At 60.3% G+C, this 57671-nt stretch carries 52 protein-coding genes and 1 pseudogene (2 of these 53 only partly in view); 18 read left to right on the top strand and 35 right to left on the bottom strand.

Features of this window, described 5'->3' with window-relative positions; all coding sequences use genetic code 11:
• From JS528_RS04025 to JS528_RS04000, 7 genes are all read right to left on the bottom strand, one after another.
• Nucleotides 1-1429: the 5' portion of a beta-N-acetylhexosaminidase gene (locus tag JS528_RS04025; protein ID WP_214357797.1), read on the bottom strand. Its footprint begins 608 nt before the window's first position; 1429 of the gene's 2037 nt are visible here — the first part of the coding sequence; the start codon lies at nt 1427-1429; its stop codon lies off the left edge, out of view.
• Nucleotides 1430-1561: 132 nt separating this feature from the next.
• On the bottom strand, nt 1562-2434 hold the full coding sequence (locus JS528_RS04020; protein ID WP_109056370.1) for a carbohydrate ABC transporter permease: 873 nt from the start codon (nt 2432-2434) through the stop codon (nt 1562-1564).
• A 2-nt stretch (nt 2435-2436) separates the two neighbouring features.
• A complete protein-coding gene (locus JS528_RS11530; protein ID WP_276312610.1) occupies nt 2437-2832 on the bottom strand; it encodes a carbohydrate ABC transporter permease in 396 nt (131 codons plus the stop codon).
• Between the two features lie 3 nt (nt 2833-2835).
• Nucleotides 2836-3372 (bottom strand): carbohydrate ABC transporter permease, encoded by a 537-nt coding sequence (locus JS528_RS11525; protein WP_240541294.1) that lies wholly within the window; start codon nt 3370-3372, stop codon nt 2836-2838.
• Between the two features lie 10 nt (nt 3373-3382).
• On the bottom strand, nt 3383-4693 hold the full coding sequence (locus JS528_RS04010) for a sugar ABC transporter substrate-binding protein (protein WP_214357796.1): 1311 nt from the start codon (nt 4691-4693) through the stop codon (nt 3383-3385).
• Nucleotides 4694-5089: 396 nt separating this feature from the next.
• Entirely contained in the window at nt 5090-6019 is a 930-nt protein-coding gene (locus tag JS528_RS04005; RefSeq protein WP_214357795.1) for an ROK family protein, read from the bottom strand.
• Nucleotides 6020-6150: 131 nt separating this feature from the next.
• Complete coding sequence (locus tag JS528_RS04000) at nt 6151-7266, bottom strand: ROK family protein (protein ID WP_214357794.1); 1116 nt, start codon at nt 7264-7266, stop codon at nt 6151-6153.
• A 233-nt stretch (nt 7267-7499) separates the two neighbouring features.
• Here JS528_RS04000 and JS528_RS03995 point away from each other — a divergent pair, with 233 nt between their 5' ends.
• Complete coding sequence (locus tag JS528_RS03995) at nt 7500-8825, top strand: ABC transporter substrate-binding protein (protein WP_214357793.1); 1326 nt, start codon at nt 7500-7502, stop codon at nt 8823-8825.
• A 131-nt stretch (nt 8826-8956) separates the two neighbouring features.
• On the opposite strand, the gene JS528_RS03990 is transcribed toward JS528_RS03995, so the two are convergent.
• The 4 genes from JS528_RS03990 to JS528_RS03975 are packed head-to-tail and all read right to left on the bottom strand — an operon-like array spanning nt 8957 to nt 13111.
• The gene (locus JS528_RS03990; protein WP_214357792.1) at nt 8957-10243 is read right to left on the bottom strand and encodes an MFS transporter; all 1287 of its coding nucleotides are present in this window, start codon (nt 10241-10243) and stop codon (nt 8957-8959) included.
• Nucleotides 10240-10989: a class I SAM-dependent methyltransferase gene (locus JS528_RS03985; RefSeq protein ID WP_214357791.1), complete on the bottom strand. Its 750-nt coding sequence runs from the start codon at nt 10987-10989 to the stop codon at nt 10240-10242. The genes JS528_RS03990 and JS528_RS03985 overlap by 4 nt, the downstream gene beginning before the upstream one ends.
• 14 nt (nt 10990-11003) lie before the next feature.
• Nucleotides 11004-12170 (bottom strand): periplasmic substrate-binding domain-containing protein, encoded by a 1167-nt coding sequence (locus tag JS528_RS03980; RefSeq protein WP_214357790.1) that lies wholly within the window; start codon nt 12168-12170, stop codon nt 11004-11006.
• Nucleotides 12167-13111 (bottom strand): ThiF family adenylyltransferase, encoded by a 945-nt coding sequence (locus JS528_RS03975; RefSeq protein WP_214357789.1) that lies wholly within the window; start codon nt 13109-13111, stop codon nt 12167-12169. The genes JS528_RS03980 and JS528_RS03975 overlap by 4 nt, the downstream gene beginning before the upstream one ends.
• Nucleotides 13112-13731: 620 nt before the next feature.
• Here JS528_RS03975 and JS528_RS03970 point away from each other — a divergent pair.
• Both JS528_RS03970 and JS528_RS03965 read left to right on the top strand, forming a co-directional pair.
• On the top strand, nt 13732-14349 hold the full coding sequence (locus JS528_RS03970) for a DUF4192 family protein (RefSeq protein ID WP_214357788.1): 618 nt from the start codon (nt 13732-13734) through the stop codon (nt 14347-14349).
• Nucleotides 14350-14437: 88 nt separating this feature from the next.
• Nucleotides 14438-15997: a ParB/RepB/Spo0J family partition protein gene (locus JS528_RS03965; protein ID WP_214357787.1), complete on the top strand. Its 1560-nt coding sequence runs from the start codon at nt 14438-14440 to the stop codon at nt 15995-15997.
• A 115-nt stretch (nt 15998-16112) separates the two neighbouring features.
• Here JS528_RS03965 and JS528_RS03960 read toward each other — a convergent pair whose 3' ends face one another.
• On the bottom strand, nt 16113-16445 hold the full coding sequence (locus JS528_RS03960) for a hypothetical protein (protein ID WP_214357786.1): 333 nt from the start codon (nt 16443-16445) through the stop codon (nt 16113-16115).
• A 28-nt stretch (nt 16446-16473) separates the two neighbouring features.
• On the bottom strand, nt 16474-17010 hold the full coding sequence (locus JS528_RS03955) for a hypothetical protein (protein WP_214357785.1): 537 nt from the start codon (nt 17008-17010) through the stop codon (nt 16474-16476).
• Nucleotides 17011-17268: 258 nt separating this feature from the next.
• On the opposite strand from JS528_RS03955, the gene JS528_RS03950 reads away from it, so the two are divergent.
• The 9 genes from JS528_RS03950 to JS528_RS03910 are packed head-to-tail and all read left to right on the top strand — an operon-like array spanning nt 17269 to nt 25692.
• Nucleotides 17269-17673: a MobC family plasmid mobilization relaxosome protein gene (locus tag JS528_RS03950; protein ID WP_214357784.1), complete on the top strand. Its 405-nt coding sequence runs from the start codon at nt 17269-17271 to the stop codon at nt 17671-17673.
• Complete coding sequence (locus JS528_RS03945) at nt 17664-19115, top strand: relaxase/mobilization nuclease domain-containing protein (RefSeq protein WP_214357783.1); 1452 nt, start codon at nt 17664-17666, stop codon at nt 19113-19115. The genes JS528_RS03950 and JS528_RS03945 overlap by 10 nt, the downstream gene beginning before the upstream one ends.
• A 51-nt stretch (nt 19116-19166) precedes the next feature.
• Nucleotides 19167-20069 carry a PcfB family protein gene (locus JS528_RS03940; protein ID WP_214357782.1) on the top strand — a complete coding sequence of 301 codons (903 nt, stop codon included), beginning with the start codon at nt 19167-19169 and terminating at the stop codon, nt 20067-20069.
• Between the two features lie 39 nt (nt 20070-20108).
• A complete protein-coding gene (locus JS528_RS11520) occupies nt 20109-21107 on the top strand; it encodes a hypothetical protein (protein ID WP_240541293.1) in 999 nt (332 codons plus the stop codon).
• Nucleotides 21104-22564, top strand: coding sequence for an antirestriction protein ArdA (locus JS528_RS03930; RefSeq protein ID WP_214357781.1), 1461 nt, complete (start codon nt 21104-21106; stop codon nt 22562-22564). Before JS528_RS11520 ends, JS528_RS03930 begins: the two co-directional genes overlap by 4 nt.
• Before the next feature lie 18 nt (nt 22565-22582).
• Nucleotides 22583-23296 (top strand): hypothetical protein, encoded by a 714-nt coding sequence (locus JS528_RS03925; protein ID WP_214357780.1) that lies wholly within the window; start codon nt 22583-22585, stop codon nt 23294-23296.
• Complete coding sequence (locus JS528_RS03920; RefSeq protein ID WP_214357779.1) at nt 23293-23601, top strand: hypothetical protein; 309 nt, start codon at nt 23293-23295, stop codon at nt 23599-23601. Before JS528_RS03925 ends, JS528_RS03920 begins: the two co-directional genes overlap by 4 nt.
• Nucleotides 23598-24131 carry a hypothetical protein gene (locus tag JS528_RS03915; RefSeq protein ID WP_214357778.1) on the top strand — a complete coding sequence of 178 codons (534 nt, stop codon included), beginning with the start codon at nt 23598-23600 and terminating at the stop codon, nt 24129-24131. Before JS528_RS03920 ends, JS528_RS03915 begins: the two co-directional genes overlap by 4 nt.
• Nucleotides 24064-25692, top strand: a complete 1629-nt coding sequence (locus tag JS528_RS03910) for a VirD4-like conjugal transfer protein, CD1115 family (RefSeq protein WP_240541292.1) — start codon at nt 24064-24066, stop codon at nt 25690-25692. The genes JS528_RS03915 and JS528_RS03910 overlap by 68 nt, the downstream gene beginning before the upstream one ends.
• 26 nt (nt 25693-25718) lie before the next feature.
• Here JS528_RS03910 and JS528_RS03905 read toward each other — a convergent pair whose 3' ends face one another.
• The 4 genes from JS528_RS03905 to JS528_RS03890 are packed head-to-tail and all read right to left on the bottom strand — an operon-like array spanning nt 25719 to nt 28950.
• Nucleotides 25719-26876, bottom strand: coding sequence for an ABC transporter permease (locus JS528_RS03905; RefSeq protein ID WP_214357776.1), 1158 nt, complete (start codon nt 26874-26876; stop codon nt 25719-25721).
• A complete protein-coding gene (locus JS528_RS03900) occupies nt 26857-27558 on the bottom strand; it encodes an ABC transporter ATP-binding protein (RefSeq protein WP_214357775.1) in 702 nt (233 codons plus the stop codon). Before JS528_RS03900 ends, JS528_RS03905 begins: the two co-directional genes overlap by 20 nt.
• Nucleotides 27559-27577: 19 nt before the next feature.
• Nucleotides 27578-28417 (bottom strand): RND family efflux transporter, encoded by an 840-nt coding sequence (locus JS528_RS03895; protein WP_214357774.1) that lies wholly within the window; start codon nt 28415-28417, stop codon nt 27578-27580.
• 47 nt (nt 28418-28464) lie between these two features.
• On the bottom strand, nt 28465-28950 hold the full coding sequence (locus tag JS528_RS03890) for a hypothetical protein (protein ID WP_240541291.1): 486 nt from the start codon (nt 28948-28950) through the stop codon (nt 28465-28467).
• Nucleotides 28951-29831: 881 nt separating this feature from the next.
• Here JS528_RS03890 and JS528_RS03885 point away from each other — a divergent pair.
• A complete protein-coding gene (locus JS528_RS03885; RefSeq protein WP_214357773.1) occupies nt 29832-30950 on the top strand; it encodes an amidase domain-containing protein in 1119 nt (372 codons plus the stop codon).
• A gap of 77 nt (nt 30951-31027) precedes the next feature.
• Nucleotides 31028-31342 (top strand): hypothetical protein, encoded by a 315-nt coding sequence (locus tag JS528_RS03880; RefSeq protein ID WP_214357772.1) that lies wholly within the window; start codon nt 31028-31030, stop codon nt 31340-31342.
• A gap of 227 nt (nt 31343-31569) precedes the next feature.
• Here the strand turns inward: JS528_RS03880 and JS528_RS03875 are convergent, their stop codons facing one another.
• From JS528_RS03875 to JS528_RS03850, 6 genes are read right to left on the bottom strand one after another with little or no spacing between them, the layout of a single operon-like run.
• Complete coding sequence (locus tag JS528_RS03875; RefSeq protein WP_240541290.1) at nt 31570-32811, bottom strand: hypothetical protein; 1242 nt, start codon at nt 32809-32811, stop codon at nt 31570-31572.
• A gap of 22 nt (nt 32812-32833) precedes the next feature.
• The gene (locus tag JS528_RS03870) at nt 32834-34426 is read right to left on the bottom strand and encodes a CHAP domain-containing protein (RefSeq protein WP_240541289.1); all 1593 of its coding nucleotides are present in this window, start codon (nt 34424-34426) and stop codon (nt 32834-32836) included.
• A complete protein-coding gene (locus JS528_RS03865; RefSeq protein WP_214357771.1) occupies nt 34423-36819 on the bottom strand; it encodes a VirB4-like conjugal transfer ATPase, CD1110 family in 2397 nt (798 codons plus the stop codon). The genes JS528_RS03870 and JS528_RS03865 overlap by 4 nt, the downstream gene beginning before the upstream one ends.
• Entirely contained in the window at nt 36812-37192 is a 381-nt protein-coding gene (locus JS528_RS03860) for a PrgI family protein (protein WP_055427677.1), read from the bottom strand. The genes JS528_RS03865 and JS528_RS03860 overlap by 8 nt, the downstream gene beginning before the upstream one ends.
• A gap of 42 nt (nt 37193-37234) precedes the next feature.
• Nucleotides 37235-38080: a VirB6/TrbL-like conjugal transfer protein, CD1112 family gene (locus JS528_RS03855; RefSeq protein WP_055427678.1), complete on the bottom strand. Its 846-nt coding sequence runs from the start codon at nt 38078-38080 to the stop codon at nt 37235-37237.
• Nucleotides 38081-38098: 18 nt separating this feature from the next.
• Entirely contained in the window at nt 38099-38305 is a 207-nt protein-coding gene (locus tag JS528_RS03850) for a hypothetical protein (RefSeq protein ID WP_025263185.1), read from the bottom strand.
• A 516-nt stretch (nt 38306-38821) separates the two neighbouring features.
• On the opposite strand from JS528_RS03850, the gene JS528_RS03845 reads away from it, so the two are divergent.
• The gene (locus tag JS528_RS03845; RefSeq protein WP_214305467.1) at nt 38822-39823 is read left to right on the top strand and encodes a LacI family DNA-binding transcriptional regulator; all 1002 of its coding nucleotides are present in this window, start codon (nt 38822-38824) and stop codon (nt 39821-39823) included.
• Between the two features lie 51 nt (nt 39824-39874).
• Here the strand turns inward: JS528_RS03845 and nagA are convergent, their stop codons facing one another.
• The 3 genes from nagA to lacZ form a co-directional block, all read right to left on the bottom strand.
• Complete coding sequence (gene nagA / locus JS528_RS03840; RefSeq protein WP_214357770.1) at nt 39875-41179, bottom strand: N-acetylglucosamine-6-phosphate deacetylase; 1305 nt, start codon at nt 41177-41179, stop codon at nt 39875-39877.
• Nucleotides 41180-41252: 73 nt separating this feature from the next.
• Nucleotides 41253-42065 carry a glucosamine-6-phosphate deaminase gene (gene nagB / locus JS528_RS03835; RefSeq protein ID WP_214357769.1) on the bottom strand — a complete coding sequence of 271 codons (813 nt, stop codon included), beginning with the start codon at nt 42063-42065 and terminating at the stop codon, nt 41253-41255.
• A gap of 85 nt (nt 42066-42150) precedes the next feature.
• Entirely contained in the window at nt 42151-45312 is a 3162-nt protein-coding gene (gene lacZ / locus JS528_RS03830; RefSeq protein ID WP_214357768.1) for a beta-galactosidase, LacZ type, read from the bottom strand.
• A 361-nt stretch (nt 45313-45673) separates the two neighbouring features.
• Here lacZ and JS528_RS03825 point away from each other — a divergent pair, with 361 nt between their 5' ends.
• Nucleotides 45674-47155 (top strand): glycoside-pentoside-hexuronide (GPH):cation symporter, encoded by a 1482-nt coding sequence (locus JS528_RS03825; protein ID WP_214357767.1) that lies wholly within the window; start codon nt 45674-45676, stop codon nt 47153-47155.
• Nucleotides 47156-47326: 171 nt separating this feature from the next.
• On the opposite strand, the gene JS528_RS03820 is transcribed toward JS528_RS03825, so the two are convergent.
• Nucleotides 47327-51622, bottom strand: a complete 4296-nt coding sequence (locus tag JS528_RS03820; protein ID WP_214357766.1) for an LPXTG cell wall anchor domain-containing protein — start codon at nt 51620-51622, stop codon at nt 47327-47329.
• A gap of 388 nt (nt 51623-52010) precedes the next feature.
• Between JS528_RS03820 and JS528_RS03815 the strand changes: the two genes are divergently transcribed.
• A complete protein-coding gene (locus JS528_RS03815; protein ID WP_214357765.1) occupies nt 52011-53024 on the top strand; it encodes an Abi family protein in 1014 nt (337 codons plus the stop codon).
• Between the two features lie 101 nt (nt 53025-53125).
• Here JS528_RS03815 and JS528_RS03810 read toward each other — a convergent pair whose 3' ends face one another.
• The 8 genes from JS528_RS03810 to JS528_RS03780 form a co-directional block, all read right to left on the bottom strand.
• Nucleotides 53126-53377 carry a hypothetical protein gene (locus tag JS528_RS03810; protein WP_240541288.1) on the bottom strand — a complete coding sequence of 84 codons (252 nt, stop codon included), beginning with the start codon at nt 53375-53377 and terminating at the stop codon, nt 53126-53128.
• Between the two features lie 134 nt (nt 53378-53511).
• Nucleotides 53512-53919: a transcriptional regulator gene (locus JS528_RS03805; protein WP_214357764.1), complete on the bottom strand. Its 408-nt coding sequence runs from the start codon at nt 53917-53919 to the stop codon at nt 53512-53514.
• Nucleotides 53920-54041: 122 nt separating this feature from the next.
• Nucleotides 54042-54281 (bottom strand): BrnA antitoxin family protein, encoded by a 240-nt coding sequence (locus JS528_RS11515; RefSeq protein WP_240541196.1) that lies wholly within the window; start codon nt 54279-54281, stop codon nt 54042-54044.
• Nucleotides 54282-54285: 4 nt separating this feature from the next.
• Nucleotides 54286-54882, bottom strand: a complete 597-nt coding sequence (locus tag JS528_RS03800) for a ParA family protein (RefSeq protein ID WP_043164867.1) — start codon at nt 54880-54882, stop codon at nt 54286-54288.
• A gap of 43 nt (nt 54883-54925) precedes the next feature.
• Nucleotides 54926-55453 (bottom strand): WhiB family transcriptional regulator, encoded by a 528-nt coding sequence (locus JS528_RS03795; protein ID WP_043164869.1) that lies wholly within the window; start codon nt 55451-55453, stop codon nt 54926-54928.
• Complete coding sequence (locus JS528_RS03790) at nt 55450-56661, bottom strand: helix-turn-helix domain-containing protein (protein ID WP_043164871.1); 1212 nt, start codon at nt 56659-56661, stop codon at nt 55450-55452. Before JS528_RS03790 ends, JS528_RS03795 begins: the two co-directional genes overlap by 4 nt.
• The gene (locus JS528_RS03785; protein ID WP_190973027.1) at nt 56658-56804 is read right to left on the bottom strand and encodes a hypothetical protein; all 147 of its coding nucleotides are present in this window, start codon (nt 56802-56804) and stop codon (nt 56658-56660) included. Before JS528_RS03785 ends, JS528_RS03790 begins: the two co-directional genes overlap by 4 nt.
• A gap of 50 nt (nt 56805-56854) precedes the next feature.
• Nucleotides 56855-57028, bottom strand: a complete 174-nt coding sequence (locus JS528_RS03780) for a hypothetical protein (RefSeq protein ID WP_162834849.1) — start codon at nt 57026-57028, stop codon at nt 56855-56857.
• Nucleotides 57029-57498: 470 nt separating this feature from the next.
• Here JS528_RS03780 and JS528_RS11865 point away from each other — a divergent pair.
• Nucleotides 57499-57671 (top strand): annotated as a pseudogene (locus JS528_RS11865) (helix-turn-helix domain-containing protein); its annotated part runs 88 nt beyond the window's last position; the annotation flags it as partial.

Here is a 57671-nt window from a genome sequence, read left to right as displayed (position 1 = left end):
TATCAAGCAGTTCGCCGCTGGCGTCGCGGTATTCGAGTCGGGAGATGCGGCGGAGCATGTCGGCCTCGTCGGGGATGCGTCCGGGGTTCCATGCCTCCTGCGCGCCGATGATCATTCCGGGGATGGCCATGCGCGGGTCGTTGACGTGGCCGAGGTCGCCCCAGTCGGTGACGAGCATGCCCTGCGCGCCGTATTGCGTGCCGTAGCGGGCCATGCGGGTGATGTTGTTCCAGGCGTCGTCGATGCGCGGCAGGAGCGCGTTCCAGCACCATACGGCGGGGCATACGATCTGCGTGGCGCCGGATCGGGCGACGGTGCGGATCTTCTCGTCGGTGACTTGCGGGTCGTACTGCCAGTTGAGCAGGGTGACGGTTTCGGGGAGTCTTTTCAGGATTTCGGGGTGTTCGAGGGTGATGTCGCCCCACATCATCGGCTTTTTGCCTTGGGTTTCGAGGTGGCGGCACAGGCGGGTGACGTAGTCGGCGTACATGGCGGCGACGCCGATCCTCTCGGCGAGGGGTTTGGAGCGGCCCTTGCCGAGGTCGAAGGTCTCGTCGGCGCAGATGTTGAATTTGTCGGAGCGGAACAGCTGCAGGTAGTCGTCGATGAGCTTCGTGGACAGGTCGAAGGCGCGGTCGTCGCTGATGTTGAGCGTGTGGTGGCGCATGCGGTCGATGAATCCGAACGGCTCGTCGGCGCTTTCGGGGAATTCGCCGAGGTCGCGCAGGGATTGCGTGCGCAGGGCCATGTAGAGGTGGCCGAACGTGGAGACGGACGGTACGAGCTCTAGCCCGCGTTCGGCGCAGTAGTCGTCGAATTCGAGGATGTCGCGCGGGGTGAGCGGGCTGGAGCCGCGCCAGGTCTCGCTCATCCCGTCGAACGCGAAGGTGTGTTCGACGTAGAGCTGGAGCTGGTTGTATTTGTAGAGGCAGAGTTTGTCGGCCCAGGTCTTGAGCCAGTCGAGGGTGGGGACGCGCCCGCGGGTGACGTCGAGGTAGTAGCCGCGCGTTTCGAAGGCGGGCTGGTCCTCGATGTGCAGGCGGGGCAGGGCGGCGCCGCATTGGCGGATGAGCTGGCGCAGGGTCTGCACGCCGTTGCGTACGCCCTCGAAGTCCGCGCCCCTGACGGTCACGCCGTCCTTGGTGATGTCGAGCGTGTACGCGCCGGACGGACGCGCATGGAGATCGTCCAGTGTCGTCAATGTGATGAATCCAGGCCAACGGTCACCCGTGGCGATGTCCCATTCCAATCCCGTAACCGCACGGATGTCGTCGGCAAGTTGTGTTGCGAGTACCTGCCGTTCGTCTCCGAACGCACGTGGCTCGTTGACTCGGCCGCACATCGGCAGCAGTGAGACGCCCGCCTTGTGTTGTACGGTCTGCGGCTTGGGAATGATGGTCCATCCCTTCAGGGTTGCTTGATCGCTCATGGAAGTCCTTTCTCAGTGGTTCACCTTTGATTGCGCTATATTGCGTTTTGGGTTCCGAGATGACGCGCGGCGCCGGAACCACTCGCGGAAATGGTCCCGGCGCCGCACGCATTGTTTATCGCTCCGTTTGGGTTATTTGACGGCTCCGGTGGTGACGCCCTTCATGATGTTCCTTTGAATGATCATGAAGAAGATCACGACGGGCAGGGAGAAGATGACGGATGCGGCCATCTGCCCGCCGAAGTCGGTGCCCATGGTGGGCGTGGAGAACGAGGAGAGCCACACGGGCAGCGTGTACTTGGACTGGTCCTTCATGAACGTGTAGGCGGTCATGTAGTCGTTCCAGGCGTTGATGAACGCGAACACGGACGTGGACACGATGCCGGGCGCGGCCAGGGGGAAGGTGATCTTCCACAGGATCTGCCAGTCGTTGGCTCCCTCGACGGCCGCGGACTCGAAGATGTCCTTCGGGATGTTCAGGAAGAAGCCGCGCATGTTCCAGATCGCGAACGGCAGGACCATGGCGATGTACGCGAGGATCAGGCCGCTGTACTTGTTGAGCAGGCCGAACTGGTTGAAGATGATGAACTGCGGGATGATGCCGCCCGAGGTCATCTGGATGGCCAGAACGAACACCATGATCGCCTTGCGGCCGCGGAACCGGTAGAGGGTCAGGGCCGCGCATGCGAAGAACGCGAGGACGATCGACAGGACGATCGACACGGCGGTCACGATCACGCTGTTCTTCAGGTTCGTCAGGAACGAGGTCTGGGTGACGGCCACCATGAAGTTGTCAATCGACAGCTTCGCGGGCCAGAACACGGGAGTCGCGGTCATGATCTGGTTGCGCGGCTTGATCGACGTGACGAACATCCAGTAGACCGGGAAGATCCACACGATGCAGAACGCGACGGCCAATACGATCGTGCCGATGCGGCGCAGCTCGGCCGATGCGCTGCGCTTGGCGCGCGGCGCGATGCCGTGGTTTGCGGTTGCCCTATTCATGGTCACAGGTCCTCCCCGGATTTGAGCAGGTAGCGGATGTACACGCTCGTCAGGGCGAGCAGGATGAGCGTGACCAGCACGCTCGCGGCGGCGCCGGTGCCGATGTCGAACGACACGAACGCCTTCTTGTAGGTGAAGATGCCGATCGTCGCGGTCGTCTCGCGGGGGCCTCCCTGGGAGACGAGCCAGATCTGGTTGAACACGTTGAAGTCCCAGATCACCGACAGCATCGTGATGACCATCAGGCTCGGCTTGATCAGCGGCACGGTGATCTGCCAGTAGCAGCGCAGCTTCGAGCAGCCGTCCAATTGGGCCGCCTCAAGGCAGGACTTGTCCACCTGCGTGGTCGCCGCGTACAGGTTGATCGCGATGTACGGGACGGCCTGCCAGACGACCAGCAGCTAGATCTCCAGGAACGCGAGCCACGTGTTGTCGGTCCACGACAGGTTCGTCACGTCGCCGAACAGCCGGGTCTGGGTCAGCAGCCAGTTGACCACGCCGTACCCCGGCTGGAACAGCCACTTCCACACCACCGACGAGGCCACGTTCGGCATGGCCCACGCGAAGATCAGTACGAACGTGACCAGCCAGCGCATCACCGGCCCCAGTTTGGTCATCAGCTGGGCCACGCCCATGCCGATCAGCACGCTGCCGGCCACGAGGGCGGCCGCGAACCCGAACGTGCGGGCCAGCGACTTGTAGAACTCCGGGTCGGTCAGCACGTTCTCGTACTGGTCGAACCCGACGATGTTGAACGAGCCCGTGAACAGGGTCTTCTGGTTGAAGTCCGTGAACGACGTGAAGACCAGGAAGATCAACGGCACCACGACCAGCGCGACGATGATCACGCCGGCGGGCGTCAGCAGCCACAGGGGCGTCAGATTGCGACGCCGCTTCACCACGGGGACGGCGGCAGCCGTCGATTGCGCATTGCTCATCACGCTTCCCCTACTTCTTCGCGTACAGGGAGTCCGCATGCTCGTCGAACGACTTGGCCGCGGCCTTGGCCGTGGTGGCGCCGGTGGCGATGTCGCCGAAGCAGTTCAGGGAGCTGTCGTTCTCGATGGTCAGCCATTGCGGGGACGCCGGTGTGGCCTTGGTGTCCTTCGCCGATTCGAAGAAGCCGGTCAGGTAGGACGGGAAGTCCGCGGACTTCATGACCTCGTCGAGGCCTTCGACGTAGTTGGGCATCCATCCGTCCTTGGCGAACACGTAGTCCTTCTGGATCTCGGGGCTTGCGGCGATCTTGATCCATTTGAGCGCCAGCTCCTGGCGCTTGCTCTTCTGCGCGACGCCCCACACCGAACCGGCCATCATCGCAGGCTGGAGCTTGCCGCTGGCGCCGGGCATGGGGAACGATCCCAGATCGTCGGTCGTGATGTCGGGGTTGTACTGCTGGATGGTGCGGATGCCGGCGCTGTTGTTCAGGATCGCGCCGGTCTTGCCTTCGGCCAGCAGCTGGCTGAAGTCGGGGTTGCCGGTATCCAGCGAGCGGGACGCCTCGGAGGACCACTTGTGCTGGAATTCCAGCCATTGGTCGATGCCCTTGAGTGACTTGTCGCTCGACAGGGTGCTCTTCCAGGTTCCGTCCGACTGCTGTTCGGCGAAGTCGCCGCCGGCATCCCAGATCCACCGTGCCGCCGACTTCCAGTCACGCCCCGGCATATAGAACGGGGAGAAGTCCTTGTCGGTGTTCGCGTCCCGGAGCTTCTGGAGATCGGTCTCAAGCTCCTCGTACGTGCTCGGCGGATTGTCGATTCCGGCCGCGGACCACATCTTCTTGTTGTAGATCACGGCGCCGGCGGCTCCCAGCGCGGGGATGCCGTACAGTCTGCCGTCGATGGTGGCGGGCTCTTCAAGGCCGGACAGCCAGGTGTGCCCCTGCCTCATGTCGTCGGCCTTGTCCGTCAGATCCAGAAGGCCGCCGCTCACGGCGAACCCTGCGACCTGCGTGTTGCCCAGATCGATCACGTCCGGCGGCGTGTCCGTGGACAGCGCGGTCGTCACCTTCGTGTTGATGTCGGCCCACACCTGGGTCTGCACATCGACCTTGACGCCCGTCTCCTTGGTGAACCGCTCGTTGATCGCTTTGATGGTGTCCTCGCTCTGGTCGCCCTGCATAATCCACACCGTCAGCTTGCCGCCTGCGGATGCATCCTGCTGCGAGCCGCCGGACGGGGCTCCCATCGAGCATCCCGACAGGGTGAGCGCCGACGCGGCCGCCAAGGCGATGGCCGCTGAAATCCTCTTCGTTCTCATGATGGTTTCCTTTTCCTGGAATGCCTGCCCGACGCCGTCGTTCGGAGGAATGGCGCGACGTGCCGCTGCGCACGACGGTCCCGGGTCCGTATCCGCCCGCGCTGCCATGCGCGGGCGATGCCGCTACGGACGCCGTTGCCGACGTCCGTAGCGATACCGAGGAACATGACGCCACACCACTTCTGGGCATCGCGCCGCAGCAAGACCGGATATTTTGTTAGCAAGCCTTGCGTAATTCCTGTAGTTGGTTTCAACCTCCTTGAGAGCCAAGGATATGACGCCTTAACCTTTTTTGCAAGTCAGTCGAACAAAATAATGGATGTGGTGCACTCCGTCTGTTGGAGATTGGGGAATCTGGTTTCGGCGCGCCGATGGTCCGTCGGCACCGGGGTCTGGTCAGCAGGCGATGAGGGACGCTCCGAGCGCGCCGATCGGAATCGACGCATCGGCGAGCCGCAGGCGTTCCGTCAGCCGCAGACCCGCGATGAATCCGCTGGAGGCCTCCCTGTTGCGCAGTTCCCCGCGCAGCGCATCAAGCAACGGGGATCCGGCGCGGGAAACACCGCCTCCGATGACGATGACCGAAGGATCCGCGGCCTGGGCGACGATCTGCACGACGTCGGCGAGGGCATGCAGCGCGATGCCGAGAACCCGTTCCGCTTCGCCATCGCCGCCGTCGGCCTTCGCGAGGATGTCGGGCAGCGGGGGATCCGCGACGGGCCACATGCGCCGCAGGCCCCCTCCCGAGCATGCGGTCTCCAGGCATCCGCGCTGACCGCATTTGCACGCCATGCGGTTGGGGTCCACCGGCAGGTGGCCGATCTCCCCGAGGGCGCCGGTGTCGCCGCGTTCGACGAGACCGGCGCGGACGAAGCCGGCCGCCAGCCCCGTCCCTAGGTTGACGAACGCCATCCTGCCGTGCTTGAGCCGGTCGGGTAGCGTTCCATAGGCTCCCAGCGCCGCGGCGTTCACATCGTTGTCCACCCACACGGGAAGGCCGAGCATGCCGGATGCGCGACCTCCCAGCTCCAGGTTCTCGATTCCGAGATTGACCACGTTCTCCACGCGCCCGGTGTCGCGGTGCACCAGCCCGGGGATGCCGATGCCCACTGATCTCACCTCATCGAACCGCATTCCGGCCACCTGCCGCACGATGGCGACCGCATCCTCCACGACCTCGTCACCGCCTTTCCGGGCTGCCTTGCGCGCGGATGCGAGAACCGTGCCGGCCGCATCGGTCAGCACCGCCTCGATCTTCGTTCCGCCGACATCCACGCCGACGCGCAGGTTCTCTGTTTCCGGCGTACCACTGGCATTCATCGTCATGACGATCTCCGTTCCCGAGGGCGGACTCCTGTTTCGTCCGCCCGCCATTATGTTCGGAATCCTTACATATTGGATTCGGGAAGCGATGATACACCACGCCACGCGCGCTTGGCGGCGGGACGCACGTGGCGTCAGGACGAGGCCGTCGCAGACAGCCCGCGCCTGCCCACGATCTCGCGCAGCACGGAGACCGCCTGCCCCCGCAGAGTGGCGTCGTCACCGAGCTCACACCGGCGCACCCGCATACTGCTCTGGTAGTCGTTCCGCGACAAGGAGTTGACGGTCTCGTCGCATGCATTGAGCAGCGTCTCGCCGACGATGTCGGGAGGTCCGTAGACGGCGATGTCATGAAGATTCAGCAGGCTCGCCGGCATGGCCAGAGCTCCGCCGAGCCTCGCACCAGCTTCGGCCAGGATGTCCGCGCGCCGATTTGGGTCCTGGCGAATGCGGTCGCGCAACGCGATGGCGGAGACGTAGGTCTCCAGGCAGCCGCGCTTGCCGCAGGTGCATGCCGGACCGTTCGGGTCGATCACAACATGGCCGATCTCGCCGGCCGCATGGTCGTCGCCATCCACGAACTCGTCGTTGAGCAGCACCGACGCGCCGATGCCCCGGGTGATCTGCACGAGCAGGCAGTTGGGATTGCCGTGCCCGAGGAAGCGGTCGGCGAGCAGTGCGGCGTTCGCGTCGTTGTCCACTCGGACCGGCAACGAGAACTCGCCTTCGAGCATGTCGCGAAGCTCCACGTCGTCCCAGCCGAGATTGGAGCTGGAGATCACCCTCCCTGCACCGGAGACCACGCCGGGGACTGCGATGCCGATGCCGACAAGCCCCGAACCGGCAAGCCGGATCATCTGGCCGACGAGCGAAAGCACGTCGTCGAGATTGACCCGGTCGCCATCATCAAGCACACGTTCGCGACGTTCCACGATTCTGGCCCGCAGATCCATCACGGCGCCGGTCATCACATACGGGCGCGACAGATCGATGCATACCAGACGAAGCATGTCCGTGTCGATGGCCAGCAAGGTGCCCGGCTTGCCGCGGCCATCCCGTTTCCCCGACCCCAGTTCACGTAGTAGTCCGTCGTCGATCATCTCGCCGGTCACATCCGTGGCGGTGGCGCGCGAGAGCCCCGTCTCCTTGCATAGGTCGGCGCGCGACAGTTGCCGGTCGGGGAACAGCAGCCGGAACAACAGTCTGCGGTTGTTGGCCCTTGCGTCGCTGGGATTGGATTTAGCGTACATGGGAGCCCTCCTCGGGTGAGACGATTGCGGAAATGCGGAATCACATTATCGGGACGGACATCCCGGCGTCATCCTCGAACGGCTTTCAGAATAACACCCATCAGGGGACTGACAATATGAAAACCCCGGTGTTTTGACAAGTTTCCCATCTCTGTACATAATCATGTTCGACATCCAAACAAAATAGTTGCGGCATACGGCCAAAGACGGTCGAGCACGGAAAGAAGACCATCATGAACAACACCACTCGCGCAGCCATAGCCACGGCCGCCATCGGAGCGCTGCTCATCCCTCTCGCGGGATGCGGCAACACGACCACAAGCTCGGGCAAGACCGAACTGACGGTATGGTCGTGGGACGCCAGCATCGATCGCGCCGCCAAAATCTTCATGAAGGCCAACCCCGACATCACGGTGAAGGTGAGCAACGTCGGCAGCACCGAGGAGACCTACACCGCGCTCAACAACGCGGCCCAGGCCGGCAACGGCCTGCCCGACGTCACCCTGATCGAATACCTCGCCATCCCGCAGTTCGTGCACTCGGACACGCTCATGGACCTGAGCAAGATCTACGACACCGTCAAGCTCAAGAAGACGTTCACCCCCGGCACATGGAACTCCGTGAACATCAACGGCGGCCTGTACGCGATGCCTGCCGACTCGGGCCCCATGGCCTACTTCTACGACAAGGACGTGTTCGACAAGGCCGGCATCAGCGAACCGCCGACCACCTGGGACGAGTTCTACGAGGACGCGAAGAAGATCCGCGCCACCGGCTCCTACATCACCTCCGACTCCGGCGACGCCGGCCTGTTCAACGCGATGATGTGGGCCATGGGCGGCCACGCCTACAAACTCAACGACGAAAAACTGACCATCAATATCACCAAGGACAAGGGTGCCCAGCGGTTCATGAACCTCTGGCAGAAGCTGCGTGACGAGGACCTGATCGACGTCCACACGAAGACCTGGACCGACGACTGGATGAAATCCCTGGGCGACGGCTCCATCGCCAGTCTCATCAGCGGCGCATGGATGGCCAACAACCTCCTGCAGGGCGTGCCCCAAGCCACCGGCAAATTCCGCGTAGCCCTCCTGCCCACCATCGACGGAATGCCCATCAACGGCGAATACGGCGGCAGTGGACTGGCCATCACCAAGAGGATCCCCGACGGCAAACTCGACGCCGCCAAGAAGTTCGTCGAATACGTCACCACCAACGACGAAGGCATCGACGCCCGCGTATCCAACGGCAGCTTCCCCGCCACCACCAAGACCCTCAACCAGAAGGACTTCCTCGCCAAGACCACGCTCAGGAACGCCGACGGCAGCGACAACGAGTTCTTCGGCGGCCAGAAATACAACGAGGTCTTCTCCCAGGCCGCCAAGGACGTCACCGGCAAATGGGAGTTCCTGCCCTTCGAACCCTACGCCCGCTCCATCTACAACGACAATATGGGATCGTTCTTCTCCGGCAAGACCGACCTGAAGACGGCCGCTGCCAGGTGGCAGAAAGCGTTGCGAAACTACGCTATAGATCAAGGTTTCGCTGTCCAATAGCATAAAAACAATAGGAATGCATTTTTTGGTAGAGTGCTTTTAGCATGCTAAACAATGACGGCTTCTCGGAAATTAACTTCTGAGAAGCCGTCAGCAACTAAAGGATTAAAGGGTATATATCTGAAGAGATATTACCATTCCTTTGGTTTTTTGAAAGATAAAATTCCATCTTTGCCTAATGTCCATAAGGCAGAGGAGCCTAATCCAAGTACACAGATATATAATGCGATTTTCTCTCCAATGGCGCCGGCGCACAATCCACCAGCAAGAGCTCCAATCGGTTCGGCAACGAGTGCAATCATGCGTTCTGCAGAACTGACCTGACCAAGCATTCCCTCCGGCGCTACAATCTGCTTGATTGATTCACCAAGAATTACACTGACAGTTATAGCAAAACTCCAAAGGAATTGGGAGATACATACTGTAATCAGGATAATAGATGAATGGCCTGCAAAGATTGATGACAGAGGAACTAGGACAGCGGCCAGTGAGGGAACAATCAGCGAGTAGATATAAAGTGGGCCAGGCGTAATTTTTTTGATTATTGTACCGGTCACAGCTGCGCTTACAATTCCCGCAATTCCACTAAATGTTGCAGCAAGTCCCACCTCAGTGGCATTCATGTTCAGGTTCCTGACAATGAAAACATAATAGACAGTGAAGAACGCTGATGTGAAAAAATTGAATTGCCCTGCAGAAAATGCAATTGATTTGATTATTCCGTTTGAAATAACATATTTGAAACCAGCCAGATAGTCATTGCCGATTTCATCAGCATCTTCTGCATCGTTCTCCTGTTGATCGTATTGTGCATATTCCTGTTTGTTTTGATGAATATTAACAAAAACAAGAAGAGAGCTGGTCAGATAAGATATGAAATCAAACAACAGGGAAAAAGCTGAGCCTACCGTATTAAATAACCATCCGCCAATACTGGGGCCAATTCCTTCTCCGACCGCATTTGCGCCTTCGATCAGTGAGTTGGCGTGCGGAATCCGTTCTCGGGGGACCAAGGCGACAGTATATCCGGTTCTTGATATATCAAATCCGAGCGAGGCGACACCTATGACAAGCATAAGAAAAACCAAGGTTGGGAATGATATGATGTTTAAATAGAGAACGACGAAAAGTGCACCAGTTGCCATAGCGCCTATGAGATTGGATAACAGCATTGTCTTGTCGGGGCCTATTTTGTCGCACCATTTACCAATTTGAATACCGAAAATAGCGGCAGCAAGAGATTCCGCTGCCGTTAATATGCCGACTTCGAAAGATGAACAGTTTAATGTAATAACGGCGATTAGAGGTATAACAACTGCAGTGGCATTGCTTCCCGTTACGGATATTATCTGTCCGGCAAGTACCCGCGAAAAGGATTTTGATATAAATGTATCTTTGATTTTGGCGACTATGTTCATAGTAGATCCTTATACTTTTCAACTTTCCAAATGTCTTCAGCCGGCCATTTAGCAGCCCATTCCAGTCTGGGGCTTTCCTGGTAATACTGGCGGTCGGAGTTTTTCGCAGTTAGTTCGATGAGTTTCTTTACACGAAAACCTGTTTCCTCGAAAGCGTCGATCCATGCAGAATGGCTTAGTGAGACAACGAGCGGACTGTTTTCGCTTCTTTCGAGACGTACCTTCTTGAAAGGGTACAAAATCGATGTTTGCAATTCTCCTGTGACTCTTGAATAGCAAAGTTGAGTTAGTTCCGAATAGGTGCATATTATCAGTGGCGCCCCGACTGTCAGTATTCGATTTATCTCACGTAGTGCTGGTGTAGGGAGAGAAAAATCGAAAGCACCATGATTGCAATATGCTGCATCAAAGGAATTGTTGCAAAAAGGCATCATTTCTACCGGCGAGCATATATAGTGGCAATTAATGTGTTTGACTGCAGAGTCAATCATGCTTTTAGAAAGATCAATACCGTAGCAGTTCATGCCGCGATTTGCCCATCCAATCATGTTATTCCCAATTCCGCACCCTATGTCAAGTATTTTTGAACCCTGGCAAAGGTGTGATAGCAGGTTCAACTCTGATTCACTCCGATACCATATTCCCCATGAGGGGAAAAGATTTTCATTGTTAAATTCTGGATGTGCATCAATGTATGTTTGAGCATTTAAATCCCAGTATTTTTTATTCTCATCTATGTAGCGCATTGAATATCGCCTTTCTAATAAAAGAGATCATCATCCCATCCAATCCAACCACTGTGTGGTATTGATACGTGTGAAAGGCGGGTGATTTTTAAGCCACGCATTTTTCCGATTCGCAGTATTCCTTCTTTATTAACACGTGCGATATTGAGATGCGCGCTTGATGCTTCTTCAAAAGAAGCATCGTCAGACGTATTCATATAATCGGAATTATTGAAGATTAGGTTCATGCTTTCAGTACTTGGCCAAGGATCTGCTTCAATCAAGAACTGGAATACATTATCTGACCTGATCGATCCCGTTAGATAATCATCATACGAAATTTTTTGGCAGTAAATTCTGATACCATAAACATTAAGCATCTGACTTGCTAGCCATGTACATACTTCTTGGTTTGGTGGATAATCAGGATATGTAAGCCATAATTCATCATCGCATCCGACCTTATGCGGAGGATCGCTATACAATATGGATTCCAATTGATTGTGAGTCAAGTTATCTAGTTCGTCATACCTTAAGCCCATTAGTTCATTCTTAAGTGACGAGTACTTGTGAGGTATCTTTATAGCAATATTCAAATTGGTGTTAAAAATACGATTTTTCCCATTCTTGCAAAGCTCTTTCCAGATCTGACTTGGTATACCTATACCAGTTATGGAATCTAAATTTCCTTTACTGTAAGACTGTAACGCTGCGTTAAAATCTTTATAATACTGAAATGTTATTTTTGAGCCACTTGAGCCTTGTACGGACATTGAATTGCTGCCGTAATTGACATTCTGTTTCTCTGGGATAATGCCTAGTAATGGATGGGCAAGATACGACTGCATATCATTTATTTGCATCGATGTATGCAAGATCAGCGATCTCTTGCCATCCACCTTGACCCTTTGGAGAACCTTCAGAAGGGATGACATGCCCGTCTTTGCTGTTGCCAGTTGCATCCATGAATGGAGTATAGTCCCGGCGTCAACGTTAGCTGAATTCATCAGCTCAGCATTCAGTGACACTTTCCACGTATCATTACTCAATTTTTCCGTCGTCTCCGCCAATCCCGGCAGGTATCCATCCTCGGATTCGCGGAATAACGGCAAAACCATTGATCTTGATACATATATTCCCGTCCAGTCATTACTTTCATTGAGTATCTTTCGAGGCAATACGTCTATCGAAATATTCTTCATTTTTTTGCAGCCACCAATGCATATTGTTCAAAATTCACGTTGAACGTTGTCGCATGATTGTCTAATCCCGCCACATATTCCAGCATTTCCTGAGCCATAAGAGCTCCTATCACTGTATTTGTTGGACCAAATGAATAAAGCGTACCGTGTTGCCTGTCGTAAAAGTCCTCCTTATATACTGGTTTAGAACATATAATCGGTCCATAAAATCCTTTTCGAATTCCAACTCCACCCGAGATGCAAGGAATCTTTTTGCCAAGTAATGCTTTCTGACATATATCCGTTATTGTCCCGGTGGGATGATCCATGCATATCGCCGCCAAATCAAACGACGATTCTTTGCCGATAATATCTTCAACATCCTCTACACTTCGAATAGTTTTCTGAAGGTTGTTGATTTCCAAATCATCGCCATAATATTCTCTGGCGTATCGCTCGGCCGCCATCACTTTGGGGGTTCCAACATCATTCTTACGATATATGAACTGGCGATTTAAATTTGATAATTCTACGGAATCGCTATCTACGATGGTAATTCTTTTAACGCCTGCCGCCAGTAGGTGTTGGAAGATTACCGAGCCGGTTCCTCCCATGCCGAGTATAAGGATGTTAGACGAGGTCACCTTCCGATCGGCTTTGTATGGGTCTAAGCCTTTTGCTGCCCAATATCCTAACGTCCGATTTTCGGAATCTAGACTTCTGTTTTTCATTCTGTATAAGAAATGATGATCGTTAATTATCGAGATAAGTTCCGTGATTCGTTTATTGCCTTGTGAAAGTGAATTATATTTTTGGTCGTCAATACCGGCAACTAGTTCACTAATCACTTTGTAATCATTTTCAGTGACATTTCTTATAAGCAAGGACCGAACCTCATTGGTCAGTTTCAATCCTTCTTCGGTAAAGGAAATCTCGGTATCCAGCCTGATCGCTGTATACATTTTTACCCTCATTTAAAGGGGGACATCACTTTACTTGAGTGACATCCCCCATCAATTCTGTACCTGTTGATTAGCAGCGATGGACCATTACAACCTGCGCATCATCAATCAGAATATCTTCAATGGTGAATTCATCAGTGTTCTTATCCATAATCATCCTCCTTTCCTTCATTAGGGACATTGATGTTCTACAGCGTTATGTCAAAGTTGACGATTTACTAGACTCAAGTGTCATCTATAGATGACATCCGCTCCGCTTGCGGAGAGAATGCTCCAGGTGGGGCTGTTCGACATACTCTCCGCAATCGGCGCGGGAACGCGGCCCCGGGTCATGCGCTGCGCGCATGACCGTGTTGTCTGGCCGCTCGCATGCTCGCGGCGGGTGGGCCGCGCGGAATCTGACGAGGGGTTTGCGGCCACCACCAGCATGCCATGCGCTCCGTCTGCGTTCCCTGCGCCGTGTCCCGCGCCGCTCCCGTGCCTGCGCTGCGACGGCGGACCAGCATGCCGTCTTCGCTACGGCCCGGATCGTCGCGGTCCACGCCTCCGGTCTCTCCGCCTACGCGCATGGCAGGCGGGTGGTGTCCGAAATGGCAACCACACGGAAAGGACCGATGGACATGAACGACATGGTGGACACCCGCACGGCGGGAACCGAACTGGCGAAGCGCGTACGCGACGGGTTCCTTCAGGACCGGCGCGAACTTGGACCGGCACAAGCGGCCGACAAGTGGTTCGCGCCCCTGATGGACAGGTGGAACGGCCTGCTGTCGCGCGACGAGGGCGGCTTCTCCCATGAGGAGCGCGTCACGCTGGCGGTGCTGATGACCGAGTGCCTGAGCATGCGGGACGCGCTGATACTCGCATCTTTGCGCGAAATGGGCGGCGGCGAACTGCACATGCTGTACGCCCAGCCGCATTCGATGGAATCGGCGGCCGTGGTCATGCGCGAACTGTCACGGGCGTTCAAGGACGCCGCCTACCAGCCAGACACGCGACGCGGGGAACGCGCGACGGCGTTGCTGGAATCGGTGACGGCCGACGCCCCGGACGGATACAAGGCACAGCCGATGGCGTCATGCGCGTACCTGCTGTGGATGGCCGACCGTTCGACCGCCGCCGCGGTGCGCGCGCTCAAGGCCTTGGCCTTGGACGACGAATGCTCGCTGGCATCCCTCGTGCTCGCGGCCAGCGAACACGGCATCCGCCCCGCGTGGACGGAACGCCGCCGCCACTGAGCGTCGGCCGTGGATTCATCTGGCTGGGGCTTCCGATTCCGGAAGCCCCAGCCAATCCCCAACCATCTGTTTTTTCAAGGAGACAATCATGGAAACCGCAATCATCGAACGTCCCGTAGCGGCCGACGAGGGCATGGAAGAATCGAACATCGTCATGCTGGACATGGAACTTATCGATCCGAACCCCGCGAACCCGCGCCGCGACGTGGGCGATGTGTCGGAACTCGCGGATTCGATACGCGCGCAGGGCATCCGGCAAAACCTGCTCGTCACTCCCACGCCGCAGGGACGCTACCTGCTCGTCATCGGGCATCGTCGCCTCGCCGCCGCCAAACTCGCCGGATTGAGCCGGGTGCCCGCCGTGGTGGCCGATTTGTCGGAACGGGAGCAACGCGAACTCATGCTCGTGGAGAACAGCCAGCGCGCCGACCTGACCGTCATCGAGGAGGCCGACGGCTATCAGGGGCTTCTCGATCTGGGCGTGAGCGTGGACGAGGCGGCGCAACGCACCGGCCGTTCCACGTCATTGGTGCGCCGACGCCTGAAGATAGCCGCCATCGGCGAGAACGCGCGAAGCAAGGCCGGAACAGCCCAGCTGAGCATCGACGACTGGGAGACCATCGCCGACTTCGACCGGCATCCAGACCTTCAGGAACGGCTCGCCGAGGCGGCAGGCGGCAAAAACTGGAACATGGCCGTCAAGCACGCCCGGCAGGAGCGAACATGGCGCGAATGGCTCGACACGGCGCGAGCCGAATTGGAACGCATGGGCATCGACGCGGCCGACGAACAGCCGAACACGGACAACTGGTATGACTCGCCAAAGGGATTGCGTCGCACCACGATGCTGACCACGGGCGACATCGCCAAGGCCATCGACGCATGGCGCGACTCCCATGACGGAGCCACGCCCGTCGTGGGAGTGCGGGCCGAAGGCGCGTCATGGGCGCGCGGCATCGCCCTGTACGAAACCGTGGACGAGGAGGCCGAGACCGCGGCCCGCGAGGCGCGTGAGGCGCGTTGGCGCGAGGAACGGGAACGCAAGGAACGCGAGACGGCACCGGCCAAGGAGTTCGCGCGGGCAAGCCGTGATTTGCGCATCGCGTTCGTGACGCATCTCATGGAACTGAAATCCCAGCCGAAGGGCATCGGCAAAGCCGTCGCCCTGCTGTCCGCGAGATTCGCGCTCGATACGCTCACCGAGGGATTCGACCAATGGAACAGTCACGCCGAGGACGTCTGGGAGCAAATCACCGGCATCGGCACGGCGGGCGACGACGCCGATGAAGCAAAGCCGGAGGACGAGGCCGAAGACCCGTTACGCGAGTCCGTCACCGCGATGATTGCCGGCGACCCGCAACGGGCCGCGTTCGGACTGCTCTACGCCTTGGCCGAAGAGCGCGTCAGCTGGGAAACGTGGCGTGACGCGGCGACCATCGCGGAACACGCCACACCGTTGTACGAGGCGTTGGAAACACTCGGCTACCGCACCTCGGACACGGAAGCCGAAGCCCTCAACGGCTCCCTCGTACCAATCGATGACGACGACAATGGCAGGGATACCGGCATAAGGCAGGACAGCGAACCGGGCGACGATGGGGCATCGCAAGCCGACGACGCATCCGGCGAGCCGGACGACGCCGAATAAGCGACGGACGGGGCGGAACCGGAATACGGGTTCCGCCCCCGTCCGGGCGCGAATGGCGAAACGTGACGGCGCATGCGCGCCCGCGCCTTCGGAGCCAAGCGGCGGCGGGTGACGTTCAGCCGTGGCGGGAGGAGCGTCGTCGGAGCCGCGCGTCGCACCAATCCATGAGCATGCTCGCAAGCACGGCCGTGAGAAACGCGGCGACGATCAACGCGAACGAGCCGTCCAATGCCGGAGCGTCCGAGCCGGCGAGGAAATGCATGAGCAGGAACGCCAGCATGAGCAATCCCGACAGCATGGCGAGCGCCGTGAACACGGAGTTCACGAGGAACACCACGAGCCGCAACGGGTGTGCGAGCAGGGCAAGGCACGAGGCCACGCCACGCATCAGCATGCGTATCACGCCCGTCGCCAGCGACAGGCCAAGCATCACCAGCAGCATCGGCATCGCCGCCACCTCCCGTATGTAGCCAATGTCATCCAGCGTAGCCGCCAGGACGCGGGAAACCGAATCGCAATCCCTCCGGGTCTAATCCAATCGAACCGGATTCTCCGGCGTCACCGGCATCGGCCGCATTCGCCGTTGCGGCGTTGCCTTCCGTCAGAGCAATCTCCGGTGTATCGACGGCGGATGCCGGTCGGCCGTCGGATTCGAGGGACGAATCCTCGTCATCATGGATTTCGCCGTGACTATCGGCGGGATTGGCCTGCCCGTAGTCGGGCGTGACGGCATGGAACGCCATGCCCGTCTCCCTTGGCTCCATCCTGAGCGTGCGCACGAGCTGGGCGCGAGGCATGTGATGGTCGTCGCAGAACGATTGGGCGGCGTCACGGAATCGTTCCGCGGCCCAGCGCATATCGTCCAGCAGGATACCCAAACGCGACAGTTCGCCGCGTTTGCGCCGAAGCGCCTCCAACTCGGCATCCAATGCGTTGTCGGCGATGGCGCGCATCGCCCGGTTGCGTTCCCTCGGCTTCGCCATGACGGTCTCCTCACGGTGATTGTTCTTCACTGCCCCGCATCGTAGAACGACGCCGGCAATGATGCCGGCGGACACGAAACGGAACCGGCGTCGGCATGCGAAACGTGACCTGAAGTCCGCCGCGCATGGCGTGGCGCCAAGGCGAAACTGACCGGTGCGCAACCATCCCCTCCCCGGAGGGGCGGTTGGTGTGTAGCAAGCATCGCCGGTGTACGTACACCGGCGCGGCCCCATGAGGCTCGGGGCCGATCGCGGGACACCCGTGGAACCCGATATGAGGAGGCGCCGATGGGTTGGAAAGGCAACCGTTCCAGGACGATCCGCAAGACGGTCACGTTCAGCGAGGAGGAATGGCGGTGGGTGGCGGACTCGCTCAAAGTGGAGAACCGTCAGCGCATCCAAGCCGGGCTCAGGCCCGTGGGGTGGATGGCGTTCGCCCGCAACCGGATCAGATGCGCCCACCGAGTCAACATCACCGTGCCTGCGAACCTGCATGACGTGAGCGCCCAACTGGCGAGGATCGGCAACAACGTCAACCAGATCGCCCGTCACGCGAACACCACGCGGGAGACGGACCTGGCCATGCTCTCGCGCGTGTTCGACGAGCTGCGCCAAGCGGAACGGCTGGTCGCAGGTCTGAGCATCCGGGTGGAGGCCGACGTTGACCCCAAAGGGGTGCCCGAATGGCTGTAGTCAAGATCGGCAAGATCAAAAGCACGCTCGCCCGCAGCATCGCCTACGTGACGAACCCGGCCAAGACCGACGGCTACCGGTGGGCATCGACCACCGTCGGCGATGACATCACGGACGCCGAGTCCATCGCCCGCGGCTTCGAACATGCGTTGGACGCCACGAAAGGCGGCTCACGCCGGCAGGGTGCCGTATTGGCGCTGCATGTGATCCAATCGTTCGATCCCACCGACCAGGTCACGCCCCGATTGGCGCATCTGATCGGGGAACGGTTCGTCCGGGAGATCACCGGAGGCACGCACGACTACGTGATCGCCACCCACACCGACAGGTCCCACATGCACAACCACATCCTCATCTGCCCGGCAGACCGGATCACGGGCAAGGCCCTGCGTCTGAGGAAAGGAACCCTGGACGAATGGCGGAAGATCAGCGACCGGCTGTGCCGCGAATACGGGCTGCACACCCTCATGCCGGAACAGTCCGGGCGCGTGGCCCCGTCGATCGGGGAACTCCACCTGAGCGCCAGAGGCGGCAACCTCAAGGACCGGCTGCGCACCAGCATCGACACGGCCTGCATGAACGCCCATGACTTCGCGGGCTTCCGCCGCGAACTCGCGACGCTCGGCGTCAACGCGACCGTGCGCGGCGGACGCATCACCTACACGCCATGCGGGCAGACCCGCGGAATCCGAGACCGACGACTGGGCGTGGCATACAACATGCTCGCCATCATGGGCAAGATCCACCGGCGCACGCTCAGCGAGATCACCTTCCACGAGGCCATGATCACCCGTCGGACGGATACGGCGGTGACCGTTCGGGTGCCCGGCACGCACGGACGCCTGCACCTGACCATGCCGTGCGACCGGCTCGTGCGCGACGGAAGGATCTGGCACGCCTACCTGTCCGACGACGTCAGACAGGTGCTCACCGACGAGAACGGCGGCTATGCGCGATCAACGGACTACGAGGGCCTGTACGCATGGTTCGCGCGGCCCACGCTGCGACTGGAGGACTACTGCCGTCAACGGTTCGACGGCCAGGACCTGACCGGCGTGAACGGACGCGCGCTGCGTCAGGCAATCGCCTGCGACCGACTCGCCGACAGCCTGCGCGAGCTCAAGGTGCTCGCCCAGGTCATCGACGAAGGCGACGGCCGGCTGGCGACGCTCGGCCGACTCACCGACTCCGTCGAACGCAACGCGAAGCACATGCGCGCCCTGATCGCGCTCATCGCCGACAACCATGATCAGGGAGCCGACGCCACGGGACTGGAAGCCCAGCTCGCCATCGAGGAGCAGGAGACCCGTGGCCTGGCCTCCGACGCCCTCGCCCTGCGCCGGCTCATCGCCCGCACCACGCCAACCGCCGAACGCTCCGACGGCGCACGGCGCGAACAACGCCGCGATGACGGGCATCGTGTCCGCCGCAGGAACCGGTGAGCCGGCGGAAGCTGGAACGCAACGAACCACGACGGATGACGGGAGAACCCCATGGCGGCCGAGGACCAGGCACAGGAACTCATGATGCGCGTCAGCGAGCAAGGCACGCGCGTCATCATCGACGTGACCAAATACGGGCTCGACAAGGCGCTGCACCTGCTCGGCATCGGCGTGCATGCCACCGGCGAGACATTACGGCAGATCAGGACCACCGGCAAAGTGAACAGCAAAACCCTGCATCGCACCGGCGAGCCGATCAACGTGCAGGAAGTCACCGGACGATACGCCCGACAGCTCGAACACGACCTGAAAAAGGCCGGCATCACCTTCCACATCGAGCACGACCGCGACACCGGCCGCACCTTCCTCCACTTCCAAGGCAAGGACGCCGACGAGGTCAACCACGTCGTCTCACGCATCGTCGAACGCCTCAACCGGGAACTCGCCCGGCAGGAGACCGCCACGATTCCCGAACCCGGAGACGCCGACCCCGCACGGCCGGCCACGGAGACAATGCCGACACCGGAACGAGAGGAGCCGAACCCGTTCCTCGAACCCTCCGACGACGCGCTGCGCCTCGCCTTCGACGCCGAATCGCCATCGAACGGCCGGTTCGACTTCCGCACGGTGCCCTGGGACCGCGACGCTGCGATCATCACCGACCAGCTCGACCGGCTCCACATACCCCACCACACGCAACGGGTCGCCGACGACACGGTGCGCTTCACCTACCCGGCCGGCCAGGCCAGACGCATCGCCGACACTATCGAAACCCTGACCGCACGCTCACGGGGCCTGGACTGGAGCCGCATGGACATCCCCGCCCCGGACGGCGGCGTGCGCCGCCCCAAAACCAAGCAGCAGACCTTGAACGACATCCGCACGCGGGCCGGCAAACGCATCGAAGGCCAACGCCGCACCGCGCCCTCGAAGCAACGCACCCGCACCCGGTGAACGGATGCGCGACGACCATGACCGGAAAGGAGCATCGTCATGCCCGAGCTTTCAGCCAACGCGCGTTGGCTCATGGACAACCTCATCGACAACGACCGGCAGGCCCTGGCGGACATCGCACGACGCGGCGAGCAATACGCGGCCGCCGGCATGCCGCAGGACAATCGGCTGGGCCAGGTCGCCCGCATGGTCGTCGATGACGCGATCCGACGCCACAACCAGGCATGGCCCGACGCCTCGATCAGCTTCCCTGCGCCGGACCTCGATCAGGCCTCCGACGAGATCGCCCAACGCATCCGCACGCAGGCCGCACGATCATGGAACACGCCCGACGCCATGCAGACGCCGACGCGATGGCAGCCCGAGCAGCCCGGGAACGCGCAGGTCCCGGTCCCGGAGCCGAGGCGGAACGAGACGGCTGTCGGCCGGCCCGGCGGCGAGCGGCCGACGCAACCCGCGGCCGGTGGAAGAACAAGGGAGATCTGGCCGCGCGTGAACTTCCCCAACAGCTACGTGCACCTGTACCGGATGACCTCCAAGGACGGGCGCACGTTCGACAAGATGCGCGTGGCGATACCGCAAGGCACCAGCATCCGCGGCGTGGACCTGACCGGATGGCAGCTCGACCGCTTCCTGACCGACCATGCGAGGGACGCCAAACTGAACGGGCGCGACGTGACCGTCAGCTTCAAACCCGGCGAACCGGTGGAACTGTGGCGTGGCAAAGGCGAGCAACGCGAGACCATGCGCATCGACGACGCATGGCAGCTGTGCCGCGCTGTCAAAACGCAACGCATGGCCTATGCGAGGCAACGCGCCGAAAACAAACCGGTCACCGCCACCACCGGCACCCCAGCCGGCGAGGAACCACCCACAGCAGCCGATCCGGAGAACCCCGAACAGACGGCCGCGCAATCCCGGCCGGCCGGCAAGAGCCGGACGCTCGACGCCATCAAGGACAGGGCCGAGCTCCGCGCGCAAACACCATCCACCGCGCAGGCAAGAACGCAGACGCAAACACAGACAAGGAGCCGATGATGGCGGAAGACGATCTGACGATCAACGTATGGGTAGGCAACCTCGGCCGATACAACGAGGGCACGCTCATCGGCGGATGGCTGCGCCTGCCCACGGACGAACAGCGGATCGACCGGTTCCTCACCGAACAGGTAGGACTGACGCTCGACGCGCAGCAAGCCTATGAGATCGGACGCCAAGGAGGCGTCACCTATGAGGAATACGGCATCTTCGACCACGAATACACGGGCCTGCTCGCCGCACTCGACTACCGGCCCGGCGAATACGAAGACCTCCACGTCCTGAACACGCTCGCGCAAGCCGCCCGGATCTTCGCGCAAGACCAGCCCGAAGCATTGGAGGCTGTACGGCTGGCAGCCGACATGAACGGCGTGCACGACCCGATCGGACTGGCGAACCTGCTCGTCCAATCCGAGGACATCGAATACATGACCTACGACCCGCCGCAAGGCATCACACAGGAGAACACGCCCGACCTGGACGAGATGTACGGCTGGCATTGCGTCAACCAAAGCACCGAACTCGCGAAACTCCTTGACGGACCATACGGCATGTATTTCGACGTGGCGAAATACGGGCGCGACGCCGTCATCAACGACAACGTCACCCTCGCCGACCACGGGTTCCTGCTCGACTCCACCATCCCCGACACCAAACGGTATTCCGGCACGGAACTCAAGCAGATCATCGACGCCTACACCGACGACGAGCCCGGTCTCGACGCCACGACGCAGTCGACCCCCGACGCGATGCGGATGATCGAACGCTGGGGAGACACGCACGACAACGTGATGCGATCAGACGACGCCACACGCATCACCGAACGCATCATGCAGGCCAACGACACCGATGACGAACACCTGCGCCAACAGGTCCAAGGCCTCGTCAAACCGGTGGCCGACCAGCTGGATGGCGACATGCCCTCAGGATCGGCCACGTTCGCCCAACTCGTCGCCGAACACGCAGCAGAACACGCCAATCCCGACCAGGTGCCAACACGGGAACCGTTCCGGCTCGAATCGCTGCTCGAACCCGACGAACGCATCATGGAATACACGCTCGCCGGCACGGCGACGAACTGGGGAGCACCCGTCTACCAGTGCATCATGCCCGCCGATTCCACCGACATCAGCGCCGGATTGGAAGACACCCTCCAACGCATCATCGCCGACCGGACCGGGCGCGGCGACGCCGCCGCGATACTCGCCGAAACCATGGGCGCCAGACCCGCCGACGAACTCGACCCCGCCGACGGCATCACCCCGATCGACCAGGGATACGCGCTGCCCGCACCCATCACCTCCTTCAACCCCAAACCAGTGACAGAGGAAGAACCGAATACGTCGAAAGGCAAGGACGCGGTGCTCGACGGCATACGCCAACGGGCCAGCCAGCGCGCCGACGACCCCACAGCCCATCCATCCACGCCGGACCGGACGAAGACCCGCAACCGATAAGCCGCCGAGGAGACCAGCATGACCAACATGGACACCGCCTACCGGCAACTGCAGGACGAACTCAAACGCCTCGGCTACGAGCTGCGCATGGAAGGCTTCGGCATCCTTCAGCCCCAAGGCTCCTACGGGGACATCGAACCACCGTACCGGCTCGTCACCCTGCGTGAGATCCCCATCGAACCGTTGCCCGAATGGTCGGCCGACGTGCACCCGCACGACATCACCTACCGGTTCGACGCCGCGCGATACCAGCACGACCGCGAACAACGGGACACCGTTGACGTGCGCGACTACGAAACATGGACACGCACCGTATGCGACGAACAACACGTGCAGGGCCGCGTGCTCATCGACATGGACAAAACGGCGGAGGAACGCATCGCCGACCTCGCCACCGCAATCCACTACATCCAATCCGCGAACCCCGCCTGCCGCTCCTACCCGGTGGACCGCAAGACCCGACACAACGAACTGCCCGACCGCACCCGCATCAGTCAGCCGATCGACGACTACCGGGACCCGTGGAGCATCCGGGTCATGGCCGCACGGGAACAGGCCCTCGACACGCTCTCCTCCAAACACGTCCGGGTGGCCAAGGCCCGCGCAGAATCCGACGCGCTCACCGGCGGCGGCCGCGACGCCCGCGCCATCGGACGCGACGCCATCAACGCCATCCAAGGCAAAGCCCCGAACATCGGCAAACCCGCCAGAAAACGCAGACCAGGCCGATGAGCGACGCCCGACATCCGCAGGCCTATGCGCGCGGCATCCTCACCGATGACGCCAGATTCCACACCGACGGCGACGGCAGGACGACGGCAACCCTGACCGTGAACGCCGGCACCATGGACACGCCACTCATCATCCGCGTGCACGCGGCCGGAGACCATGCGGCATACCTGCGCGAACAGGGCGCGCTGCAGGGACGACGGTTCATCGTCCACGGCATCATCCACGAAGAGGAAAACGCCGACGAAGCCTACATCCTGGCCGACGAAATGGCCCTGCACACCAGCGTCAAGGACACGCTCCCGTGAACACGGCACGAACAATCACGATCATCGATGCAGGCGAGGAAACCGTTGGCATTCCAATCACACGCGGGAACCCGACCATCTACGATGCGGAAACACCCGCGGGGCGCATCCTTGCCGCGATGTGCGACGGAGACGACACCATCGAGAACCGCCAAGGCCTCACGCGCATCACCATCGCCGCCGACGCGGGAAACAGACAGACGGAGCCCGGACGAGATGAGCCTTCGACGGCGGACACCGCCGTCATGCATCCGACAGCCGACGATCCGCCATGGACCAAGGAACAGACGCTCACGAACATTCGCGTCCGCGCCGAACACCGCATCAACAGTCGGATCCCGCAACCGACCGACGTCCCCGCAGGTGATGACATGCGACGAACCATAACGCGCAGCACCGCGGCGGCACGGAAAGAGACAGGGGAAACCAATGAAACGCCTGCAAGCCATACTGCCCGCGGCCATGGGACTGTTCACGCTGTTCTGGCTGGGCGACAAGATCGGCTACCAGATACGCACCGATCTGGATGAAGGCACGAGCGTGATCGACCTGATGAACAGATTCTGGCTCGACCTGTACCATCCATTCCACCTATCCACGAATCATACCGATTTGCTGTGCGGACTCGCCGCAATGGGAGTCGGCCTGCTGATCTGGGCATACAAGTACACGGCATGCCTGAACCTGCGCAGCGGCGAGGAACACGGTTCCGCCCACTGGGGCACCCCAAAGGACATCAAACCGTTCATCGACCCCGTGGAATCCCGCAACATCCGATTCACCGCGACTGAACGGCTATCCATAGACACGCAACACACCCTGCGCAACCTCAATGCGCTCCTGCTCGGCTCATCAGGCTCCGGCAAAACCCGCTACTACGTCAAACCCAACCTATTATCCGTGGATATGAACTGGGCCGTCACCGACCCCAAAGGCGAACTCAAACGCGACACGGAACACGTCATGCGCGATCGCGGATACCAGGTCAACACGCTCGACCTCATCCACCTCGACCGATCCGACCGGTTCAACCCCATGCGCTACATCGACCCCGAAGAGCCCCAATCCGCGATCCTGCGTCTGACCGACAACCTCGTCACCAACGCCACCGGAGACCGCAAAACCGGAGACAGCTTCTGGCAGGACGCCGAAAAAGCACTCCTATGCGCCCTCATCGCATGGACCTACTACACCGAAAACAACCCCACCCTCAACCAAGTCACCGACACACTCGACCGAATGGGAGCCAGCGAACAGGACGAAGACAAGGAATACATCATCGACGCGCTCTTCGCCGAAACCCAAACCGAAATCCACCGCATGCGCGAACACCCCGACGACTACGACAAGGAAACCCGGAACATGCTCGACGGGCTCGCCTTCGCATGCGCCCAATACAACACGTTCCTCAAAGGCGCCGGCGAAACCAAGAAAAGCATCATCATCACCACCGGCGTCCACCTCGCACCACTCCAAGTGCGCGAGGTACGCCGGATCCTCGACGGCGACGACATCCGGCTCGAAACCCTCGACCAAGGCAAACGCATCATCTACCTCGAACTGCCCGACACCAACGCCACATTCTCCTTCATCGCCAGCGTCTTCTACCAATGCCTCTTTGAAACACTCGTACGCAAAGCCGACACCAAACCCGACGGCGTGCTCGACCGCGATGTGCACTGCATGCTCGACGAATTCGCCAACATCGGCAAAATCCCCAACTTCGTAAGGCTCATTGCCACCATACGAAGCCGGCGCATCAGCTGCAGCATCATCCTCCAGACCGTAAGCCAAGGCAAAAGCCTCTACCGAGATGACTGGGAGACCATCGCAGGCAACTGCGACAGCCAGCTCTTCCTCGGCGGCAACGAACCCAGCACCACCAAATACATCAGCGACCGACTCGGAGACCAGACCATCGATGTCATTGAAACCAGCGAAACCAAAGGTCTCAACGGCAGCTGGACGCGCAGTAACCGCAAGAACGCGAGAAAACTCCTCACCCCGGACGAACTTGGGCGCATCCCCACCAGCCAGTGCGTATACCTGCTCAGAGGGATTCCGCCATTCGAATCAAGGAAAGCGATGTAGTGCAGCCATAAGTTCAACCGTCGATATCAGCGGAGAGCAAGTGCTGGTTGCAGTCGTGCTGCTTTGATAGCTGGGGCCAGTGCTCCAAGTGCGGCCGTTGCAACTGCAGCGGCGCAGGCGATAATAGCAGCAGAGACGGGGTATTGCAGTTGAACCATAGATGCTGCGGGCAATAATACGGGTAATGTTCCTACGATAAGCAATGAAATTATTATGGATCCTAAAGCAACGAAAAGGCTTAGCATGACGGACGATCCTACGACGAGACAGACGATGCTAAGCCGTGTTGCCCCGAGAGCGCGCCGTATCAACAGTTCGCGGGCTCGTTGCTCGATACCGGCCATGCCTATGTTGATGATACCTATAGTGGATACCGTCAGCAATAGCAGGGCGGAGACCAGTGTTGCGGCCTGTAGGAAACTTACTATGGAATCATAGCTTTCCGCATTGTCGGTTCTGGTCGTATCCGTCACCGAGCCGCCGACAGTGTCGAAGAGCATGTCATTGACGAGCTGTTTGATCTCCGATTCGTTGAACGATAATGAATGGGGATGTACTCGCAAGGTGATGCTGCTCGGGGTCCAGAGCAGAGGAAAGAACGTCTGCAGCATTATTGGGTTCATATATATCACAGGTTCAGTGGATCCATCGCTCACGACGCCTCTGACGTGCACATTGAACGTTGAAATACTGTTGAATTGTCCAATCGTTAGTGAGTTGTTGACGGTATATAGATTATTGGCTGCTTCGTTGACGACCACGCAAGGTGAGGTTTGTTCGTTGTCGGTTGGGCATCCGATTCCTGAAATCAGGTGATTGGGGTAGATGAGGCTACGGTTGGAAGATGCGATGAGGAAGGTGGCGTTCTGAATCTTGCCGTGCTGGTATACGCCGAGTGAGGATATTTGGTATTCAGCAGCAATAGCCGCATCCTGACTGTGCTCTAGACTGTCCAAAAATGCGGCATTGGCTTTTGACGAGTTTGTGCCCGCATCTTTGACAGTCAATGTGTATGTGGGAGACCATCCCGAAAGTTGTGCATTGATGGTCTGCAGATAATCTTTTCCGGTCGTTCCGATAAGCACCGAAGCGATGAGAGACAGGATTCCAACGGCCATGGACAGTGATGTCAGAATCGATCGCATAGGAGAGAGACGAAGATCTTTAATGATCATTTTGAGCATGCAATTCACCTCTTTCCATGATGATCTGACGCTGACATTTCGACGCAAGTTGAGGGTCATGCGTCACAAGAATCAGTGTCGTATGGTCTTGGTTGACGCGGTCAAACAGAAGATCCGCGACCGCGTTTCCGGTTTCCGTGTCAAGGGCGCCAGTAGGCTCATCGCAGATGATGATGTCCGGGCCTGTGACCAGTGCACGAGCTATCGCGACCCGCTGTTGTTCTCCACCAGACAAGGATGAGGGGAATGCAGAGGCGCGATTGGACAATCCGACGGACTGCAGCGCATTTGAAATCCTTCTATGCATTTTTCTTTTGGTATATTTCCGGCTGTATTCCAATGGAAGTGCCACATTTTCGACAACTCGCAGATGTGGAATAAGGGAGTAGTTTTGGAATACAAATCCTATGTGGGCACACCGGAACTTCGTGCGCCGAGCATCGGACCATCCGTCAACGCTTTCGCCGTTGAACTCCAGTGTTCCTGAGAATTGCGCATTAAGCAGACCGATGATAGAGGCTATGCTGGTCTTTCCCGAGCCGGATTTTCCGACGATTGCGGTCGAAGTTCCCTTTTCAAATTCGACCGATGCATTTCGCACGGTTGTGAGTTTGTCACCGTTAGGTAGTCGGACATTGGCACTTACATTGCTCAATCGTATGATTGGCATACGGTCATTCATCGGAACTCGCCTTTTCCCGTCATTGATTCTCGTTCACATCATCCGCCAGACCCGGAGCGACCGCAGAAACAATGTCGCCTTCATTGAGGCCTTTCAGTATTTGGATATGACTTCCGTCAGAAACGCCCAATTTCACCGCAACGACTTTGGATTTGCCATTTTTCACGACGGATACCTTTCCTGATTCAAGACGTCCTGACACGCTTGAGATTGGGAGCAGCAAAGCGTCATCAACCGCGACGCCCATTAGTGCTGTGGTTGCGCTCTGACCGGGAAAAGCGGCGGTGTTCTTAGGAAAGAGACATTGCAGATTGCGCGTGCCCTCCGTGGGCCCCGATATGCCAGACGTATCCGTCGTATTAACCGCATCAGAGCCAACGACAGCGGCACAATTGGTTGGCCCCTGCCCGTCCATGACCTGGAAGCGTCCTGTTATCTCCGTATCGGTGCCTATCGATCGCAGTAATACCGATGCGTCTACGACCGTGGACAATCCTCCGTACTGTATTCCCACCAGAGGGTAATTGGCCGATACGGAATTGTCTCTCGCCACTGATGTGACCACGCCATCTACAGGAGTCGTCACCGTCGTATCATCGATAGTGCCCAGCTTGTCTCCGGTCTGTACCAATTGCCCGTCCGTGACGGAACCGTGAAACATGCCTGGCCGGGAAGCGGAAACAGTGAAATCTGACGAAACGCGCACCTCAGAAGTCGCTGATATCAGGGGAATGACTTTCCCTCTTCGAACGGTCACTGTTTGTGTTTGCGATTGCGACTGACTGTTGCTTCCATTCTCAGTAAATCCTTGATCATCAGAGGCGCATCCCGTAATCGCGGAGAAGATGGTCATTGTCAAAATCGCGCTAATTATTCGCTGGAGCTTTCCGTAAGATCTGGCCATAATCACAACCCGTTTACGTCTCGGTACCAAGTGCAATCGGAATCATAGAACTGTTGCATAACAGAGGTATCTCCCAGCTGTGCCTTGCCGATTACTTCATTCTTAAAAACATTGTCTTCATCTATGTAATACGTCTTGAACCAATCGGTATCGGTTACCTTCTCCAATTCGCTCAGCGACTGCTGGTCACTGCCATCATCGGAGTTGTTCAATATCTTGTTCTCGGTTGAACAGATCCAGTAGAAATAAGCCTGTCCCTCACCCCACCCTTTCTGGTAGAGCTGATTGTCGCTCGTGGCTTTGGTCATATCCGAGGGAAACTGATCGCCGTCAGAGAGTGCGAAGGGGAAGTTCTCAGTGGTTTTCTTGTATTCTTGATTTGACTGCTCCCATGTCAGCGTATCCGCGCTATTTGTTGCACTCTGACCGCATGCACCGACTCCGAGCATCATTCCAACCGTCAGCAGCATAGCAAATGTTTTCTTCATTACGACTCTTTTCATTATGCTTTTGCATAACCGTAGTTGGCTATGGAACATAAGTCGTTCCATAGCCAACTACGGTTATCTAGCTAAGGCTGATGTCATCTACAAGTTCAGAGTTCCAGCCCAGTAATTGTCGGCCCCTCTTTGAGCTCCCATTCGGCCATTGAGGGCGTACGATCCTGTGGCAACCCAGCCCCAAGACTGGTCTCCACCACTACCGTTATATTGAAGAGAACTTGTTTTCTGCTCTCCATCCGTGCCGCGCAGTCCGAATCGGCTGTAGGTTCCGACATTGTTGTAAATTCGCAGGGAAGCATTACCGGCAAGATGAGACCGGAACGTCGAATATTGGATAAGGGCCCCTCCGGTATTCAGTTGTCCCCATACGTCGTACGTCGCGGCTTGAGCTGAAAGAGGTACTCCGAACGCCAGAACTCCACTCACGGCAGCTGCCGCAAGCGCTTTCTTGAGGTTTGTGGTTTGCATTATAGCTCCTTTGCTTGTGTCCATCAGGACACTGCCCATTATGCTGCTCTGCTATGGCAGAGTGATCTTCCCGTGGTTGGATGTCATCTAAAGATGACATCCAACCACGGGAAGATCAAACCGAATGCGATCTCATCGACTGCATTATTGGTTGTGATTGCGTTCGGCGAGCAAACTATTGCGATCGAAGCTGTTGAACCCTGATGCCTCAACGATAGTTAACCACAGCGTCCGAAAACGTCAGAAACCCCCACTGCAGATGAGCCAGGACGCATCCCGCCAGTTAGTGCAATGCGTTTACTGACTCGTGGCATGTCGCCGTAAGGGGCTGTCATCTATAGATGACAAAACTCATGCATACTTACCTATCTCCTGAATTCGATGCCATTATGCGTTAAATGCAAGCAAAAAAGATTATTCCTCTGCTGACTGCTCTTTTAGTGCCGACTTTGTTGCTTCCTGCGAATGCATATGCGTATGGAAGCGACAATGCGAAGACACAAGAGATCCAGCAGACGCTTCATCAGTATTCGCAAGAACTATTGGCTGAATATCATTCGCCGCGTACGAGGTCCAAATTGAATGTCCCACTTACTGCGGAGGAACAGGCTGAAGAAGGTCTTATCAGCAAGAATGTTGAAGTCATACCGACGATTAGAAACATTCAATCATCAAATGATGGAAAGTACCTGATTGATGCAGATATGACCGTGAATGTGAGCCTGGACGCAGACCCGGATACCGTTATTTATGTTAATGGTAAGCGAACGGACCATCTTGACCAGAGTTGGACTTCTACACATGTCATGGAGCTTGCCCATGTGGGAAGGCAGCGAGGGTATTCAATTATTAGCGACAAAGTGATTGATGAACAAGATTCACCGGAATATGCCGACGCATCGGATGAATTGTCGACCGAAGACAAAACACCTGCTTCTTTGGATGAAAATGGCGCATTGGAAAGTGAAGCACTCAACAAGGCTCAGACATATGCCTTCGGGGACAACTCCGTCGGAGTAAATTATATTAAGGCGATGAATTATGCCGATAAATGGACGAGCCCTGAGTATGAGCATAAAATGAATCCCGCGTATCCGTCGTTTGGCTCTAACTGCACAAATTTTGTCTCGCAGGCTCTTCATGAAGGTGGAATGACGCTGACCCGGCTGTGGAATTACTCTACCGTATTGCCGGACAAGCTGACGACACGCGCTTGGATGAATGCAGCTAGCAATTATTCGTACATGAAGCATTATTCGCATAGCTATGACAGTTTGGATAATGTCTGGAAAGCATGGCAAGGCAGCATATTGTATGTCGATTGGACCTCGAATAATGAAATCGATCATGCCATGTTCGTTGTGGGTGTTGTCGTAAAGGACGGCAAAGCCAATCCGGTCATAGATCAGAAGCAAGAGAATCGTCATCAAATCACGTTGACGGAGTCGTTGCAGCATGCCCATGAAGAAGGGAAAAATAATATGACCTGGTATGGGCTTCAATATCGTTATGACTGAGAAAATGGGGTCTGGCTGGCATGAAGAGTAAAAGGTATTTTCAGGTTATATCAGTCATTGCCCTTATATATGTCTGCATGACGGGCGTACTGATGTTTCAGGTGTCCGCGGCATATTCTCAGTGGGAAGAAGACCAAGTTTTCTGGAATTTAGCGACTTTAGTCTCAGCGGAGACCGAAAAGGCGAATGCGCGAGAATTCGGATTGACTGAATTTGAAAGACCTGAGCTTCCGGAATATGTCGAGCCGTCTCATCAATACAGTATTTTTCCGTGGGAATTACTAAAGGAGAAGAATGACATCATAGCGAGCGATGAGCTCATGAAGCAACAGACGGAATCTCATCTTGAATACGCGAACAGTGTTCTTAATGAATACAATCGTCGCAATTGATGAGATAAGGGCTATTCCATGCAATTCTGTGGGATAGCCCTCGTCTTTTTATTCTTTAGAGTCGCTTTAATCCGGTCAAGTTGACCAGCCCGGCCGTGACTGCCAACGACAGATTGGTCGAATTCAACCGCAGGCTCCCTGATATGTTCGACATCGTCGAGACCGACTGGCCCGAAAACTCGACGAATACCGCAGCGCCGTCTCCTAGCCAATCTTGCAAAGTGACGTTAACCCAGCCGGTCGGGAAATGAGGGGATTGGCGATTGCCCGGGCACATCCCAAGTGGGATTGCCTCGCGTGACTGGCTGGGATAAACCTTCCGCTGATGGTGCGGGCTGTCGATTCGATGATTGGGGATCCGATTCCGGTTGTGCGGAATCATCAGAACGGCCCAGGTCAGATGTTTCCTCGTTCTCTACAGTCGTCATAGAGTCACGAACGGTTTGCATGACTTCGTTGAGGTCTTGAATGGCTCTGTTATAGACATCAAGATTCTGATGGTCGCGCGTCATGAGTCGTGCACGGGTGATCTGCTCATTGAGTCGCGCGCGGGTGTTGTCGTCTCTGACCTTGTTCGCGGATTCTTTGTAGAACCTATCGGCGTCTTCAATGGTTTGGCTCAGTGCGTTCTGTGCGTTGTCGATCTGTTGTTGTTCCTGTGATGCCTTGACCGTGTCAACTGTGTCATGCAGGTTCCTGATCTGGGTTCTGAGCTGGTTATTCGCTCTCCCTATTTCTGCACGAGTGCGATCGAGACGGTCGGCCGTCAGACTCGGATCGCAATTTTCTGTTGAGATCGATGGTTGATATTGCATGATTTTGCCAAGCAGTTCCAAAGACTTGGGATCCCGCACGTCTTTATCCTGGAGCTTCGCATATGGTTCCGCCTGTTTCAATGCCTTGTTCCATTCAATCCGCACTATGTCAGATTGCTTGATTGCGTGATTGCATGACGTGAGCGCCGCCTGATGGTCGTAGTTCTTCTTCGCCATGACAAGGCCTGCGGCTGATCCTGCTGCGATGACCAGAACGAGCATGATGCCGGCAATGCGGGTAAAAGGGATATGCCGATGGACGGCCACCTCATCCGTGCTGTCAGCCGATGAATCTTCTGCCAAGGACACATCATCCTTGGCATGTTCCCCTACCCCCATTGGTGTGTCTATCGTCGTTCCCGTCCGTTTGTCAGGCTTGGATACGGGAGTGCTGTCGTTCCACGTATCGCGAGGCGGCTCATCGTCGATGATGGGTGTGATGGGCAGCAGCCGATGTTTGGGTTTTCTGTCTGTCAACGGTTCCGGTGGGGCCCCAGCAGTTTCAGGGTTTGCGATGGCATGTGCAGCCCATTGGCTGAGTTCCGGCCATGTACTGGGGTGCTCGTGGATTTGTGTGAGGAGATCCCGGTTGTTGGAATCGCTCATCAGGTCGGCAAGCTCGTATGAATCTAGTTTGGGATTGATACGACGCATGATTCCTTCTTTCCCCTCAGGATTAGTGGATGTAAGTGATGCTGGGATTGTTGGCCTGCTCTTTGGTAAGGGTCCTGAGCCATGCGTATGGGAGGCCGCCGCCGGATTCGCTGACGACGATGCTGCCGTCGTCCTTGATTTCCTCGACGATGGCGACGTGTCCGTAATCGGCGCTTGCGCCGAGATAGCCTTTGGTGAAGCTCGCCACGTCGCCAAGCTGTATGCCGCCGCCCGTCGGGTATCCGAATTTTCTGGCGCTTGACGCCCACATCCAGCCGTCGCCCATGTAACCGTCCACAGGTTTGCCGATCTGCAATCGGCGGGCGGCCGCCCACCATGTGCATTGACCGGTTGCATAGGTGGTGATCTTGCTTACGGGCGTGCCGGTCGCTGCCACATCCACGTTCAGCGTGCCGGGCCGTATGACCAACGGTGGCGTGAGCTTGCCGATGGTTCGTCCTGCCGTGGCCGAGCAGCCGCCTCCCGCGTCGATTGCCGGCTTCACGTTGTCGAGATACCGTTTGGTGGTGTTGGGAATATCCGGGTATCTCATGAGATTGCCTTCGCCGGCGTTATGGGCGATGACCAAAGCCGTCAGGTCGTCAAGCTCGGAGAACGGCATGCCCGGATGCGCGGCTTTGAGTTGTTTGACGCCTTCCAGACGGTTTTTCAGGTATATGCCGCCGTAATGGGCATGGACCATGGGGTCGGTAATACCTTCAGGTGGCGTCTGGTCGGCGCCTTCGGGATGCACGCCGCGCCATACGTTCCTGTTCATCTGCAGCAGTCCCCATGTTCCGCCGTTGCTGTCGTCGGCATACGCATCCGGTCGGAAACCGGATTCCTGCTTCATGATCGCCGCGATGAAATCAGCGCTCAATCCGCTCAATCGAGCCGCCTCGCTTACCCATGGCTTCGCCTCGTCCGGAACCTCGATCATACTGGCCTCGCAGCCTCCGTCATCTCCGACGGCAACGGTGGGGATAAACCACAGCAGCAGACTGAAGACCATCAGCACCGCCGCCACGCCCAATAGAAATGGAATGCTGACCGCAGCTGATGCCGATGCCGCGACACCGGCCCTCACTGCCGTTACGGCCCGAGAAACTGCCTGTGTGACCTGTCTTGCAACCTGCGTCGAAGCTCTGGCAACAGATTTGGCCCCCTGGGCACCCGATCGTACGGTCTTGCCGAAACGCCTCGCATGTTTGGCACGAACCGAAGCCGTTCTTCCCGCCGCGGCACGCGCCGTTGAACCTCTTGCGGCATTTCTTGTGCGAATAATACCGGTCACGTCGTCGCGTACCCGATTTGCGGGGACCATTGATGATAACGGGTTGTCGTCCTCGCTGGTCTCCGTCTGTGTCGATTGCGATTCAAGCACGGATCGTGTCGCATTCACACCACGTTCCAAAACGCTGACGGTTGTTATGCCGGTCGGGCGCGATACTTCGGATTGATTGTTCCTGATGGTGGTTCGTGGCTGTTTCAGCCCGGCCAACACTGGGCCATGGGAGAGTCCATTAACATGACGGACTTTCAAACCATGAATCATGCCGTTCGGCCGAACGAGATTGCGCGTGGCGTGGAATGAGTCGGAGGTGACGGGTCTCATTCGGGCTTCCGATCCTCGAATTTCGTGGTATACAACCGGTAAAGCAGACTATCGGCATCGATACGCCCATCGAACGGTATGAACGCAGTGCCGCTCTTGGCCATGCCCTGACCGGGCTGCACCCCGGTGAAGAACGCCCGCTGCTCATCGGACAGCTTCAGCAGCTCGCACAAGGCATCGGCATCCGTGGCGGTCTGGTTCAGCAGCAACAGGAAGTCGCTGTTCGCGAGCATCAGACGCGCGTCCTGGTTGGCCAGCAGCTCCTCGATGTTCTGCGTGATGCCGGTGGGGCACAAACCCCATTTACGGGCGCGCTTGTACAGGCGCAGGAAGTATTCGGCCGCATACCGGTTCGAGAACAGCAGATGGAACTCGTCCACCCACAGCCAGGTGCGCCGGCCGAGACGGCGATTCCTGACGACCCGGTTCCATATCTGATCCAGAACGACGAGCATACCGAACGTACGCAACTCCGCTCCCAGACCGGAAACGTCATAGACCAGGAACCGGCTGGACGTGTTCACATCGGTGGCATGGGCGAAGGCGTTCAGACTGCCGGTCGCGTAGATCTCCAATGCTCGTGCCGCGTCACGGGCGTCCGGCTCATTTAAAGCCGCGAGACGGTCATGCAGGGTGGCGAGCGTTGGCATGCCTAGTTCGGGATGCTCCCGCACCTCGCGATACATGCCGATGACCGTACGATCGATCAGACTGCGTTGCATGTGGTCGATGCCGTCCTGTCCGCCGATCAGCACACCGAGCATGTTCAGCACGCTCGCGCATTTCGACCGTATCGGATCACCCTCGGAATCATCCTCATACTCGATATCCAAAGCGTTGATATGCGCGCGCGACGCTTCCCCGATCTCGACCCGTTCACCGCCAAGACCGGTGCATAACGGCGTGAACTCACGTTCCGGGTCGATGACGATCAGATCATCGTCCGGACGGGTCAGATAGATCTGGGTTATCTCGTTCTTCGCCGCCTGGCTCTTGCCCGAACCGGTCGTTCCTAAGATGAATCCGTTGCCGTTCATGCCTTTCGTACGGTCGATGACCACGGGATTGCCGGTGCGGGCATTCGCCCCGTGGAACACCCCGCCCGGCTCGAACAGCTCCTGCGACGTGAACGGCACCAGAATCGCCGCGCTCGACGTGGTCAGCGTGCGACGCATCGGCGGCAGGGGATTCCCCAACGGCAGCACGGCGTTTAACCCCTCCACCTGCATGTAGGCCAAGGTCTCGGCCACACACGACTGCCCATCGATCGCGGCCGTCACGTCACGAACCGTCTGATCCAGTTGCTCGCGACTGCCCGCCGACACGTCCACGATCATGAGGGAATCCACCAGACGGTCGCCGTTATGCTCCAGATCATCACGCAGCTCACCCGCCTGAGTCATGGATTCCTGAAGATCATGAGGCAGCATGTCCTCGGGCAGATGCTGTTTGCGGTTCTTGCGCCGCTCGTCGATGGCCTGCATATCCATTTCGGCGATCGTCCGGTTCACGAGCTTCAACCCCTCGGCCTTGCCCCGCGGGGACAGATGGATGCCGACCGTGATATCCGCCTTGATGTCCGTGATGGACGACACTAGTTGATCGCTCAGATAATCCGGGAAGTCACGCACCAACAGACACTGATGCCACACCTCCGCAGTGCCCGAGCTCAACCGGAGCCGACGGCGATCCGACACATCCACGGCGAACGGGGCCACATAATCCTTCGTGGACATGCCATGCGATTTCAGGAAGCCATCCTCGGTGAACGAGAACCGGACACCGTGCCGCAGCATCCCGTGCAATACCGCCAGACGCGACTGCCGGTTCAAGCGGACGCCGACGCAGCCGCCCACCGACCGCAGTTGCGCCGTGGCACGCAACGCGGCACGGTTCAGCAGCGTGACCGCCCGTTCCCCGTCCCGCTCACGCAACGTCAACGTCAGATACTTGTCCGTCACCGCGCCCTGCGAACGCCCGGCGAGACGCCGACGCACATTGCGGTTGAAGTCCCCGCGCAATCCATCCAACGCATCGCTCCGAAGCGACATGGCGATACTGCGCGTCACCTCCTCGGGATCCAGCATGCGCGTGGCGACCGTGATCTGGACTCCCATGTTCTCGCCGATCGAATTCAGGAAACGACCCCACCGGTCCACGACATCCAGCTGCTGATCCTGGGTCGCGACCTGATAATTGATGTCGCTGATCCGCAGCGACACGCTCCACCGGTCGCCGCCAAGGAACACGATGCCATTGGACAGCATCGAATCATAGCCAAGCAACTCCTTCGACGAACGAGGCATGCGACGATTCCCGGACCGCCTGTTCCCGACCTTTCCATGTCGCTTACCGTTGCCTTTGACCGCCTTGCTGCCACTGATGTCAGACATGACGACGTACCTGCCTTCCCCTGATTCGTCTACGGGCCTTCTCCTTCAACGACGGTTTGCCGGGAAACCTCGCGGGAACATAGGGTTCGAGCAGGTAGACCTTCGGACCGAAACGCTGGCGCAGCATGTATCCCAGATACCGTTCAGGCTTCAGCCCTTTCGGACGCCACCAACCCCACAGCGCGAACGGCAGGCAAACCGCAAACAGCAGATACGACCCCAGATCGGACAAGCCCAACGACCAGAACAACGCCGCCTCACCTCCGCCCAGGACGAGCATGCATGCGGCGGCCGCCAGTTGGCGCCAGCTCAGCCCCCACATCACCTTCGCCTCGACATTGGCGATCTCCTTATATACGCGCATCTGCAACATGAAAGAATCCTTTCCCTGATTGGCCCCGGTTGTGGTAGGCGGCTACTCGCCGCCGGCTATGGCCCGGCTGACACGCTGACTCACCGCGATCACGAAGAACAGCAGGATGCCCGCCATCATGAGATTGCCGAAGTTGCCCGTCACCCACGCCACCATGCCCTTGTCCGCGGAATCCGGGATCTTCACGGCATCGACCACGACCCGCTGATAGAACACCAGACAGATGAACACGCACACCGCATTCACCGACGTGCGCGCATACGACTTGAAGAAACCCACGCCGATCGGCTTGGTGTCCTCATGCACCAGAAACGCGAATGGCAACGACTGGAACGCCGTCAACGCATACAATTCGATGAACCGCACATACAGCACCACCGTGAACACCACCGACGCCAACTGGGACAACAGCCACGGGATCACCAGCAGAAAGAACAACGCCGCCTGCCCCATCACCCCGGCATCGCGAATCTGGTCACGCATCAGATCGCCCAGCTGACCGCCGTCGCCCGTCGCCTCATACGACATCTGAGAAGACACGCCCTGCATGAGGAACTGCGTGACCTGATTGAACATCCGAATGAATAGACTGGCGTTCTGCACGGCGATGAACACCAACGCGATCTTGAACATGGTGCCGGCCACGATCTTCACACCTAGATCACGGTCCGACTCGATGCGCGTCGAGTTACGCGCCAGCTCCAACGTGAACATGACCGCGAGCACCACCGATGTCAGAGGCTTGACGGCGACTCCATGCACGTTCACCGCCAACTGGTAAAGAGCGGGATTCCACGTCTCCGGCGCCTGAGATAACAGCCCGGCTGTGATCGAACCGGCACCTCCGCCGCCGATCATGTTGAGCATGGCTACAATGAAGTCCTCCACGGCAGGCCCCGAATCAGCTCAGCCCAGAGCCACCGCGTTGAAAATCTGCGCAGCCGCGATGATCATGCCTCCACCCACGATCTGCCACAGTCCCGATTGCGTCTGCGGCCCGTTATGATCCTTCAGACCGCCACCGAAGGTAACGGCGCCCCACACCAGCCACAAGCCACCACCGATAGTGGCGAACCTGACGAACAACTGAAGCACCTGATTCAACAAATCCACGACGGCCTCCTCTGACAACGATCAAGGAGCCCGATAGGCAACGGCCTCCGTTGACCTCATCGTCAGGGAAAACCAGCAGGATAGCGGCGGACAGAGGAACCTCGTTGCCCCGCATAGGTATAGGAAGACTGTTTCCCAGTCTGGGCAGTGAAAAGGGAAGGAACAAGCAAAAGCTCGCCTCTTCGATTCATAGCGCCACACTCAGCGGAATCAGACCGGAGTGCGAAGTTGGTCGAGCCGTCATCGGCATATGTGCAGCAGCACTGAAGCATCTGTACTTGCCGTTACATATTTGCAGATCTGAAAAAGTCAGAAAAGGAATCCGCAGCGGAAGAATCTTCAGAATGGCGGGCATGTCAGCTGAGATATACCCGCCATCCTATGCATTGTCCCTTTGTCGGGACATGTGCAGTCTACCAGTCATGGGTAAACTTCCACGCCGCCAATGCCGCTAACCATGCCTTCCCGGGTTATGCTGTAGTAAAACTCTTTACTAAAGTTTGCGGGGAGGATGTCATGGCCACGCTCAAGGAGGTCGCGGAACGGGCCGGAGTGTCGCAGAGCACGGTGTCGCGCTTGCTGAACGACCCATCGTTCTCCATCAAGGAGGAGACGCGACGGCGCGTGCTGCGCGTATGCGAGGAGCTGGGATACCGCAACGTGTTCCGTCCCGCGATCGCTGTGCTGGACGCCCCCCCGTCCGGGGAGGAGCTGCAGGACGCATACTTCTCCGATCTGCGGAAGGTCCTTGCGGAGTGTGCGGAGTCGATGGAATTGGACCAGCCCACGTTCATCCGGTCCATACACGAGCTGACGGAACGCGCAGCGGAGTTCGATGGGTTCATCACCGTGGGCGCCACGGTGTTTCCCGAAACAGACCTGCGTGCCCTGCATGCGGCACTCCCACATGGCGTGTGCATCGACACGAATCCGGCACCGCACCTGTTCGACTCCGTACGGCCCGATCTGTCGCAGACGATGCTGGATGCCTTGGACGCGATGATCGCGGCGGGCCGCAGACGCATCGCGTTTCTCGGTGGCGTGGGCAGCATCATGGGCACGCATGATTATCCCGAGGATATCCGCGAACTGTCGTTCCGCCAGTGGGCTGCGCACTTGGGATTGGAAACGGACGGATTGGTGTATTCGTCCGGCACGTTCACCGTGGAGAACGGTTATCGTCTCGCGGAGCAACTGGTGGCCGATCATCGTGAGGCCGGCAGCATGCCCGATGGTCTGATCGTGGCCGCCGACGTGCTCGCGGTGGGGGCGTTGCAGGCGTTGAACGCACTGCGCGTGGCGGTTCCCGACGAGTTGGCCGTGGTGAGTGTGAACAACCAGTCAATCGCCCGGTACACGTCGCCGTCGCTGAGTTCGTATGCGATCGATCAAAGGGAGTTGGCCCGTATGGCGTTCTCCACCTTGATTGATGGGTTGAAGCATGAGCGGCGGGTGCGTCGTCACATCCTGCTGACGACCGAGCTGGTGCCGCGCGCAAGCTTCGTTCCTCAGGCGTAAGACGTCGTCTCGAAGACGGGCGGCACCGGCGTCGATTTTGCTGGAAGGAATTTACTTCACCTGGCGGCCGGCGCACCAGACGTGTTGGGCGGTCCAGTCGGTGGGGTCGAGGAGGTTGAGGTCGGCGGCGTATCCGGGGGCGATGAGGCCGAGCGGGGCTCCGGTGACGGGGTTGGCCTTGTCGAATCCGAAGGCGCGTGCCGGGGTGAGGGTGGCGGCCTCGACTGCGGCGACGGGGCTGAAGCCGAGTTCGTTGACCGCGCGCTGGACCGCGACCTCCAGGGTGAGCGTGGAGCCGGCGATGGCGCCGTTGGACACGAGTCGGGCGTGGCCGTCGATGACGTTCACGTCGAGTTCGCCGAGCTTGTACGCGCCGTCGGGGCAGTCGGTGGCGGCCATCGCGTCGGTGACGAACGCGATGCGGTGGGGTGCCAGGCCGAAGCCGAGCTTGACCATCGGGTTCTGGACGTGGAAGCCGTCGTTGATGAGCTCGATGGTGACGCGCGGGTCCTCGACGGCGGCCGGGATGGGGCCGGGTTCGCGATGGTGCAGGCCGTTCATCGCGTTGAACATGTGGGTCATGATGCCGGCGCCCGCGTCGAAGCCGGCTTGGGCGGTGGCGTAGTCGGCGTCGCAGTGTCCGACCGCTGGCACCACGCCGGCGGCAGCGAACTGGCGGATGGCGCCGATGCCATGCTCAAGCTCCGGCGCGATGGTGATCTGGCGGATGCAGCCGAGCTTGCCAGTGGCGGGGTCGGCGCCCGAGGCGTCGAGCATCTCGTCCACGAGTTCGGGCACCGGGTCCTTGAGGCAGTTCGGGTCGTGCGCACCCTTGCGCTTCAGGGCGAGGAACGGGCCTTCGAGGTGGCAGCCGAGGATGTCGGGGCGGGTGGCCATCTTCTCGCGCACGGTGCGGATGTTGCGGCAGATCACGTCCATCGGGTTGGTGATGAGCGAGAGCACCTGGCGGGTGGTGCCGTGCACCGCGTGGCCGGCGCGGGCCACGTCGATGCCGTCGGGGCCGTCGTCGAAGCTCTTCTCCCAGGCGCCGTGGGCGTGGATGTCCACGTAGCCGGGCGTGAGGATGCGGCCGGCCGCGTCGATCACCTCGCCGGAGCGGGAGGCCGGGTCGATGCCGACCGTGCGGCAGGCGTGCTCGAACGCCTCCTCGCCGGTGCCGTCCGCGGCCGCGGCGCCCGTGGCCACGATCACACCGCGCGCGTCCGAGACCACCCAATATCCGCTTTGCTCGCCGCGGGCGTCCACCTTGCGCGCGCCACGGATCGCGACCGGACGGGCCTCGCCCTCCAACGCCGCGGTCATGCGCGCGACGATCTCGTTTCTGTCCTGTGCCATGATTTCCTTCCTGTATGCGTTCGGGCTCCTTCTTTGCGGAGAAAGAAGGAGCCCGAGTTCGGTTCGGTTACTGTCAGATGCCCTGCCAGGCCGGCTTGTGGGCGAAGGCGTAGCGGTAGTAGTCCTTGTGACGCAGGCGGCTGGCGGCCTCCTCATCCACGATGATCGTGGCGTGCGGGTGCAGCTGCAGCGCGGAGGCCGGGCAGAACGCGCTCACGCCACCCTCGACGGTCTCCTCGATGGCCTCGGCCTTGCCCGAGCCGAACGCAAGCAGCACGAGGTGACGGGCCTTCAGGACCGTGCCGATGCCCTGCGTGATGCAGTGGGTCGGCACCTGGTTAATGTCGTCGTCGAAGAAGCGCGCGTTGTCGATGCGGGTCTGCTCGGCCAGGGTCTTGACGCGCGTGCCGGAGGCGAGCGAGGAGCCGGGCTCATTGAAACCGATGTGGCCGTCGGTGCCGATGCCGAGGATCTGCACGTCGATGCCGCCCGCGGCCTCGATGGCCGCGTCGTAGGCCGGGCCGGCGGCGGCGATCTTGTCGCCGTCCTCGAGCGGGGCGCCGTTCAGCACGTCGCCGGGCACGTGGACCTTGGCCGGGTCGAGGCCCAGGGGCTCGACGACCGTGCGGTGGATGGTGGAGTGGTAGGACTCCGGGTGGGTCAGCGGCAGGCCCAGGTACTCGTCGAGCGCGAAGCCGCGCACCTTGGAGACGTCGATGTGCTCCTCGTGCACGATCTTGGCGAGGGCCTGGTAGGCGGCCAGCGGGCTGGAGCCCGTGGCGAGTCCCAGCACCGCGTCCGGCTTGGCCTTGATGAGGTCCGCCACGCAACGGCCGTAGATCTCGCCGGCCTCCTCCTCGTTCTTGACGATGATCACTTCAGCCATGATTGATTGCCTCTTTTCTGTGGGTGTGTTTTGGGGAATATGCACGGGCGGCGGCATGGTGGTGCATGCCGCCGCCCGTTGCCGGTCAGATGAGTTCGAGGTTCACGTCGAGGGTGAGCGGCCTGCCTGCGGGCAGCTGGTAGGCCGTGTGGACGGGGGCTCCCCAGGAGTCGTCTCCGCCGACGCCCATCTGCGCCGCGAGCAGACGCAGGTAGTTGTGGCGCGGGGCGGGCATGTCCTCATGGCGGCGCGCGGCTTCGATCATGTAGGTGTTCCATGGCAGCAGGCTGGCCGTGAAGTGACGGTCGCCGCGCTGGCTGACGCGCAATCCGTGGCCTTGGATGTCGGTGGCTTCGAGCCAGCGGACGTCCTCGTGGCTTCCGGTTTCCTGCACCATGAGATACGGCGCCATGCTCGCCTCTGAGGTGGTGTCCCAGATGCCGAGCTTGCCGCCCTGCTTGCGGTCGCGGTAGGTTTCCTCGGGGCCGGGTCCGTAGTAGCACAGCTGCGTGTATTCGCCGGGCAGTTCCCATTCGACACCGAACGCGGGCAGGCTGGCGGCGTTGGTGACACCGCCGGGGTATTCGACGGTCAGTCGCATGCGCATGTCGGACGTGATGCGGTAGGCGACCGTCACGGGCGTGTGGCCCGGGTCGGCGAGCTCGTACCGGTATTCGGCCGTGAGTCCTCCATCGTCGGATTGCGTGATGCTCGTATCGGTCACGATGGCGTAGCGGCCGGCCGCGAACCATGCTGCACGGTCGAATCCGGAACGGTTACCGCGGTCGTTGTCGGTCAGAGGGCGGAAGGTGACGAGTTCCGGGCGTCGCATGACCATTTCCCGTCCGTCCCGCGTCCAGGAGACGATGCCTCCCTGGGTGCGCGACAGGAGGATTTCCTCGTCGTCGCGGCGGATGCCCGCGTTCCACCGGCCGAGCGTGACCGTCGCGCGGCCGTCATCGTCATAATCGGTCTCGGTGATGTCCCGTTCGGGGTTGAGGGTGCCGGTAAGCTGGCCGAACGCGAGCTCGTAGCCGGCCGGCGCCCATGCGGTGGATTCGGCGAGCAGGAGATCGACCTCGTAGGTGACCTCGCGCGTATTCCCATCCGTGTCGATGTCCGGGAAGGCGATGTCATGGCGTTGGGTGTCTCCGGCGGCCACGTCGAACCGGTAGTCGGCGTGCCAGATCTCGCGCCCGTCTTCGAGGAGCCGTGCGGCGAACACGTAGCCGTCGGTGCCGATGAACAGGTTGCGGTTCTCGATGGTCACGCCGTGCCCGTCGGGGGTGAGCTTGATCGGCGAATACAGCTGCTTGACCTCCTGCGCCTTGGGGCTGGGAGTGCGGTCGGCGAACACGATGCCGTTGCCCACGAATTCGTAGTCGGTCGGCCGGTCGCCCCATTCTCCGCCGACGCTGAGTCGTTCGCTCCCGTCGGGCAGGCGCTGGACGAGCCCCTGGTCGATGTAGTCCCAGATGAACCCGCCGGAGTAGCGCTCGTACTGTTCGAGGTCGATGAACTCGCTCAGGCCGCCGCACGAGTTGCCCATGGCGTGCATGTACTCGCAGCTGACGAACGGCTTGTTCGCCGCGCCACGCTCGTCGCCGTGTTCGAGCCAGTCGCGGATCTCGTCCGGCTTGGCGTACATACGGCTTTCGAAATCGCTGATCCCATCATAGGCGTGGTTCCAATTGACGCCTTCGTAGTGGACGGGACGGCCCGGGTCGAGCCGATGCGCGTGCATGCTCATGGCCTTGAGGACTTCGCCCGCGTAGGATTCGTTGCCCAGCGACCAGACGAGTACGCTGGGATGGTTGCGGTCACGCATGATCATGCTGTCCAGCCGGTCGATGCATGCGCCCAGCCAGGCCTCGTCGTCACCGGGGACGGAGGTGCCCACGGGGATGTCGCCGGGGCTGTTCCAGCTGCCGTGGGTCTCCAGGTTGGTCTCGTCGATCAGATAGATGCCGTATTCGTCGCACAGCTCGTACCAGCGTGACTGGTTCGGGTAGTGCGAGGTGCGCACCGCGTTAATGTTGTGGCGCTTCATGAAGCGGATGTCCCACAGCATGTCCTCTTCGGTGACGGCACGGCCGCGCCGGCAGTCGAACTCGTGGCGGTCCACGCCGCGGAACACGAGGCGCTTGCCGTTGAGCTTGAGGACGCCGTCCTCGATGGCCACATGCCGGAAGCCGATGCGGGTGCGCGCGGTCTCCAGAACCTTGCCGTCCGCGTCGAGCAGGGTGACGGACAGTTCGTACAGGTCCGGGCGTTCGGCGCTCCAGGGGGCGGCGTCGTCGATCTCGGCTTCGGCGTGCAGCGTTCCGGCCGCTTCCGTGGCGGTGCGCCAGACGATGGTGCCGTTCTTGTCTCGCAACGCGAGGTCAGCCGTCGCGGCGTTCGTGGCGCCGTCGATCAGCACGTCCAGCGAGAGCGATCCGATCGACGTGGCAGGCTCCCAATCGGCTTCGGCGTGGATGTCGGAGACGTGGGCGGCTGGTCTCGCGTTGAGCTCGACGGAGCGGAACAGGCCGTGCAGCCGCCAGAAGTCCTGGTCCTCCAGCCAGCTCGCGCTCGAATACTCGTAGCAGGCGACCGCCAGCACGTTGCCGTCCTTCCTGACGACGTCCGTCACGTCGAACTCGCTGGGCGTGAAGGAGTCCTCGGCGTAGCCGACGAACGCGCCGTTGAGCCACACGTAGATGGCGGTGGCCGCGCCCTGGAAGGTGAGCGTCACCGTGCGGCCCTCGCGGATGGCCTGGGCGACCGCGCCCTCCGCGGCGAACTTGCGTCGGTAGACCGCCACATGGCCATGCTCGGGGATGGCCGGGGCCTTCGGGTCCTCGTGGCCGTCCCACGGGTACTGCACGTTCACATACTGCGGGTCGAGCAGTCCCGCGGTCTCCAGATGCGAGGGCACCCGCACGCGGGGGAACGACGAGTCGTCGAAGCCCGGCGCGGCGAACAGCGGCGACACGTCGCTGATCCAATCCGGCCCGTCGCTCGTCCCGTCGGGGAAGCTGTTCGCCGGCGCCGTCTCGACGCGGACCCGCCATTCGCCGTCAAGGCTCTGCGTGAGATCCGTGCCCTCGCCGCCGGAGGGGGCGTGCGACCAGCACGCATGGTCGGAATGGGCGTCGAGCCGGTGGACCGCGTACACGCGCGGGTCGGCGAGCCATGCCGTCGTCGGCATGGACGGGGAGACGATCGGATCGCCGTTCTTCCGCTGATCGTCGGTTGTGTTCATGATGTCCTCGCTTTCGCATCGGATTGCGTCGCGTCGTTGCCGCCGCAGTGCGGGAGCCTTCGAATGTGACTCCTTGCACAACGATGATAAAGATATTTACTAATTTACGCAACTTCTTGCGCATGCCTCGACGGCGACTGCGAGAACCTGTGCAAATCCATTGATTGCAACGATAATTCGGCCACTACGGTGTCTTTTCCCCGCGCGTTGCGTCGAATCGACGAACGCAATTCGTTGGCATTGCTTGCGACACGCGGTAAAGTTTTTTACTTTTTCGAGAAAGTTCTATACTCGCGTCTTGCGGGATCGGAGCTGTTCCCGCGCACGGATTCTTTACAGGTCGCAAGGAGGCCACTACACCATGAGCGGATCCACCACACAGCGCACGGCGACGCCCGGACAACCGCAGGCAGCGCCCGCGAGGAACATGGGCCAGAAGATCGCATACGCGTTCGGAAATCTGGGACAGGCCGCGTTCTACAACACGATGAGCACGTTCTTCATCACGTTCGTGACCACCGCGCTGTTCATCGACGTGGACAAGACGCTGGCCGCGCGCCTCATCGCGGTGATCACCGGACTCGTGGTGGTCATCCGCATCGCGGAGATCTTCCTCGACCCGCTGCTCGGCAACCTCGTGGACAACACGGACACCCGCTGGGGCCGGTTCCGCCCCTGGCAGTTCATCGGCGGACTCGTGCCCGGCATCCTGCTGATCATGGTGTTCACCGGCCTGTTCGGCCTCGTGGACGTGAACACCGGCGTGTTCATGGTCCTGTTCGTCATCGTGTTCATCCTGCTGGACGTGATCTACTCGCTGCGCGACATCTCCTACTGGGGCATGATCCCCGCGATCTCCTCCGACTCGCACGAACGCAGCACGTACACCGCGCTCGGCGCGTTCACCGGATCCATCGGCTACAACGGCGTCACCGTCATCGTCGTGCCCGTCGTCAGCTGGTTCACCTGGAAGTTCACCGGCCAATGGGAGCAGGGCCGCACCGGCTGGGCCGCGTTCGCCATCATCATCGCCGTGCTCGGCCTGCTGACCGCGTGGAGCGTCGCGTTCGGCACCCGCGAGAACCAGGGCGAGCTGCGCGCCAAGGCCGAGGCCAACGGCAACCCCATCGAGGCGTTCAAGGCCATCGCCCAGAACGACCAGCTCCTGTGGGTCGCCCTGAGCTACCTGCTGTACTCCGTGGCCAACGTCGCCACCACTGGCGTGCTCTTCTACCAGTTCAAATACGTGCTCGGCGCGCCGGACAGCTTCTCCATCGCCGGCGTCATCCCGGTCATCACCGGACTGGTCACCACGCCCCTCTACCCGGTGCTCAACCGCCGCATCCCGCGCCGCTGGCTGTACACCGCCGGCATGGCGTTCATGATCGCCGGCTACACGCTGTTCATCATCGCGCCCATGAACCTGCCCGTCGTCATCGTCGCGCTCGTCCTCTTCTACCTGCCCGCGCAGACCATCCAGATGACCGCCATCCTGAGCATGACCGACTCCATCGAATACGGACAGCTCAAGACCGGCAAGCGCAACGAGGCCGTCACCCTCTCCGTGCGCCCGATGCTCGACAAGATCGCCGGCGCGCTGTCCAACGGCATCGTGGGCTTCGTGGCCGTCGCCGCCGGCATGGTCGGCAACGCCACCGCCGCCGACATGACCGCCGCGAACATCCGCACGTTCAAGACCTGCGCCTACTACCTGCCGCTCGCCGGCATCGTCGCCAGCCTCGTCGTCTTCCTCCTGACCGTCAAGATCGACGAGAACATGCACGACCACATCGTCGAACAGCTCGAAGAACGACTCGCCTCCGAGGAAACCGACAAGCAGTAAGCAATCAAGGCAGCAAGGGAACGGCCCGGCGCTAACGGTTTGAACCGTTGGCGCCGGGCCGTTGCCATGCCCGCCGGGGAGAGAAGAAGGAAGAGAACCGGCGGGGTTCCGGCCGGATTGTCGTCCGGCCGGAAGAATCATCGCGGCAGGGAACGGTCCCTGCCGCTTCGGTCAGACCACGGATTGCCCGCCGGGAACCGGATCGGCGGTTTCGACGGCATCCGCGTCGGCATCCTCGGCATCGACGGGTTGCATCGTGCCGGAGTGGCGGCCGCCGGCGTTGTTCCCGCGCCTGAACCTGCGGGCGGCGACCAGTCCCACGCCGACGGCGAGCAGCGTGATCGCCGCGGCGATCACGCCCTGGATGGCGGCGCCGGTGTGGGCGAGCCCGGTTCGGTAGCCGTTCCAGTCGTCGGTGTTGCTGACCACCTCGGTATCGGGGCAGACGAGCCTGCCGTCGATCGTGACCGCGTCATCGGGTGCGGACGTCTCGTCCTTGCCGTCGAACGGATCCGGGTCGGAGACGACGCATTCGATCAGAGGCGTGCCGGTGACCGTGGCACGGTCGGTGTGATGGTCGGTCACGCCCTTGAGGACGCCCTTGACCTCGACGCTCTCGCCGGGCTTGAGGATGCGACTGTCCCAATCGGCGGGGTATTCGAGATCGGTCACCCGGCCGTCGCCGGCGACCAGTTGGTCCTTGAGGTTCAGGTCCTTGGTGCGGTACCATGCGCCCTGCTTGGTGTCGGGGTCGGTGGTGCTGGTGTTGGTGATGGTGAACACGATGCGCGTGTCGCCCTGCATGGCCAGCGCGTCCTTGACCTGGTCGCGGTCGCCGGCCGGCCAGCCGGAGGCCTCGTCCCATTTCTCGATCTTCAGGCTCGGTGTCATGTCGGGCGTGTGCGTCTCGACCTGGTTGGAAGGCCGTTTGGTGCCGTTGAGGGTTTCGTCGAACCGGTTGGCGATGTGTTCTCCGGTCTTGACGCGCTTGCACTGGATGAACGCGGTCCATGCCTGCTCGCTTTCGTCGTCGCCGCTGACGAGGTCGAGCATGCGCTGGGTCGCGGTAACGGTGACCACGCCCTTGTCGTCCTGCGCGAGGGTGAACAGTTCGCCGCCGTATGCGCCGGCATCGAAGCCGCTGCCGGCGATCTTCACGCCTTTATGGGCGATCACCTTGCCCTGTTCGGTCAGGTCGCGCATGGCGTACACGGCCCATTGGCCGGTGTACTGGTCGTGCTCGGTGTCGAGCGGGTCGGCGATGCTCCAGTCGGTGACCTTCTGGTAGGCGCGGTGAGCGGGCAGCACGGAGCTGTCGAGACGGTAGAGGAACAGGCTGTTGAGGTACACGCTCCGCTTGTCGATGGATTCGCCGTCCACCTTCACGACCACGTCCTTGGACGGGTTGACGGGTTTGAGGGGGTTGGCGACCTCGTTGGTGTCCTTGCGGGTGTCGTTGACGACCTGCGTGGCCTTGTTCTTCACGATATGTCCGTCGGTGACCTTGATGACGGTCATCGGCAGGCTCACCTCATAGCTCGTGCCCAGCATCGACTGGTCGATGGCCGGCTCCTTCAACGGGTCGTGGTCCTTCTTTTCGGCGTATTCCTTGAGGTTCTTGGGCTGGGGGTCGCCCTTGATGGTCTCGCCGGTGGCCGGCACCTTCGTGTCCGCGGTCTTGGCGTACACGTAGGCGACGCCGTCGATCGCCGCGATGTTGAACTTCGCGGTCACGTCCTTGCCGGTCGCGGTGTCGGTGACCTCGATGCGCTTGTCGTCAAGGGAGAGATATTCGTCGTCCCAGTCATCGGTCATGCCGAGCCTCCAGACCTTGTAGGCCTGGTTGGTCTGCTTGGCGTCGATGGTCACGCGGTAGTAGATCCGGTCGCCCAGCAGCGCGGTCTTGCCGTCGATGCTGATGGACGGGTCGGCCTGGGTGTCTTTCTTCACCGGCGTGAAGTCGGGCGGCTCGTTCCACACCCTGTTGCTCGGGGTGACCATGTTGTTCAGTGTCAATGCCCACTGGTTGCCGATCTTGGTGTCCGTGGGCGCGTCCTTGGCGACCGTGCCCTCGAAGCGGACGATGATGCGCGGGTTCGCGCCGTTGCGCCAGTTGGTCTTCACGTATCCGTCGGAGAACACGAGGCGCACCGCGTGCTGTCCGTCGTTCCACTGGGTCTCGTACTCGGTTTTCGGGATGAACTTGCCGGTGGACAGGTCGGTGACCTCCAGGGTCTGCTTGTCCACTTCAAGATGCTCGTCGTAGGTGTCGGTGACCGCCACCTCGCTGACGGAGTACGCGAGATTGCCGGGCAGGTGGGGCTGTGTCTCCAGACGGTATTCCACGCGCTGGCCCGGGTAGACGACCCTGCCGTCCACGGACGCCTGGTCGCCTCCCTGCGAGGATTCGCCGACCACGTCCTTGACGACGGGCGGTATGTAGCCGCAGATCTTCGGTTCGTTCGTGGGGATGGTGTGCGTGTTGACGGTCTGGGATCCCTTGTTCGTCAGCGCCTTGCCATCCGGCGTGGTGCAGAACGACAGTTCGTCGCTCGACTGCTTGCCGAAGTCGTCGCGCACCTGGCCCGCGCCCTTGCCGTTGGCATAGGACGCCTTGCCGGGAATGAGCAGCGTGACCTGCTTCGCGGTCTTCAGCCCCTTCAATCCCTCGCGGTAGGCCTGGCCTGCGGTGGCGGTCACCGTGGTGCCTTCCATCGTGATCGTCCACTGGCCGGTGACGTCCCTGCCGTGGTTGGCGATGTCGGTGACGCTGGACTCGCGATCGGTGCCGGCATCGGCCTCGTACACCTTGATCTTCGACTTGTCGTCGGCGTCGAACAGGTAGTCGGCGGCCGACCAGTCGTCCGTGAGCGTCAGAGCCTCCGGGGCTTGGATGAGGTTTTTGGCGATGGTGCCGTTGACCACCGAGGCGACCCGGTCCCCGTCCAGAAGCGTCATATTGTCGGCGCCGGTCTGGTTGGTCTCCTTCGGGTCGATGACCGCCTCCCATTGGCCCTTCGCGTTCAGGCGGATCCAGCTCTTGTCGGGATTCGGCCGCCACGTATCGAACTGTTTCGTTCCGGCGTCGGCCTCGGGCTCGTGGTTCCACTGGCCCCACGCATGGTCCCTGACCTGCTGGAAGTCGGAGGGCTTCGACACGGTCACGTCGAAGCTGAATTCGTAGACATGGTCCAGGGGCATCTCGCCCTTGTCCGCCGAACGAGCGGCCGACACCGTGTTCGACGCCTTGTCCCAGTTGATCTCGAACTCGCCGGAAACGTCGCGGTTGCCGTCGGTCCTGTCGATGAGCCTGTAGTTGTCCACGGAGTATTCGACGCCGTTGGGTTCGATCACGTCGCGGAAACGCATCTCGTAGCCGCCGCGGCCGGTGCCGTACGTGATGGTGGTGCGGTTCGTCATCCGGTCGGCGCTCACGCCGTCCTCGATCTTCTTGACCGGGGGTTCGGGCGGCACCGAGCTCACCTTCCAGGATTCGGCCGGGTCGCGGTCCGCGGTGTCCACGGCCGCCTGCATGCGGCCCTGCTTGGGCACCTGGATGTCGATCCAGTACGAGCCCTCGGCCCAGTATTTCATGCCGAAATCCTTCGGCGAGGCGAGATTGTCGAGCTGGGTGTCTCCATTGCCGGAGAAGCTGATCGGCTTGCTCACGCTCTTCGCGGGCAGGTAGGGGCCGTTCTCGTAATGGATGATCGCGGTGCCGTTCAACGTCTCCTTGATCGCGGAACCGCCGTTGTCTGCGTGGATGACGTCGCCGATCGGGTCGGTGGAGCCGACCTGCATGTCGGTCTTCTGCTTGTGGCTGGTGGTCACGTTCAGCTTGTAATCGACCGGTGGCTGGTTCTGCGCCAGCACGATCACGCGGAACGAGGCGTTCGGGTTGGAGTTGATCGACTCCTGTGCCAGCGAGTCAACGCTGCGCGTGCCGAGCTTGTCCTTCCACGTGGTCGAGGTCGAGTACTTCTGCCCCTGATACGTGTAGTCGCCCTTCGCCTCGGCCTTCCACTGCGCCTCCCAACGGTTCTTCGCGTTCGAGCTCACGTAGCTGCCGTTGAACGAACCATCCGCCAAGCGCACGTAGCCCACCGCCACCAGACGGCAGTCCGCGTTCCCCTCACCCGTATAGGAGCGTTGGCACTCATCGATCGCGTCGCTCAAAGTCTTGTTCATGTTCACGAACTGGTTCTGCCCGTTCGCCAGATCGGACGACAGACGCACCTTCGCATCACTCAACGCCGTCTTCATGCCATCCAGCGTGGCCGGCCACGAATCCTTGTAGATCCAATGCACATCGGCCGTCTGCGTCGGACCACCGCCCGAACCGCCACCGTCCTCGCCGGAACCACCGCCACCGTTATCGGCCAACGCGACCGGAACCAGACAGGCCAGCAACGCCGCGGCGGCAGTGATCGACGCCACCGCGCCGGTGCCCTTCTTCCCGAACCTCATACGAAATCCTTTCCCACATGCGATCACAAGCCCTTCTCCGGGAAAGGGAGGAGACGGGGACTCCAGAACCCGCCTCCTCCCGGGTCCCTGGAAGAAAAGCACGCCCGCAAGCCCGACGGCCGGCCGTCGGACCCCGAACGCACCATCAGCATCACCCCGCATCGAGCGACGCTGCGGCGGACATGTGACGAAGATTGGCAACCCGTTCACGGATGAAACATGACGCGAATACTACATTTAGTGCATCGCTCTGCTTTGGATACTAGATGTACGGAGTGTTCTGTATCTTTACGAAAGGCGATATATTCGCTACAATTAGCGATGTTAAAAGCCACCATTGCCTCTCACTGAAGCACACTAGGGTGGCATTTTTCTTATCGGAGGAACGATGGACGAGAATGATACTCCACAGCTCCGCCCCTATCCGCAGCATCCGCCGAAATCATTGGATGATTTATCGGCCAAGCTTATTGACAACGGTTTGTCCGGAATAAGTCGTGAGCTGCTTGAGCGTCGAATCGAGCAAGTGGGATACTTCCGGCTGAAAGGGTACTGGTATCCGTTCCTCACCCCGGTATCGGAGCAGTCGGCGAAGCGCTCATTGCCCTTCCGTCAAGATGTGCAATTCAAGGATATCTGGGATAGATACCTGTTCGATCAGGAACTGCGGATGCTGGTATTCGACGGCATCGTCACCATCGAGATCTATCTCAAGAGCTTCCTCGCCCATGAACTATCGGTATTCGGCGGCGAATTCGGCTACATGACACGGGAAGGACTCCCGGGGTTGAGCTATGACGACCATCTGGCTTGCCTTTCCTCGTTGCGTTCGACATTCACCAAATCAAATCTTCCGTACCTCAGGCATTTTCGGAGTACCTACAGCGATCCGCTGCCTCCGTATTGGATGATCGTCGGATGCCTGAGCTACGGAACACTCAAGGAGAACTTCTACCAAGGAGCGCCAGACCATATCAAGAGAAAGCTGGCCACCAGGCTGCATATCTTCAACCCCAACCCGAATCCCGCCGTACGCGGCGACGCCAAAATCCTCTCCAATTGGCTTGAGACTATCCGGCAGGCCCGGAACATGACCGCGCACCACGATCGCTTCTGGAACGAAACCAGCACCCGCATAGCGCCGAAACTGCCGAAGCATCGCAGCGGATCCCATGCAAAGGGTTGGTGGGGCAACGATTGGGATATCTTCCGTAAGTCCTCCGGCCCCGCTGCATTCCTCACCATGGAGAACTACCTGACATCCCAGATCGACGGACCCGCATGGACGGAGAAATTCATCTCCCTCATGGACGGGTACCCTCAGATTCCAAAGTCTGACATGGGATTCCCTGACGGATGGAGGGTGTCGCCGCTGTGGCGAGTCGATGGCTCAGCTCATTGACGGGGCATCCTAATTGCATAAATGGGAAACGCGCGCCTTTCAGGGACGTGGATTCAAGGAATTACCCGTCCCTGAAATGATAGGCGACAGAAACATCGTCTTTATTTGACGATGCGAGTGATTACATAGGTCATAAGACCTGCGATGACGGTGACGGCGGCAAGGAGCGCCAGTCTGGTTTCGTGGCGTTCCTTGGCCGCCATGTCGGCTTGTCGGTTGGCCAGGGCTTCGGCTTCGGCGGCGACGCCGCTGGCGGCGATGGCAGCGATATGCGCGCTCATCTGGTCTTCGAGCGCGGAATCCTCGCTCGTGCCGTCGAAGATCTCTTCGTCTTCGTTATGGTTGTCGTTCATGGTTCTACTCCGTTCCTGATTGTTGGATTGTTTGCTTTCCCGATTGTTGGCTTGCTTGATTGCTTGCATGTCCGATTGACTGCATGCAGTCAAGTTTGATTGTTTGATTGCCTGCATGCGGGCTTGTCTGCTTGTCAGCTTTCGTTTTGCCCGGCGAGGATGGACATGCGGGCGGCGATGAGCGCGTGGCGCGCGATCTCCAGGTAGAGCTGGTGTCCCTCGCCGTCGCCCCAGAACCGGTCGAACTGTTCGGTCGGCATCATGCTGGCGGGATCGAACCCGTTCCACACGCCGCCGCAGAACACCTTCGCCGCCGCGTTCACCTCCTCGTCGGATGGCATGCCCGGATGCCCTTCCGCGGAGTCCGCGGCCGCGCGCATCTGCGCGCCGAACGCGCGGGCCTGCAATGGCGAGAGCGTGTACGCCAGTCCCGCCGTGGAGCCCGCGGGGAATCCCGTGTTCACGCCGAGGGTGATGACGTGCGCCTCCTCGCCGATGCTGATCCGGTCGCCGAGCACGGAGACCTCCATCGAATAGTCCATAGTGTCTCCTTTCCGCAGACGCGCCGGCTTGCCGGATCGCGTCTGCATGTTTGACTGCCTGAACGTTTGGTTGTTGGCTTGTTTGCTTGCTGGATTGTCGGATTGCTTGATTGTCTGACGGGTTACGGCTCGTCGTCGCCGTCGAGCCGGTCGAGCTCGCGTTCGATGGCGACGCGCAGGAGTTGCTGCATGGGCAGTCCGTGCGCGGCGGCCGTGGTCTTGAGTCGGGTCTTGAGCGACACGGGTATGCGCAATGAGAGCATGACCAGCGGTTCGCCCGTGGTCTTGGAGGTCTTGTTCTGCTGGCGCAGCACGTCGTCGAACGGCACCGGCCGTGCCAGTGGCTGGTAGTTGCCCTGCATGGTCTCACTCCTGCTTTCCGGCGATCTGCTGGAGTTCGGTGACGAGGTCGCGGTATTCGCCCAGCTGGTGCGGGTTGGTGCCGAGCGAACGCTTGTAGGACTGAGCCTTCGGCACGATCGTGTCGAACCGGGGAGTGTCCATGGCGTTGAGGGCGTCCATGGTGTCGCGGAACGCCTTCGTGTTGTGTTCGGCCTTGACCAGCAGCAGCGCGGCGGGCGTGCTCATCCTGGCCATGTCGAGGGTGCTCCATGCCTGCTGGAGGTCCATGGGCGAGTCCGATGCCGGCACGATCACGAAGTCGGCCGCCTTGATGGCCATGTCCAGGGTCGGCCCCTGCGGCGGCGCGTCGATGATCGCCCATTCGTCCGGGTCGGCTCCCGCGGCGAGCTGGCGGAGCGTGGCCTGGTTGGCGGGCAGCACGTCGAACGTCAGCGGGTCCGCGGTCTGTTCCGCGGCAGCGGCCCACAGGCTCGCGCTGGACTGTGGGTCGGCGTCGTACACGACGGCCCTGCCGCCTCTGGAAACGATGACCGAGGCGATGTAGATGCTGGACGTGGTCTTCGCGACCCCGCCCTTGGCGTTGGCTATGGCGATGCGCATTCGTTCTTCTCCTTTGCGACTGTCGGCGATCATGCGAACCTGGTCAGTCGGTCGCTTGATTGTTTGCTTGCTGGATTGCTTGGATTCCTGCTTGCTTGATTGTTTGATTGTCTGACGGCTCATGTGGGGCGGGGCGATCGGCCGTCCTGCCCCGTGCGCGCAGGCGTCGTTGTTGGCGTTCGGCGCTGGCCTCGTCGGTGGCTTCGTCGAACACGTTCCGGTGGGCGCGTATCCAGTCCGTGAGCAGCCGCCAGCGTTGCGGCCACGGCAGGCCGCGGTCCCGGCAGGGGACGCCGTCGGCTTCGGCCATGCGCGCGATCCTGCGCCGGTCGGTGCACACCTTGCCGCCGTACACGCCCCATTCGAGTCCGCCGCTGGCCGCGTAGGCCAGGCATTCGGCGCGTACCGGGCATCGTTCGCACACGGCCTTGGCGACCGAGTGGAACGCCTTCGCGTCGCCGGGACGGTGCTCGAACTCCAGCGACCACAGGTAGTCGGACCATGGTTGCGGGAAGTCGCGGCATTCGCCGGCCTTCTTCCACGCCTCAAGACGCTGCCCGTCCCCGCTCATGGCCGCACCGCCTCCGCCGGCGCGCCTGTCTTCGTCTTGCGCCGTCCGGCGACGTCGTGGGTGGCGTGGTTGCGTTTGTCGTACGCGCATACCGGGCACGTCTCTTGCGAGATGACGCCTTCGATGTGTTCCTGGCACAGCGAGGTGCGCAGCAGCGCAGCCCCGTAGATCGGCACACGGCTCGCGGACGACGAGCTGACCGGTATCGCCCGGTTGGGATCCTTGACGACCGGCAGCGGGGCGTCTGGCGCCCGCTTGCCCGTCGGATCGGGATGGGTGAGCATTTCCAGCCGCAGCTGCACGTAGTTCGCGGCGAACCTGGCGCCGCTGGTGAGCCGGGGCAGCCAGTAGCGGTTGCGGTACGCCCAGTCCATCGTCGCGACGATCTCGCCGTACGGCCTGTCGATCAGCAGCGAGTGGACGGCCTTGCGGTCGGCCATGGTCGCCGGAACATCGAACCTCTGGTCCACGGCGAGCATGCGCCGGCGGATGCCGTCGAGCACGCGCACCTCTTGGCCTGCGCGTTCCGTGACCGGCTCAGGCAGCTTGCCGGGTTCGGGCACCCATAGCGGGTTCCTGCAACCCCTTGGAGGCAGGGCCCTGCCCCAATCGGTCGTTGGAACGGGTTCGGGCTTCGGGTCGGCGACCGGCTTCGTGGAGGCTTGTTCGGCGTTGAGGGGAGCATCCCCGAAGGGGATGAGGGGAGAATTGTTTATCACTTGTCTATTGGGTGACTTTCTGTCCAAGATTCCGGGACAATTTGTCCTCGGCTCCACGTCCTTCGGCTCGGGTGACAATCCGTCGGGTGACAAATTGTCCTTCATCGGATCCGGCTTGCCGTCGCCTTCCGCCAGCGCGTCCAGGTTCCGGGGCTTCTCCTCGATGTTCTCGGCAGGATGGTCGCCGTCCATGACGACGTCCCACACGCGCGAGCGGTGCCCCTTGGCGATCGGCTTGCGGGTGCGCGGGTTACGCGCCGACATCTCCTGGTCGCCGGGCCTGATGTAGCCCTTGCGCTCCAGCTCCTGCAACGAACGGATCACGGTGCGCTCACAGCACCCGCAATTGAACGCGATGGTCTCCACGCTCGGCCACGCGGCGGCGCCATCGTCGTAATAGGCGCGGCGGGCCAGATACACCAGCACGAACTTGGTGATGCCCTTGACGTCGTCGCGCTCCCATGCCCAGTTCTCGGCTCTGCTGCTCATCGCTCGACCTTCCCGCCGTCATGCGCCGGGTCCGCTTCGCGGCGTTCGCGCAGTCTCGCGCCGATGTCGTCGCCCAGACGGGCGGCGCGGCACAACGCATACGAGAGAACGCCGCCGGACATGCACACGGCGGCAACGACCAACCACCACATGGTTCGGCCGGTATCGGGGAAACGGTCCGCGGACGCGCGCCTCAGCGGCGCGAGCCCCGGGACGGGTGGGCGAGCATGGACAGCACATGAGCCTTCGCGATGCGCAGATCGACGTTGCCGCCACCCCGCGTCGTCCGCCGCACGGCGTCGCGCTGGCGATTAGGCTCGAAGACAGATGCCCGGCGAATGCCGGCAGTATTGGTAGAATCGGTCATGGCGATGACCCTCCTTCGGGGAATCGGAACGACGGGCGTCTGATCTTGGCGGATATGCGCGCCCGCGGCTCCATGGTTGTTGCCGTTCAATCCCCGCGCCGGGTTCCAGCCGGTCCGGGGATTCTCGTTTCGGGTTTCCACCCGCCATCCGTGAGATAGGCGTCGATGCCGAGCACATACCCAGGGGACAGGTTTCGGTGAATGGCCAGCCAGATCAGGTCGGACTGCTGCCACGGTATCGAGCCGTTGACCTTTCCCGCGACCGAGGATTTGGACGTACCCATCTCCCTCGCGAGGTCTCGGCAGCTCAGACCCGCCGCCGTCATATAACGACGCATCGGAGAATCCATTATTTTTGCCGTCAGTCCATTCACAATAGACAATATAGCAAGAAACTTGCACAGCGGCAAATCATTGTTGTAGGATTATGTCCATCGATATTGGACAACTCTAATCTGAAAGGACTTGATATGGCAAAAATCGAACCGTCGACCGAATCCAATGGACTCGGCGACTACCTGCAGAGGGTATTCATCTGGAACGTCAACATGCAGCTGACCGGCCGCGGGATGACCCAGCAGTCACTTTGCGCGGCACTGGGGCTGAAGAGGGGCGCCGTGTCCGCGAAGATGACCGGCAAGAC

Source organism: Bifidobacterium santillanense (assembly GCF_018555385.1).
GTDB lineage: Bacteria > Actinomycetota > Actinomycetes > Actinomycetales > Bifidobacteriaceae > Bifidobacterium > Bifidobacterium santillanense.
Note: the sequence above shows the minus strand (reverse complement) of the source record. Positions and strands in the feature narration are given on the sequence as shown.

What these genes read in the sequence shown, in the direction of transcription:
- JS528_RS04010 (WP_214357796.1), bottom strand. Translation starts at nt 4,693, where the DNA reads ATGAGAACGAAGAGGATTTCAGCGGCCATCGCCTTGGCGGCCGCGTCG.
- JS528_RS03975 (WP_214357789.1), bottom strand. Translation starts at nt 13,111, where the DNA reads ATGTATACAGCGATCAGGCTGGATACCGAGATTTCCTTTACCGAAGAA.
- nagB (WP_214357769.1), bottom strand. Translation starts at nt 42,065, where the DNA reads ATGGCTGAAGTGATCATCGTCAAGAACGAGGAGGAGGCCGGCGAGATC.
- JS528_RS03810 (WP_240541288.1), bottom strand. Translation starts at nt 53,377, where the DNA reads ATGAACGACAACCATAACGAAGACGAAGAGATCTTCGACGGCACGAGC.
- JS528_RS03965 (WP_214357787.1), top strand. Translation starts at nt 14,438, where the DNA reads ATGGAAACCGCAATCATCGAACGTCCCGTAGCGGCCGACGAGGGCATG.
- JS528_RS03945 (WP_214357783.1), top strand. Translation starts at nt 17,664, where the DNA reads ATGGCTGTAGTCAAGATCGGCAAGATCAAAAGCACGCTCGCCCGCAGC.
- JS528_RS03845 (WP_214305467.1), top strand. Translation starts at nt 38,822, where the DNA reads ATGGCCACGCTCAAGGAGGTCGCGGAACGGGCCGGAGTGTCGCAGAGC.
- JS528_RS03980 (WP_214357790.1), bottom strand. Translation starts at nt 12,170, where the DNA reads ATGAAGAATATTTCGATAGACGTATTGCCTCGAAAGATACTCAATGAA.
- JS528_RS03875 (WP_240541290.1), bottom strand. Translation starts at nt 32,811, where the DNA reads ATGCGTCGTATCAATCCCAAACTAGATTCATACGAGCTTGCCGACCTG.
- JS528_RS03815 (WP_214357765.1), top strand. Translation starts at nt 52,011, where the DNA reads ATGGACGAGAATGATACTCCACAGCTCCGCCCCTATCCGCAGCATCCG.
- JS528_RS03995 (WP_214357793.1), top strand. Translation starts at nt 7,500, where the DNA reads ATGAACAACACCACTCGCGCAGCCATAGCCACGGCCGCCATCGGAGCG.
- JS528_RS03870 (WP_240541289.1), bottom strand. Translation starts at nt 34,426, where the DNA reads ATGAGACCCGTCACCTCCGACTCATTCCACGCCACGCGCAATCTCGTT.
- JS528_RS03805 (WP_214357764.1), bottom strand. Translation starts at nt 53,919, where the DNA reads ATGGACTATTCGATGGAGGTCTCCGTGCTCGGCGACCGGATCAGCATC.
- JS528_RS03990 (WP_214357792.1), bottom strand. Translation starts at nt 10,243, where the DNA reads ATGAACATAGTCGCCAAAATCAAAGATACATTTATATCAAAATCCTTT.
- JS528_RS03920 (WP_214357779.1), top strand. Translation starts at nt 23,293, where the DNA reads ATGAGCGACGCCCGACATCCGCAGGCCTATGCGCGCGGCATCCTCACC.
- JS528_RS03970 (WP_214357788.1), top strand. Translation starts at nt 13,732, where the DNA reads ATGAACGACATGGTGGACACCCGCACGGCGGGAACCGAACTGGCGAAG.
- JS528_RS03925 (WP_214357780.1), top strand. Translation starts at nt 22,583, where the DNA reads ATGACCAACATGGACACCGCCTACCGGCAACTGCAGGACGAACTCAAA.
- JS528_RS03880 (WP_214357772.1), top strand. Translation starts at nt 31,028, where the DNA reads ATGACGGGCGTACTGATGTTTCAGGTGTCCGCGGCATATTCTCAGTGG.
- JS528_RS03960 (WP_214357786.1), bottom strand. Translation starts at nt 16,445, where the DNA reads ATGCCGATGCTGCTGGTGATGCTTGGCCTGTCGCTGGCGACGGGCGTG.
- JS528_RS11515 (WP_240541196.1), bottom strand. Translation starts at nt 54,281, where the DNA reads ATGCAGGGCAACTACCAGCCACTGGCACGGCCGGTGCCGTTCGACGAC.
- JS528_RS03905 (WP_214357776.1), bottom strand. Translation starts at nt 26,876, where the DNA reads ATGCTCAAAATGATCATTAAAGATCTTCGTCTCTCTCCTATGCGATCG.
- JS528_RS04005 (WP_214357795.1), bottom strand. Translation starts at nt 6,019, where the DNA reads ATGACGATGAATGCCAGTGGTACGCCGGAAACAGAGAACCTGCGCGTC.
- JS528_RS03890 (WP_240541291.1), bottom strand. Translation starts at nt 28,950, where the DNA reads ATGAAGAAAACATTTGCTATGCTGCTGACGGTTGGAATGATGCTCGGA.
- JS528_RS11525 (WP_240541294.1), bottom strand. Translation starts at nt 3,372, where the DNA reads ATGAGCAATGCGCAATCGACGGCTGCCGCCGTCCCCGTGGTGAAGCGG.
- JS528_RS03795 (WP_043164869.1), bottom strand. Translation starts at nt 55,453, where the DNA reads ATGAGCGGGGACGGGCAGCGTCTTGAGGCGTGGAAGAAGGCCGGCGAA.
- JS528_RS03900 (WP_214357775.1), bottom strand. Translation starts at nt 27,558, where the DNA reads ATGAATGACCGTATGCCAATCATACGATTGAGCAATGTAAGTGCCAAT.
- lacZ (WP_214357768.1), bottom strand. Translation starts at nt 45,312, where the DNA reads ATGAACACAACCGACGATCAGCGGAAGAACGGCGATCCGATCGTCTCC.
- JS528_RS03865 (WP_214357771.1), bottom strand. Translation starts at nt 36,819, where the DNA reads ATGTCTGACATCAGTGGCAGCAAGGCGGTCAAAGGCAACGGTAAGCGA.
- JS528_RS04000 (WP_214357794.1), bottom strand. Translation starts at nt 7,266, where the DNA reads ATGTACGCTAAATCCAATCCCAGCGACGCAAGGGCCAACAACCGCAGA.
- JS528_RS03780 (WP_162834849.1), bottom strand. Translation starts at nt 57,028, where the DNA reads ATGACCGATTCTACCAATACTGCCGGCATTCGCCGGGCATCTGTCTTC.
- JS528_RS03950 (WP_214357784.1), top strand. Translation starts at nt 17,269, where the DNA reads ATGGGTTGGAAAGGCAACCGTTCCAGGACGATCCGCAAGACGGTCACG.
- JS528_RS03820 (WP_214357766.1), bottom strand. Translation starts at nt 51,622, where the DNA reads ATGAGGTTCGGGAAGAAGGGCACCGGCGCGGTGGCGTCGATCACTGCC.
- JS528_RS03860 (WP_055427677.1), bottom strand. Translation starts at nt 37,192, where the DNA reads ATGTTGCAGATGCGCGTATATAAGGAGATCGCCAATGTCGAGGCGAAG.
- JS528_RS03930 (WP_214357781.1), top strand. Translation starts at nt 21,104, where the DNA reads ATGATGGCGGAAGACGATCTGACGATCAACGTATGGGTAGGCAACCTC.
- JS528_RS03910 (WP_240541292.1), top strand. Translation starts at nt 24,064, where the DNA reads ATGGGACTGTTCACGCTGTTCTGGCTGGGCGACAAGATCGGCTACCAG.
- nagA (WP_214357770.1), bottom strand. Translation starts at nt 41,179, where the DNA reads ATGGCACAGGACAGAAACGAGATCGTCGCGCGCATGACCGCGGCGTTG.
- JS528_RS03940 (WP_214357782.1), top strand. Translation starts at nt 19,167, where the DNA reads ATGGCGGCCGAGGACCAGGCACAGGAACTCATGATGCGCGTCAGCGAG.
- JS528_RS03825 (WP_214357767.1), top strand. Translation starts at nt 45,674, where the DNA reads ATGAGCGGATCCACCACACAGCGCACGGCGACGCCCGGACAACCGCAG.
- JS528_RS03885 (WP_214357773.1), top strand. Translation starts at nt 29,832, where the DNA reads ATGCAAGCAAAAAAGATTATTCCTCTGCTGACTGCTCTTTTAGTGCCG.
- JS528_RS11520 (WP_240541293.1), top strand. Translation starts at nt 20,109, where the DNA reads ATGCCCGAGCTTTCAGCCAACGCGCGTTGGCTCATGGACAACCTCATC.
- JS528_RS03790 (WP_043164871.1), bottom strand. Translation starts at nt 56,661, where the DNA reads ATGAGCAGCAGAGCCGAGAACTGGGCATGGGAGCGCGACGACGTCAAG.
- JS528_RS04020 (WP_109056370.1), bottom strand. Translation starts at nt 2,434, where the DNA reads ATGAATAGGGCAACCGCAAACCACGGCATCGCGCCGCGCGCCAAGCGC.
- JS528_RS03800 (WP_043164867.1), bottom strand. Translation starts at nt 54,882, where the DNA reads ATGCGCATCGCCATAGCCAACGCCAAGGGCGGGGTCGCGAAGACCACG.
- JS528_RS03985 (WP_214357791.1), bottom strand. Translation starts at nt 10,989, where the DNA reads ATGCGCTACATAGATGAGAATAAAAAATACTGGGATTTAAATGCTCAA.